This is a genomic window from Hydrogenophaga taeniospiralis (assembly GCF_020510445.1).
Classification (GTDB): domain Bacteria; phylum Pseudomonadota; class Gammaproteobacteria; order Burkholderiales; family Burkholderiaceae_C; genus Hydrogenophaga.
Genome location: NZ_JAHBAG010000001.1, coordinates 776,339 through 831,393 on the forward strand (window position 1 = coordinate 776,339; position 55,055 = coordinate 831,393).

The following is a 55,055-nucleotide window of genomic DNA, read 5'->3' on the forward strand; positions in this document are numbered from 1 at the left end:
GGCCACCCGCGGCTGCGGGTGATCGAGGCCAGCCCGGGCGTGGACGAGCTGGCGGTGCTGCAGGCGGCCTCGGCCTTGCAGGTGCACAGCGCGCACCCCCTGGCCCGCGCCGTGCTGGAAGCCGCCGCGTCGCGGGGGCTGGTGGTCTCGCCCGACGCGGCGCAGGACGTGCAGGCGGTGGCCGGGCGCGGCAGCCTGGGCACGGTGCAGGGCGCGCCGCTGGCGCTGGGCAGCCTGCGCTGGATGGACGAGCTCGGCGCCAGCCTGGGCCCGCTGGCCGAGCGCGCGCAAGCGCTGCAGGCCGAAGGCGCGACGGTGTCGGTGCTCGCGGCGCAGGGCGACGGCGCCCCGGACGGCGCCCGGCCGTGGGCGCCGCTGGCCCTGCTGGCGTTCGCCGACGAACCCAAACCCGGCGCGGCCGCCGCGCTGGCCGGGCTGCGCGCGCAGGGGCTGCGCCTGTTCATGGTGTCCGGCGACAACCGGGGCGCGGCACTGGCCATGGCCAAGACCCTGGGGCTGCGGGCCGAGGCCGGCGAGGTGATCGCCGAGGTGCTGCCGGGAGACAAGGCGGCGGTGGTGCAGCGGCTCAAGCGGGGCGAGCGCGAAGCCCCGCCAGGCCTGGCCGCGCTGGCGGCGGCGGAGGGTGGCCAGGACGGTTCCGATCCCGCCGCCGCGCCGCGGCCCGCGCCAGCGACGCAGCGCGGGGGCCACACCGTGGCCATGGTGGGCGACGGCGTGAACGACGCGCCCGCGCTGGCCGCCGCCGACGTGGGCCTGGCCATGAGCCACAGCCAGGGCGGCAGTTCGGACGTGGCGATGCACGCGGCCGGCATCACGCTCATGCGCGGCGACCCGATGCTGGTGGCCGCCGCGCTCGACATTTCGCGCCGCACCGTGAGCAAGATCCGGCAGAACCTGTTCTGGGCCTTCGCCTACAACGCCGCCGGCATCCCGCTGGCCGCGCTGGGCTACCTCAGCCCGGTGCTGGCCGGCGCGGCCATGGCGCTGAGTTCGGTCAGTGTGGTGAGCAACGCCCTGTTGCTCAAGCGCTGGAAGCCGCCGGTGTAGAGCCGAAGGCGGTGCGGCCCGTCGACATCGGGGCCTTCGTGGTCCGGGGGGTTGGGACGATTTGGCCGGATTGGGCCGGCGATGCACCTCCGGGCCGTTTCACGGTGCGCACACCGGCTCGAACTCAGCGGCAACCTGCGTGTCCTGGGTCGCTGTGATCCGCGTGGAGGCGTTGGTCGAGTCGATACCGCGCCAGCGTTTGAAGGCGTAACAAGGCTTGGCGATGGCTTCCAGTTCCAGTGGGACGCCCGAGAAGTAGATGCCGGTCCACACGCCTTCGGCCCCGGGATGGTCCGGAAGATCGGGTGTCTGGAGGGTGTTGATCCGGATGTGGCCCTGCCGCGCATCGGGGATGTCGACCGTCAGGGAATAGGTTCCTTTCAGCTGGAACTGATCGATCAGCTGTGCGCGCTGGATGGCGGGCCGCTGCCGCAGGAAGGTCAGCATCGACTGGACATGCTGGGCCCACACGTCCACGTTGGCAGGCACCTTCCAGCGCTCAAGATGGCGCGGCATTTCCGGCCGGATGTCGTTCTGCAGCTGGAGGACGGTGCGGGAGGTGTGTTCGGCGTCGAACGTGGTGCTGAGCAGATCGGCAAACCGGTTGATGAACCGGGTCCTGAAGTCGTCGTTCTCCATGAGCTTTCGCAGCAACAGGGTGGACCACGCCACGCCGTCGAGATTCTTGGTGCCCCGTGGATGCAGGGCACCGGCCAGGATGTTGACGGACGGGATCGTCAGGGCCAGATCGGCGTCGTACTGCAGCCACCGCCACCGGCCGTCCAGCACACCTTGGCTGGCGTACCGCGGTGCCTTGCCCCGGTAGCGCCAGGCCTTGACGTTGTTGTGCGGCCAGTCGACGTTCCCGATGAAGATGTTGGCGATCTGGTGGTCGATCAGGCTGTCGATGTCGATCAGCTTGCTGGCCTGGCGGTAGGCTTCTTCGCGGCGCAGATCGGACTTCTCGAAGAAGGCCATGACCAGGTTCCAGTGCGTCGGGTCGCCTTCGATCACCGCGTTGTTCTCCACCAGCTCGATGTCCTTTTCGGGGATGGCGTATTTCTCCGAGAAGTGGTCGGTGTCGAAATACTCGCGCAGGTTCAAAAGGCCCCAGTACTCGCCGTTGATGAACGTGACGACCGGCTGATAGCCCTGTGTCTCGATGTTCAGGTGCCGCACCACCGCCTGTGCGGCGGCATCCTTGAACATGGTTTTCTGGAAGTCGTTGCCCGAGTTGCGCAGGATCAGCTTCTTGTGGTTGTGGTCCTCCCCGAAGACCGGGTGCTGGAACTTGTTTTTGCCGTAACGTTTGCGGGCGTAGAGACGCAGCGATTTGCTGGCGTTGGACCGGCTGAACCCTCCGTGGACCCGGACGCCGATGCGCTGGTCCATGCTCGCTTTTTCCGGTTTCTCGACGGCCGGGAAATACTGGAAGTGGGCGGGAATGTCGTCGCCCCGGGCATGCCAGTTGGCCGGGGCGGTGCCACCGCGGATGCGATGGCTGGGGTATTTGCGGCGAAAGTCGTCAAAGGTCTTGCCGGCCACCATGACGCCCTGTTCGTAGCCAAAAAGCCGGTCTTCCTGGGTCACCAGCGACACCACCGGCAGCTTGAAGGTTTGGCGGGGGATCACGAAGTAGCTGGCCGTGGCGATGTCACTGCGAGCGCCGCCCTTCTTGATGGCAATGGCCCTGAGCACGGTGCCCTTCAGAAGCCGTGCCTGGGGGCGCTGGTCGATGGTGGGAATGGCGGGCAGCTGAAAGTCCGTGGTGCCCAGCCGGTCCTGGATCGACTGGTTGAAGGAGGCCAGTCCGCCGTTGATCGGCTCCACGGCGTCGTTGACACGCCTTTGCGTGGCACTCAACGCCATCAGCGGGGTGACGTAGTAGGGCTCGACGTCGTGAAGCGTGGTCGAAATCCGGGCGATCCGGTCGGGCTCTTTCGAGCGGTCCGTGATGCGTATCGGGTGCTTGTAGCGGACGCTCCGGTAGGTCTGCGCATGGAACTCTCCGAATGGATCGCCGGGGTCCTTGGGGTACTGCAGCTTGTAGCGGTAGGTCGTGCCATTGACGTTGTCCGGGTCGGGATCGGAGCCGTCCAGCGTGTAATACACCGCCACCGTCGGATCGGGGTGGGACAGGGCCACGCTGATGTCCGAGTCGTAGAAGCCGCTCTCGTGCGAAAAGGCGGGTTCATCGAGAGCCACCGGTTTGCGCCCGGGCTGTTGTGCGTCCCACTCGACGCAGGCCGCAAGCAGCAGCGCGGCAGACAGGGCAAAGGCGATGCGGTGCAGGGACATACAAGCGGGCGTTGCGCGGCGCAGGGCCGCAAGCGTGAGGGTGGAGGGCGTGGTACGGGCGGTCAGCCCAGGGCCGAGATCTTTTTGACCGTGGGGGTGAAGCGGCTGGATCTGGCCGTGGTGGACGTGAGCGACAGCCCGACGCAGTATTTGGAACACAGTGAGGCGGGTTTGGCACCCAGGTTCTTCAGAACGCGGTCGGTGGAGGACACCCCTTTGGGGGACTTGACTTCGACCACCCAGAGCGACTCGCTCAGCGCGATCTCCCGATGGTCCTGGGCAAAGCGGAGTCGGTTGTCCAGCGTGACCCGTTCCGGCCCCGCCTTGGCGATCAGGGTGGTGCGCCGGTAGCGCACCTGCAGCGTCTTGCGGTAGCTGTGCGGGAGTTCCTTTTGGTGGTGGGCCTTGACCACCGACTTCAGGTAGTCGTCCAGCTCCGGAGGAAGTTGATGCGCATGGAAATGCTCGGGCGCCATCGGGCGGCGCAGTTTGGCGGTTTCACCCCCGGCGCCCTTGAGCTTGATTTCCATGAAGAACTGCTGGGTGTCTTCGTAGTGGCGGTACCGCACCTTGATGCGCTTGCGCCGGTTCTGGTTGTGATCGCGAAAGCAGTGCAGCGAGTCCGAATCGAAGTAGGCGCTGTTGTAGTCGAACGCGGTTTTTCCTTCGATGTCCAGGACGTCGAAATGGCCCCCGGCCCGTTCCAGGAACGCCAGGACCTGCGACGAGGTCAGCAGGTATTTGGTGTCCTTGCGGGTCATCAGCGCGGCCCGCCGATTGAGTTCGGTGAGGTCGATCCGGCTGAACGACGCGAGGCGGTCTTCAATCGGGATCATTTGGGGCGGTAGTCCACTTCGGCCTGGATGACCTCGGTCACGTAGCACACACTGCGGATGCGAAACGACAGCACCTCCACACCCAGGCGCTCCGACAGCAGCGCCTTGAATTCCTCGGGCCTGGACATGAAGTTCTCGGGGATGGAGTCCAGCTTCACGTCGATCTGGCTGACCGATTTCAGGATTTCCGGGTGGTCGATGATGAAGACGCCCAGCAGCACGGCCGCGGTGAGCAGGGCCGTCAGCATCAGGCTGGTGCCATCGATCGCCGAGATGACGGCGATCGAGATGCTGCCGAAGAAGTAAGCCATGTCCGACTTGCTGATCGGCTCCGAGCGCAGCGTGAAGAGCGCCAGGATGGCAAACAGACCAAAACCCGCGGCCATGCCGAATTCAAGGTTCGACAGAATCGCCAGCACGGCGAAGATGAATATGTTGAAGAGTGCCGCGGAGATGGCGGTTTCTTTGTGCTTGTACCGGGGGTAGTAGATCAGGAAGATCAGGACGAGCATCGCGGCCAGATCAAACACGAACCGGCTCAACAGTTCGACATAGTTCATCAGACTCATGGATCGGGCGTGGGCGGGTTGCCAGGCAATGGGGGCGCAACCGAGGCGAACTCGGCGGTTCAAGGCGCAAAAAACCCGTCGTGCTGACGGGCCAGGGTGGTCGGTACGGAGGGCCGCTCGGTTCAGAACGACTTTGTAACGGATCGTGAATTTTAAGGTAGATATAAGACGGAAGTGATAAGGCCGTATTGGTCGAGCCGTGACCCATGAAATGGGGCACCACGGGGTTTTTGCCCGCAGTGAGGCCGGGCGTTGCCGCATTCGGCCTCAGGCCACGGTCGGGTTTGGATGTGGCGACACACGCCGCGCCAACGTCCGCCGGCCGCGCTGGGCTGCCCGAGCCTGGTGTTTACCGGGTTGACCTTGGCCCGGCGGGGCAAAAAATGCACGGGGAAATCGGGCATTTTTAACGCCCTGAAAACGTTTCTTTTTGTAATGACGTGCTTCAATGCGGGGGTTGGTTGGCAGGTTGGCATTCGCTCTTGACGTGCATCAAGGACCACCCGGCGCGCGTCGGCGATAGTCAGCCTCTCGCAATGACCGACCCATCGGTCGGCGAATCAGGAGACATGTCTTGAACCACGAAGCCCTGCGCGTCATCCGCGACGAACACGCCACGCTGGCGGCCATGCTGCAATCGCTCACGCAGATGGTCAAGCGCGGTCCGGACCCCGAAGGCAAAGGGGGCCAGCACGAGCGCTTTTTCGACGTGCTGCGCGCCATGTTGTTCTACATCGACGAGTTTCCGGAAAAGCACCACCACCCCAAGGAGTCGGACCTGCTGTTTCCCCGCGTGGCCCGTGTGGCGCCGCACGTGATGGCCGCCATCGACCAGCTCGAACGCGACCACATGCAGGGCGAGCAGAACGTGCGCGCGCTCATGCACCTGCTGATGGCCTGGGAGTACCTGGGCGACACGCGGCGCCAGGCCTTCGAGGACGAGGTGGCGCGCTACGTGGCGTTTTACCTGGAGCACATGCGGCTGGAGGAAACCGTGGTGCTGCCCGAAGCCGAACGCAGCCTGAGCGACGCCGACTGGCACGCGCTCAACGCCGCCTTCGCGACCAACCAGGACCCGCTGAACGGCCGCATCCCGCGCGATCCGCAGTTCGACCGCCTGTTCACCCGCATCGTGATGCTGGCCCCCGCGCCGGTGGGGCTGGGCGAGAGCTGAGAGGCGGGAGGCGGGCCCGCCGGCCATCGGCGGGTGTGATTTTTTGAACGGCATGGCCAGGAAAGTGAGCACCAAAGTGCCCAACTGATGCGCATCAATGCCGGATGGGCGGTTTTTATGTGATCCTTTGGTTGTCTTTTCAAGAGATGACCCACAGGAAACACCATGCAGCTCCAAACCATGCGCGACATCTGGGACCAGCACGCCCGGTTGCTCCGTGTATTGCAGTCCCTCATGCAGGCGCTCAAAGGCTCGCCCGCGGCGGACGGTGGCGGCGCGCACGCCCGGCTCTTTGACGTGGTGCGTGCCGCGCTGCTGAACATCGACGACGTTGACGCCTCGGGCCATCCGCAGGGCCTGCGCGACATCCTGGATGGCATGCGCTGGCTGGAACGCCAGAGCTGGACCGACCAGACCGTGTTGTTCGAGCTGGTGCAACTGATGCTGATCGACGGTTACCTGACCCTGGAGCGCCAACGGCTCCTGGAGGCCGACATCGGGCATGTGCTGGCCCACCAGCGGCACCGGCTCTGGCAGGACGCGTGCGCGGCCTGAGCGGCTGAGTTTCTTTCAGGGACACCCGCCCTGGCTGGGAGACCCAGGCCCCGGGTTCAGCGGTCGGTCGGTCCGGCGTGCTTGTGCACCAGGCGCTGCACGGTGTTCCAGTTGCGCGTGGTGGCCGGCAGGCCGAGCAGCTTTTCCAGAAACGCGTTAGGGCTTCCCGGCGATTGGCCCGGTTTGAAGCTGAGGCTCAGCGCCTCCGGACCCGTCCAGTGCAGCACCTGCACATCGCCGCGCGGCGACGTCAGCGGCAGGGCGGGCGCGGCCGCGCTGTCGGGGTGCAGAAAGGTCACGCAGCAGGCGTAGACCTTGGCCCGGTCCACCGCAGCGAAAGGATCGAGCGCGACGAGCCGGGCCAGGTGCTCGACGCTGCGGACGTAGCCCGGCTCGCGCAGGCCGCAGGTCTCGCGCAGCAGCTCGCAGGCACCGGCGAAAACCCGGTGCGCCCGGCCGGCCGAGGGGACAGTGAAGACCAGGGTGCCGTTGGTGAGGAACGACGCGGCCGACGCCGCCCCAGCCCGCATGAACGCGTCCTCCAGCTGGGCCTTGGTGGGGCAGTTCGGCCGCCCCAGGTTCAGGTTGCGAAAGAACGCCGCGTATTGCATTCGGTTCAGCCGTTCAGTTGTCGATGCAGCCCGTTCGCATACAGACGCGCCAACCCAGGGCACCGCCGGGCCGGCTCCGCCGGACGGCCAGTGCCGCCCCCTGGGGGGTAGCGCGCAGCGCTGCAGGGGGGGTCAAATCAAGCCTTCGGCGCTCATCGCCGCCTGCACGGCCGGGCGCGCGGCCACGCGGCTGCGGTAGGCCACGAGGTGGGTCAGGCCGTCGATGTCCAGGCCCACGGGCTTGGCCCAGTTGGTGACGGTGAAGAGGTAGCCGTCGGCCACGGTGAACGGCTCGCCCATCAGGTACGGCTGGCCGGCCAGTTCGCCGTCCACCCAGGTCAGGCGCTGCAGCAGGCGGTCCTTGAAGACCTGCTTGGCTTCGGCCGGCACAGCGGGGTTGAACAGCGGGCTGAAGCCCTTGTGCAGTTCGGAGCTGACGAAGTTCAGCCAGGACTGCAGCTGGTAACGGGCCATGGTGCCCGCCGGCGGCGCGAGGTGTTTTTCGGGCACCTGGTCGGCGATGTATTGCACGATGGCCGGGCCCTCGCGCAGGGTTTCGCCGCTGTCGAGCGCGAGGAAAGGCACGTAGCCCAGTGGGTTGACGAGGTAATAGTCGCTGCCGTCGGGCAGTCGGTGCGTCTTGGTGGGCGCGGGGATGGCTTCAAACGCCAGGCCGGCTTCGTGCAGGGCGATGTGGGGCGAGAGGGAGCAGGCGCCGGGGGAGTAATAGAGCTTGAGCATGGGGTCTCCGGAAAGTGACGCCGCCACCCGGTGGTGACGGCGGACGCCCAAGCTAGTGGGTTTTAGATAAACGTGCAGGCGTGCAGGTTTTGCCGGTGTGTGCTCAGCAGTTGGCGAAGTAGGCCTTGCAGGCCGAGCCGTCGCCGCCCTCGCAGCGCTTGCCGAGGTAGGTGCACATGGGCGACGCCGGCAACATGGCCAGGGTCGATCCGCCGGCCTTGTTGTCGGGTTGCACCAGCAGCCGCAGGCTGGAAGACTGGGTCGGGACGGTGTTGCCTTGGGCGTCAAACGCCGCGTACGCGGCCACCTGTGCGAGCACCAGGCCCACAACCAGACCGAGTTTGGAAAAGCGATTGAAACGTGCCATGTTGATACTCCTGTGACGGGTCAGTGCCAGAGAAGCTGCAACAGTCACTGACCCTCATCCCGTTGCAGCGTGCCGGGGTCGACGGTATGGGGCCTGGCGCCCGCTGCGAAGTGTCGAAAGTCATGGTGGGCTACCCGGCGTCCCTCAATGAGGGTATGCCGCAACAGCTGCGGGTCCACCGGTTTGAAGAGGACCGTCAGTCCCGTGTGTTCCAGGGTGCGCAGGTGTTCGGGCGAGGTCTCGCCCGTGATCATGACCAGCGCCGGCGGCGGCGCCGTTGCCACCTGCAGTCGGCGAGCCACGTCCAGGCCGCTGACGCCGTGGCGCAGACGCATGTCCGACAGGATGACGTCGACCGGCCGGTGTTCTTCGGCGGCCTGGCGCATGGCCTCCTGGGCGGCGCCTTCGTCGGCAGCGGCCAGCAGCTCAACCCCCCAAGTGTGCATGAGCGCCATCAGCCCCTGGGTGACGATGGCTTCATCGTCGATGAGCAGCACCCTGCGCGGCAGTTCACCCTCCGTCGGAGAGGCGGCGGCAGGCGGTGTGGCGGCGGGCAGTCCGGTGGGGGCCAGGGGCAGCGACAGGCGGAACCGGGTGCCACGGCCGGGCCGGGAACTCAGGCTGACCGGATGCTCCAGCAGCGTGGACAGGCGGCGCACGATCGACAGGCCGATGCCCATCCCCAGGCTGCGGTCGCGCGAGGGGTTGTCGACCTGGTAGAACTCCCGGAACACCAGCTCATGCTGCCCCGGCTCGATGCCCAGGCCGGTGTCGACCACTTCGATCCACACCCGCTGCCCGCGCTGGCGGGCCGTCACCAGGACACCACCCTGGTGGGTGTACTTGATCGCGTTTTCCACCAGATTGCCCAGCAGGCGCTCCAGCATCTGGGGGTCCGAGGTCACGTGCAGCGAGCTGGTGCGGATGCGCAGTGCGATGTTTTTGTCCTGCGCCCGACCGGTAAAGAGGCGGTGCATGGACAACAAGGTCTCGCGCAAGGCCACCGCCTGGCGCTCGGGAGCCATCACGCCGGCGTCCAGGCGCGAGATGTCCAGCATCGCGCCCAGCGAGTGGTGCAGCGAGCGCACCGCGTCCTCCAGTCGCAGCGCGTGCTGGTGGGCCGGCTGACCCCGCAGCGCCTGCTCCAGCGCGGCTCCGAACAGGCCGATCGCGTGCAGCGGCTGGCGCAGGTCGTGGCTGGCGGCGGCGAGAAAGCGGGTCTTCTCCTCGCTCGCCTGCCGGGTCAGCGTCATCTGCTGCTCCAGTTGCTGGGCCAGCGCTTCCTTCTCGAACCGGGATTGCAGGGTCTGGGCCAGCAGGTGGTGCTGGCTGTGTGCGATGTACAGCGACACGCCGAGGTAGACCAGGCAGCACAGGGCCAGCACCAGGTCGACCGCGCCACCCTGCCACAGCAGGGCGCCGATCAGCCCCAGCACCATCGGGGGGGCAAAACCCAGCACCGAGGCCCAGCGCGGTGCCACGGCGGGAATGCCGGTGCTGGTCACGCCCAGCACCACCAGCACCAGCACCGCGGTCATCGAGGTGTCGGCCCGGGGCAGCATCAACCATGGCGCCAGCGCCCAGGTGCCGCTGTACCACAGCATTTCGTTGCGGTGGCGCCGGGCCCAGAACGCCGTGCGCTCGGCTACCGCCGAGTCCTTGAAGTAGGCGGCCTGGAACGGATAGCGCAGCAGCTGCGAGGAGTGCAGCGTGATCCAGACCAGGGCCATGCTGTCGCCGTTTTTCCACCAGAACAGCAGCGCCACGGCCCAGGACACGATCACGTCGGCGATGGTGGCGCTGGCGGTGGTCGCATACAGCGCAGCCACCTGCTCGTGCATCACCCGTTGCTGGATCGACGGCGGGGTCGTGGCCATCGTGCCCGGCCGCTCAGCGTTGGGTGCTGATGAGTTCGGACCGGGAGCGCACGCCGAAGATCAGCAGCAGTGCCGAGACATGGTTCTTGACAGTGCCTTCGCTGATCTGCAGGCGCGCGGCAATGTCGCGGTTGGCCTGTCCGGCCAGCAGCCAGTCGAGCACCTGGGTCTGCCGCGGGCTCAGCTGCGAGCGGGGATCGTCGGCGCGCGGCGGCAGCGTGTCAGCGACATCGCGCGGAAGGCCGCGCGATCCGCCCGGCGCCAGGTGGTCCATCACACACCGCAAGTCGCCCGACTTCGGCAGGTAGGCCACGGCCCCCTGCGCCAGCGCACGTTGCGCCATCTGAGGGTCGCTGTCCCCGGAGAGGACCACCACCCGTGCGTGGGGATACTGCTGCAGCCAGGTGGTCAGGCCGGTCAGGCCGTGCGCGTCGGGCAGGTGCAGGTCCAGCAGCACGAGGTCGATGTCGCCACGGCGGTAGAGCACCAACGCTTCCTGCAGCGTGCGGGCCTCGTGCAGGCGCACGTCGGCGCGTTGCCCCAGCAGCGCCCGCAGCCCGAGGCGGATCAGGTCGTGGTCGTCGACCGCCAGTACGCCGATCCCACACGAATCCGCGTCGGGCGAGAGCAGCGGCGAGGACGGCGTGTCGAGCATGTCGTCACGATTCTAGGGTGGTCGGCGGCGTCGTGCCACGCGGAGGTCCCCTGTTTGTGGGCCTCGCCGGGGGGATGGTGGACGCGCCGGTCCAGAGCGAGGTGGCCTCATCGGCCGACCCGATTGCGCGTATGGTTCTCTGGTTCCGTCCCTCCCTTCGAGCTCCACGCCATGGCCACCGGTCACTTCGCTTTCGCCAGTAACACCAACCGTTTCCTCGCCTGCGAGCCGCTGGCCGGTCAGCCGTTTGCCGTGGCCGGTGTGCCGTTTGACGGCGTGGTGACGAACCGGCCGGGTGCGCGCTTCGGCCCGCAGGCGATCCGCGCGGCCAGCCTGATGCTGTGCGACGGCATCCACCCGGTGTTCGACGTGTCGCCGCTGGGCCGGCTGGGCGATGCGCTGGACATGCGCCTGCCCAACGCCTCGCCGCTGCCGGAGGTGCGTGCCGCCATCGAGGCACAGGCCGCGGCGCTGATGGCGAAACACCACTGTGTGTTCCTCGGCGGCGACCATTCGGTGACGCTCTCGCTGCTGCGCGCGGCGAAGGCGCAATACGGCGGCGGCGAGCCGCTGGCCTGCCTGCATTTCGACGCGCACTGCGACACCTGGAGCGACCACTTCGGTGAGCCCTCGGGCCACGGCACCTGGACCTACGAGGCGCTGCAGGAGGGGCTGATCAGCCCGGCGCACACGGTGCAGATCGGCATCCGCTCCAGCGGCGAACGCGCCGCGCGCGAGTACGTGGCCGACCAGGGCGGGCAGATCTTCACGGCGCGCGCGTTGCGTGGGCTCGACGGTGCGGCGCTGCGGCCCGCCATCGACGCGATCCGCGCGCGTTTCGGCCAGCGGCCGTGTTACCTGACGCTGGACATCGACGTGCTGGACCCGGCGTTTGCGCCCGGCACCGGCACGCCCGAGCCCGGCGGGCTGACGAGTTCGCAGGTGCTGAGCTTCCTCGAGGAGTTGGCCGATCTGAACTGGATCGGCATGGACTGCGTGGAGGTGGCGCCCGCCTACGACCACGCCGAACTCACCAGCAACGCCGCGGCCAGCTTCGTGTGGACCTACCTGTGCGGCCAGATCGCGAAGCGATGAAGCACCCCCCTGCGCCGCTGCGCGTCTTCCCCCCTCTCCTGCGGGAGGGGGAACGCACCCTGTGGCCCGGCGAAGCCGGTTCCACGGGTGCACGGGTGGCTGGCCGGCTTTCGGCATGTGGGTCCGTCATTCACACGAGGGTCTTTTGACATGTTTGCGCGTTCCCTGCTCGGCTCCGACACCCAGCTCAACCAGACCAGCTACTACGAGGCCAGCGTGCAGCGCCCCGAGCCCTGCCCGCCGCTGCAAGGGGCGGTGGTGGCCGACGTGGTGGTGGTCGGCGGCGGTTTCGCGGGCCTCTCCGCCGCGCTGGAGCTCAGCGCACGCGGCCTGTCGGTGGTGCTGCTGGAGGCCGACCGGATCGGCTCGGGCGCGAGCGGGCGCAATGGCGGCCAGGCGATCGTGGGGTATGCGAGTGGGCAGGCACCGTTTGAGCAGCAGCTCGGCGCGGCCGACGCGCAGCGCGCCTGGGACATGTCGGTCGAGGCGGTGGACCTGATCGGGCAGCGCGTCGCCATCCACGGCATCGATTGCGACTGGCGGCGTGGCTACACCTACGTGGCCGAGTCGGCGAAGAAGGCGCGCGCGTTGCGCGAGGAATGCGACGACCACAACCGGCGCGGTGTGCCCTGTGTCTGGGCCGAGGGTGCCGACGTGGCGCGCTTCGTCGACAGCCCGCGCTACCTGGCCGCGTTCCACGAGCAGCGCTCGGGCCACCTGCACCCACTGAAGTACGCGCTGGGCCTGGCGCGCGCCGCCCAGGCCGCGGGTGTGCGCATCTTCGAAGGCTCGCCGGTGACCGGCCTGCAGCGGGGCACCGCGCTGGTGGCGAGCACCGCCAACGGCCTGGTGCGGGCGCGTTTCGGCGTGTTGGCGGGCAACTGCATGCTGCCCGAACACGGCCCGCGGCTGGCGCCCGAGATCGCGCCGCGCATCATGCCGGTGGGCACCTACATCATCGGCACCGCGCCGCTGGACCCGGCCCTGTGCGCGCGGCTGATCGCGCACCACGCGGCGGTCTGCGACAACAACTTCGTGCTCGACTACTTCCGCTTCAGCGCCGACCACCGGCTGCTGTTCGGCGGGCGCGTGAGCTACACCACCATGACGCCACCCGATCTGAAAGGGGTGATGGCGCGGCGCATGGGCGCGGTGTTCCCGGCGCTCAAAGACGTGCCGGTCGAATTCGTCTGGGGCGGCTTCGTGGACATCAGCATGAACCGCGCGCCCGACTTCGGCCGGCTGGGCGACAACCTGTACTACCTGCAGGGCTTCAGCGGCCACGGCGTGGCGCTCACCGGCCTGGCCGGCCAGCTGGTGGCCGAGGCCGTGGCCGGGCAGGCCGGGCGCTTCGACGTGTTCGCGCGCCTGAAGCACCACGCCTTTCCCGGCGGGCCGCTGCTGCGCACGCCCAGCCTGGCGCTGGGCATGCTCTGGTACCGGCTGCGCGATGCGCTTTGATTCACGGCTGACGCGGCTCGCCCCGTTCGTTCACCGTGATGGTGTCGCCCGGGTCCATGGCCATCTGGACGCGGTGTTCCTGGCTGCGGAAGTTGTAGGACACTTCCCCGAACGCGGGCTGCGCGCCGCGGGCCGCTTGGTTGTTGGCCTGCATGGACCGGCTCTGGTCGTTGCCGTTCTCATAAAAGGCGCCGGGTGTCGGCTGGCGCGTTCTTCTCACCCGTGATCATGGCCTTGAACATGTTGTCGCGGTGGCGCAGGCTCTCGTAGAGGTTGGCAGCGACGTGGATGGCGATGGCGATGAGGGTCACGTCCACCGTGCCCACATGCAGCGTTTCCACCAGTTCGTTGCCCCAGAAGGCGTCGGTGGTCATGAGGAAGCCGGTGAGGCCGATCACCGTGGTGGCGCACAGCAGGTACATGATCATCACGGCGCCGGCCGGGTTGTGGCCCAGGTGGCGCGGCTCGCGGCCTCGCACCAGCTGGCTGAGGTAGGCCCATAGCCGCCTGGGCGTGGGCACGAAGCTCGCAAAGCGCGCGTGCGGGCTCGGGGCGGTGAAGCCCCAGACGCAGCGCGCCGCGATCAGCGCGAGCGCGAGGTAACCCGCGCCCTTGTGCACGAGCCCGATGTGCTCGGTGTTGAGGTACGCGGTGGCGAACGAGGCCACCAGGGACCAGTGGAACACCCGCACGAAGCGGTCCCACACGGGAACTTTGCCGGGTGACGGGGTCATGGCGGCCTCCTGGTGTCGGTGGTCTGGTGGGCCGTCAGTTCTTGACGTTTTCTTCGGCAATGGCGCCGGTGATCGGGTGGAAATACACCTCGACCTTGCGGCCCTGTTGGTCGGTGCCGTAGATCTCCCAGCACTTGCCCTTGGACACGTGCAGCTTCTTCACGTCGTCCTTGTAGCCCAGGGCCTGGAAGCGCTTGGTCATCTCGGCCTCGGAGATCCATTTGGATTCGGGTTCGGTGGTGCAGGTCGGGCCGGCGATGGCAGCGCTGGCGGCGCTGAGCAACAGGATGGCGGGGATGAGGCGGAGGGTGGTGTGCATGAAAGCTTCCGGGTGAGGTTGAACAGGTGCGGTCGGGGTGGTCGGCACGACCGGCCCCGCCACTGTTGACTTTGCAATCGGTGTGCCGGCTGGGGCGGACCGCCGGGTGGAGACGGTCAAGTGCTTGAAATGAAAGAGTTTTTTTCGAAACTGCTTGGCTCGGAGGAGCAGAGAGAGGGGTTGTAGGGTGGGGGAATTCACCCATCGCGTGGGGGCGCTGGGGCAAGGCCCCCACCCGCGGCAAGAGAAGACGCGCAGCCCAGCCCGGGGCACAGCCGGGCTGGCTCCGTCGGGCCGCCAGTGCCGCCCCCTCGGGGGGGAGCGCGAAGCGCTGCAGGGGGGAGCCTCTACCCCGTCCCGCCGATGCCGTATCAGCGGAACGGCACGTCCCGGATGTGGATGCGGGGCACCAGCACGGGTGTGGCTGTGTCTTTGTCGGATCGCGTGCCGGGGCTCGCGGGCAATGGCGGGTCGTGGCGGCGTCCAGGGCTGGAGCCTTGTCGTGTTGATGTGCCGTGCCAATGGCCCGCGAATGGGGTGGTGTGGTCGGAACGGTATTTGCACTCGCTGTGCCATGCGTCCGACCCTCTGCCACCCACCGCCATGTTCTGCCATGAATCTGTTGAAGTTTTTCCCCTTTGGCGCGGGTGCCGTCACCACCGGCAAGGTGCGGTGGTGTGGGGCATTTGCCCCAGCCCGGCGGGGGTTCGGGGGATATGCCCCTTTGTTCGGGTGTGGGGTGGCGGCACGGAAGCGACCGGGAACCCTGCCGTGGCCGGCGCAGCGCTGCCTAGAATGGGCCGGCGCCGTTCCTGGCGCCGTTCCGGTATGACCCCCATGGCGCTTCCCTTCGTCCGCTCCCTGTTCGGCCGGCCGCAGCTGTTCTGGACACAGCGTTTCGCGGTGCTCAGCCTGCTGTGCGTCGTGGTCACGGCACTGGCCAGCGCCACGCTGCTGTCGCAGTACGTGGCCGGTCGCATGATTCGGCACAACGCCGAGCTGGCGCAGGACTTTGTGGGCAGCCTGCTGCGCATGCACCGGGGCGATGAGTTCTTCGTCAACCGCAGCGACACGCGCGGCATCGAGCGATTGTTCGGCGAGCTCGCGCGCATGCCGGGCCTGGGCCACGCCAATGTGTTCGACACTGGCCGCCGCGTGGTGTGGTCCACCAACCCCAAGGCCATCGGCGGCGACGCCGGCGCCAACCACGAGCTGGACCAGGCCCTGACCGGCCAGCTGGAGGTGGAGAGCGAGCTGCTGGAGGCGTCCAGCTTCATCAAGCCGGAACACGCGTTCCTGCGCAACGACGCGCTCGACGCGATCGAGGTCTACATCCCGGTGCGCGACGTGGGCGCCAGGGTGGTGGGCGTGGTCGAGCTCTACATGCAGCCCGAGCACCTGCTGAACTCGGTGCATGAGATGACGCGGTTCGTCTGGATGGCCTGCGTGCTGAGCGGGCTCGTGACCTACCTGGCCATGGTGTGGCTGGTGATGCAGGCCGACCGCCAGATCGCGCGCCAGCAGCGCACCATCGTGGCCAACGAGTCGCTGGTGGCGGTCGGCGACATGGCCTCGGCCGTGGCGCACGGCCTGCGCAACCCGCTGGCCGCCATCCGCTCCAGCGCCGAGCTGATCGCGATGGGGCCGGAGCGCGAGCAGGCCGGCGACATCATGTCCGAGGTCGACCGCCTGCAGGCCTGGATCGGCAAGCTGCTGGCCTACGCGCAGCAGGGTGGCCGTGCGCTCGGGCCGGTGCACCTGGGCGACCTGCTTAACCACCTGGTCGGCCTGCACGCGGCCCGCATGGACCGCCAGGGCGTGACCGTGCAATGTGACTGGCCCGAGACCCTGCCCACCGCGCTGGCCGACGCGCCCGCGCTGGAGCAGGCGCTGGACAACCTGATCAGCAACGCGCTGGACGCCATGCCCCAGGGCGGGCGGCTGCGCCTCTCGGTGCAGCCGCAGGACAAGGGCCTGATCGTGAGCGTCGCCGACACCGGTGTCGGCATCTCGCCCGACGACCTGCGGCGCGTGTTCACGCCCTTCCACACCACCAAGCGCACCGGCATTGGCGTGGGCCTGCCGCTGGCGCGCCGCAGCATCGAGCGCCTGGGCGGCAGCCTGTGGCTGGAGAGCACGCTGGGCGTCGGCACGCAGGCCATCCTGCGGCTGCCCCTGCAGCGCCCCGCCACCACCCAACCCCACGGATGACACCGTTCATGAGCGCAGCGCCGGGCCGTTTCCAAGCCCGCTCGCACCGCAGCCCGCAGAGCGAAGGATTTTGATGAGCTACAGCGTTTTGATCGTCGAAGACGAGCCCGTGCTCGCGCGCAACATGCTTCTGTATCTGGAGCGCCACGGCATCGCCTGCCAGCTCGCGGCCAGCGGCGAGGAGGGGCTGGCGCTGCTGGAGGCGGCGCGGCCCGACGCGGTCGTGCTCGACCACAACCTGCCGGGCCAGGACGGCCTGTCCGTGCTCCGGCGCATGCGCGAGCGCGAGCCGCAGCTGCCGGTGGTGATGGCCACGGGGCACGGCAGCGAACAGGTCGCGGTCGAGGCGATGAAGGCCGGCGCGTTCGACTACCTGATCAAACCCGTGTCGCTGCACCAGCTTAAGCAGGTGCTCGACCGCTCCGTGCAGCAGCAGCGCCAGGCGCAGGAGCTGCGCCACCTGCGCGCCGGGGGCGGCATCGGCCACGTGCCCGCGGCGCAAGGCCTGGCGGCGCTGCTGGGCACGTCGCCCGCCATGCGCCAGCTGCAGGGCCGGCTGCGCCAGCTGGTGGACGCCGAAGAGCGCCTGAGCGAGGGCCACACGCCGGCGGTGCTGATCGGTGGCGAGACCGGCACCGGCAAGGAGCTGGTGGCGCGCGCGCTGCACTTCGAGGGCCCGCGCCGCGCCGGTCCGTTTGTCGAGATCAACTGCGCCAGCCTGCCCTCGCAGCTGGTCGAGAGCGAGCTGTTTGGCCACGAGCGCGGCGCCTTCACCGACGCGCGCGAGCGCCGCATCGGCCTGGTCGAGGCGGCGCACGGCGGCACGCTGTTCCTCGACGAGGTGGGCGAGCTGGAGCTGGCCACCCAGGCCAAGCTGCTCAGGCTGCTGGAAGACCACCAGGTGCGGCGCCTGGGCAGCGTGCGCGAGCAGAAGGTGGACGTGCGCGTGCTCGCGGCGACCAACCGGCCGCTGGAGGCCATGGTGGCGGCGGGCCAGTTCCGCAGCGACCTGTTTTACCGCCTGGGCATGCTGCGCATCGAGCTGCCGCCGCTGCGCGAGCGCGAGGGCGATGTGGCGGTGCTGGCGGCGGCCTTCCTGGCGCGGTCCGCGCGCCGCTACGGCAAACCCGAAATGCGCTTCTCGGACGAGGCGCTGCAGGCGCTGTCGCGCCACCGCTGGCCCGGCAACGTGCGCGAGCTGGGCAACCTGGTGGAGCAGTGCGTGATCCTCGCGAGCGACACCGTGATCGAAGCCGACGACCTGCCGCTGCCGGTGATGCCCGATGGCGCCCTGGGCGACCCGGCCGCGCTCGGCACCGAGCCCTGGCCCACCAGCCTGCCCGACACCGAGCGCCGCCTGCTGGTGAACGCGCTGGAGCGCAACCGCTGGAACGTGACCCAGGCCGCGCGGGCGCTGGGCATCTCGCGCGACACGCTGCGCTACCGCATCGACAAGTTCGGACTCCGATGAAGCACCTCCCGCAGCGCTGCGCGCTACCCCCTCAAGGGGGCGGCACTGGCCGTCCGGCGAAGCCGGCCCGGCGGTGCCCTGGGCTGGACCACTTCATGCGTCGACGTCGTGCTCCGGCGGCATGGAAAAAGGATGCCGATTGGCCTTCGAAGCGATGACTTCGTTGCTGAATCTCTGCCGCGTCACTGTTGCTGGCGCGGCTCGCCCCGTTCGTTCACCGTGATGGTGTCGCCCGGGTCCATGGCCATTTGGACGCGGTGGTCTTGGCCGCGGAAGTTGTAGGACACGTCCCAGAACGCGGGCTGCGCGCCGCCGGGGGTGTTTTCGCAGCGCTGCACGTCCTGCGTGGCGGCCGGCCCATCGCGACCGACCTGCGCGCCGAGCGCGGCACCCGCGATCACCCCGCCCACGGTGGCGATGTCCTTGCCGCTGCCGCCGCCCACCTGGTGGCCCAGGATGCCGCCGATCAGGGCGCCGGCCAGGGCCGCGGGCACGTTGGGGTTGCCGCGCTGGCTCTGGACCTGTTCACGCTCGACCCAGCAGCGCTGCCCGGAGGTGGCGAGCACGGCCCGCACGGACGTGACCGGGGCTTCGAAGAGCCGTTCGCCGTCGCGGCGGCGGCTGTCGTAGACCGCCACCGGTTGTGGTGCGTAGCGGTTGTCGTCGATGCGGCCACGGCCCTCGACGGTTCGCACGGACGAGATGCGGTCGTTCATGCCCATCGCTTCCAGCGACGGGTAGCGTCCGGGGCGCAGCACGACACAGCGGCCGCTGAACCGGGTGTCGTTGCAGACCTCCCAGCGCTCACCGATCACGATGGCCGAGGTGGCGCGGTCGTTGAAGCCGGCCCGCTCCAGGTTGGCGACCGCCTCTTCCGTGGTGAAGGAGCGGCCCTGGAAACCCGCACGCTCGAAGAAGGTGACCTGGCCGTCGGCCGGTGCGGGCCCGGGTGCGGGCGCGTAGCGGTCGTCGCGGATGCGCACGTTGCGCGCCACGGTGCGCACCGAGGTGACCTCGTTGTCCAGGCCCATCGCTTCCAGCGACGGGTAGCGCCCGGGGCGCAACACGACGCAGCGGCCGCGGTACCGGTTGTCCTCGCAGACCTCCCAGCGTTCGCCGACCACGACCGCCGAGGAGGCGCGGTCGTTGAAGCCGTAGCGGCGGAAGTTGGGAATGGCACCGGTGGTGGTGAAGGAGCGGCCGTCGAAGCCTTCACGCTCATAGAACGTGACCTGCGCATCGGACTGAACCGGCGCATAGCGGTCGTCGTCCACGCGGTCGTTGCGGTCGATGACGCGCGCCGAGGAGACGCGGTCGTTCAGTCCCATGTCGGCGAGCGAGGGGTATTCGCCCGGGCGCAGCACCACGCAGCGGCCCCGGAAACCGGCGTCGTCGCAAATCTCCCAGCGGTCGCCGACGATCACCACGGACGAGGTTCGGTCGTTGAAGCTGTAGCGGTCGAACCGGGTGATTTCTTCGTTCGCGCGCACCGAGCGGCCGGCGAAGTCCGGGTGTTCGTAGAAAGTGGCCTGGGCGGCCACCTGGGCGCTGAAGGCGATGCCGGCCACGGCCAGCAGGGTTCTTGATAGGGAAGTCATGGGGTTGTCTCCAGGAAGGTTGTCGCCCTGGAGCCTGCGCCCATCCGGTGCCGGGGTCTGTACGCTGGCGTACGCCCCGGGTTCGAACAGGGCGCCGTCAGCCTGTGACTTGGGTGGCGCCCAGGGCTTGCCGCACCTCGGCCGCCAGCAGCGGCCCGCAGCGTTCGATCGCGCTGAGCGGCGCGTAGCCGTAGCCGATCACCAGGCCCTTGAGGTCGTGGCGCGCCAGGCAGTAGGCCGAGAGCGGGCGCACGGTCAGGCCCTGCTGCGCGATGCGCTGGGCAAGCGCGGCGTCGTCCACCGAGGCGGGCAGGCGCAGGCACAGGTGCAGGCCCTGCTCAGCGCCGCTGATGAAGGGGCCTTCGGTGCCGGGTGGGGCGAGCACGGGTTTGAGCGCTTCGAGCAGGCACTGGCGCCGCTCGGCGTAGTTCTGGCGCGCGCGGCGCAGCGCGCTGCTGAAGTGGCCCATCTCGATGAACTCGGCCAGCGCGGCCTGCAGCGGCATCTGGCCCGGGCGGTTGAGGTCGTAGTGGGCCTGCTTGAAGGCGGCCACCAGGGGCCTGGGCACCACCAGGTAGCCCAGCTTGATGCCGGGGTAGAGCACCTTGGAGAAGGTGCCCATGTAGAACACGCGGCCGTCGGTGTCCAGGCCTTCCAGGCTGGAGATGGGTGGGCCGGAAAAGCGGTATTCGCTGTCGTAGTCGTCTTCCAGCACCCAGGCGCCATGCGCGCGCGCGGTGGAGAGCAGCTGGTGGCGCCGCGGCAGCGACATGACGGCGCCGGTGGGGTACTGGTGCGAGGGCGTGAGGTAGATCAGCTTGGGCGGGTGCGCGTCGTCGGCCGTGCCGGGGTGTATGCCTTCGTCGTCCACCGGCACGGGGTGGATGGCCAGGCCGGTGGCCATGAAGGCCTTGACCGCGCCCCAGTAGGCCGGGTCTTCCACCCACACCGTGTCGCCGTGGTCGGCCAGCAGGCGGGCGCAGAGTTCGAGCGACTGCTGGGTGCCGGTGGTGACGATGACCTGGTCGGCGTCGAGCTGCACACTGCGGAACACGCGCAGGTAGTCGGCGATGGCGCGGCGCAGCGGCGCGTAGCCGCCGGAGTCGTTGTAGTCCAGCATGTCCGGGTAGGTCATGCGCCAGTGCTTGTTCTGCAGGCGCTGCCAGAGCGGGAGCGGGAAGGCGCTGAAGTCGGCGATGCCGGGGGTGAAGGGCTGGACTTCGAGTTCGGTGGCGCAGAAGGTGGTGGACAGCGCCAGCCCGCGCGTGGAGAGCCGGCCGGTGGGCACGCCGCCAGTGCCGGCGGCCGGCGCCCCGGGCGCCCCCGGGCGGCGGGCGGCGCGCCCGGGCAGGGTGCGTGGCACGCTCTCGTTCACATAGGTGCCGCTGCCGACCCGGCTGGCCAGGTAGCCCTCCACGCTGAGCTGGTTGATCGCTGCCACCACCGTGTTGCGCGACAGCCCGAGGTCCTGCGCCAGGTCGCGGCTGGACGGCAGGCGCTCACCCGCGCCCAGCTTGCCGTCGAGCATGGAGCGCCGCAGCGCCTCATAGAGCTGGCGGTGCAGGGGCAGGGCGTCTTGCGCGCCCAGGCGGGTCATCTCGGTCAGCAGGAATTCGGAGAGCATGGGTGTCTGAAATAGGTGTTCAATGCACTGTTCGGAGCGAGATGCCTGACCAAGACGCACCGTGGAGCCGGCTTTGCCGGGCCACCAGTGCGGTCCCCCTTCAGGGGGAAGCCGCGCAGCGGCGCAGGGGGGTGCTCTCAAGTGGCACCATGGACTTGCCACAACTGGCCCTCATTGTGATCCAATTGTTTGCTCACAATCAAGCCACGTGTTTGGAGACACCATGAACCAACCGCCTTGCATGGTCTGGCTGCCCGCCGACCATCGCCTCATGGGCGACCACGGGCACCAGATGCCTTTCCTGCTGCTGGGCGACAAATACGCCCGCGCCGTGAAAGTGGGGGCCCAGGCCCAGCCGGTGATGTTCCCGCTGGCCGACGCCGAACAGATTCCCGAGCTGCTGTCCCTGGTGGACGGCGTGATGCTGACCGGCTCGCCCTCCAACGTGCACCCCTCGCATTTCGACGAGGACGTGGCCGACCCCAGCCTGCCGCTGGACCTGGAGCGCGACACGCTCACGCTGGCGCTGGTGAAAGCCTGTGTGCACGAGGGCGTGCCGCTGCTGGGCGTGTGCCGGGGCTTCCAGGAGATCAACGTGGCCCTGGGCGGCACGCTGCACCAGCGCGTGCACGAGGTGCCCGGCCTGATGGACCACCGCGAACCCAAGACCGCGCCTTACGAAGAGCAGTACGCGCCGAGCCACCCGATCCGCTTCGAGCCCGGCAGCATCTTTGAGACCTGGGCCGGCGGCCCCGAGACCATGGTCAATTCGCTGCACGGCCAGGGCATCAACCGGCTGGCACCGGGGCTGGAGGCCATGGCCCACGCACCCGACGGGGTGGTGGAGGCCTTTGCCGTGAAGGGTGCGCGCACCTTCGCGTACGCGATGCAGTTTCACCCCGAATGGCGCTGCTGGGAGACGCCGTTTTACGCCGCGATCTTCGAGGAGTTCGGCCGTGCCTGCCGATCCCGCCAGAGCCTGCGGCTGCAGGCCGCCGATCTGGCCCGCAGCCGCGCCACCATCGGCGCCTGAAGCCCCGAATCCCCCGACCCGGCACAACCCGCGAAACGACAAGGAACGGCACATGACAGCCTCCCAAAAAGTAAACAGCTTCAACGACCTGGAGAACTGGCTCAACGAGCACCGCGTGACCGAGGTCGAATGCCTGGTGCCCGACCTGACCGGGGTGGCGCGCGGCAAGATCCTGCCGCGCGAGAAGTTCACCGAAGACCGCGGCATGCGCCTGCCGCAGGCCATCGTGGGCATGGGGGTGACGGGCGAGTTCCCCGAGAGCGGGCCGTACTACGACGTGGTGGACCCGACCGACAAGGACATGCAGCTGCGCCCGGACCCGACCACGGTGCGCATCGTGCCCTGGGCCACCGACCCGACCGCGCAGGTGATCCACGACTGCTTTGACCATGCCGGCAAGCTGGTGCCCTTCGCGCCGCGCAGCGTGCTGCGCCGCATCTGCGACCTGTACGCGGCCGAGGGCTGGGAGCCGGTGGTGGCGCCCGAGCTGGAGTTCTACCTGACCGCGCGCAACACCGACCCGAACACGCTCTTGAAGCCGCCGATCGGCCGCAGCGGCCGCGCCGAGACCTCGCGCCAGGCCTACAGCATCGACGCCGTGAACGAGTTCGACCCGCTGTTCGAGGAGATCTACGACTACTGCGACAAGATGGAGCTCAACGTGGACACGCTGATCCACGAGGTGGGCGCGGGGCAGATGGAGATCAACTTCTTCCACGCCCACCCGCTGGGCCTGGCCGACGAGGTGTTCTTCTTCAAGCGCACGGTGCGCGAGGCCGCGCTGCGGCACGACATGTACGCCACCTTCATGGCCAAGCCGATCGCGGGCGAGCCCGGCAGCGCCATGCACGTGCACCAGAGCATCCTGGACAAGGCCAGCGGCCAGAACATCTTCAGCAACGAAGACGGCACGGCTTCCGAGGCCTTCTACCACTACATCGGCGGCCTGCAGCGCTACATCCCGGCGGCCATGGTGCTGGTGGCGCCCTACGTGAACAGCTACCGCCGCCTCTCTCGCCACACGGCCGCGCCGATCAACATCGAGTGGGGCCACGACAACCGCACCGTGGGCATCCGCTCGCCGATCTCCAGCCCGGCCGCGCGCCGGGTGGAAAACCGCGTGATCGGCGCCGACGCCAACCCCTATGTGGCGATGGCCATGACGCTGGCCTGCGGTTACCTGGGCATGAAGAACAAGATCAAGCCCAAGCCCGAGATGAAGGGCGACGCCTACCTGGCGCCGTACTCGCTGCCGCGCTCGCTGGGCGAAGCGCTGGACTGGCTGCGTCGCGAACCCGACCTGCACGAGGTGCTGGGCAAGGAGTTCATCACCATCTACACCGAGATCAAGGAGCTGGAGTTCGACGAGTTCATGAAAGTCATATCTCCGTGGGAACGTGAGCACCTGCTTCTGCATGTTTGACCCCCCCCGCGCCGCCTTCGGCGTCACCCCCCAGGGGGCAACGCTGGCGGCCCGGCGGAGCCGGTTCCGCGGCGTTCTTGAAAGACTTCCCCTCATTCCTCTTGTGAGACTGTGATGAACACTTCAACTCTCATCGCCCCGCCCGCCCTGGTTCGCCGCGCCGAGCAGCAGGACACGAAAGCCATCCAGGCGCTGGACAGCGCGCACTACATCCACCCGTTCACCGACCACGCGGGCCTGGCCTCGCGCGGCGCGCGGGTGATCACGCGGGCGGAAAACATCTACGTGTGGGACTCCGAGGGCGCCAAGATCCTGGACGCGATGAGCGGGCTGTGGTGCGTGAACGCGGGTTACGGCCGCAAGGAGCTGGCCGACGCGGCCTACCAGCAGATGATGACGCTGCCGTTCTACAACAGCTTCTTCAACACCACCAACGTGCCGGCGGTGCAGCTGGCCACCAAGCTGGCTTCGCTGGCGCCGGTGGTGGGCGGGCGCAAATTTGAACACGTGTTCTTCTCCAGCAGCGGATCGGAGAGCAACGACACCAACGTGCGCATGGTGCGCCGCTACTGGGACCTGCTGGGCCAGCCGCAGCGCAAGGTGATCATCAGCCGCAACAACGCCTACCACGGCTCCACCATGGCCGGCGCCTCGCTCGGTGGCATGAGCGGCATGCACGCGCAGGGCGACCTGCCGATCCCCAACATCACGCACATCGAGCAGCCGTACTTCTTCGAGAACGCGCGGCCCGGCGAGAGCGAGGCCGACTTCGGCCGCCGCGCGGCGGGCTGGCTGGAAGCCAAGATCCTGGAAGTGGGCGCCGACAAGGTGGCCGCCTTCATCGCCGAGCCGGTGCAGGGCGCGGGCGGCGTGATCATCCCGCCCGCCACCTACTGGCCCGAGATCCAGCGCATCGTGGACCAGTACGGCATCTTGCTGATTTCCGACGAGGTGATCTGCGCCTTCGGCCGCCTGGGCCACTGGTTTGCCTACGAAAAATTCGGCTACCGGCCCGACCTGGTGACTTTCGCCAAGGGCGTGACCAGCGGCTACATCCCGCTCGGCGGCGTGATGGTGGGCGACCGCGTGGCCAAGGTGCTGATCGAGCAGGGCGGCGAGTTCAACCACGGCTACACCTACAGCGGCCACCCGGTGGCCTGCGCGGTGGCGCTGGCCAACCTGGAGCTGATGGAGCGTGAGGGCCTGGTGGATCGCGTCCGGAACGACACCGGCCCCTACCTGGCGCAGCGTTTCGCCGAGCTCAAGGACCACCCGCTGGTGGGCGGCGCCGAGACCTGCGGCTTCGTCGCCGGCCTGGTGATCGTGAAGAACAAGACCACGAACGCGATGTTCGATGCCGACCTGGGCGTGGGCATGATCTGCCGGGGCCACTGCTTCAAAAATGGCCTGATCATGCGCGCCGTGGGCGACCGCATGATCATCGCGCCGCCGCTGGTGATGACGCACGCGCAGATCGACGAAATGATGGCGCTGATCGTGCACTGCCTGGACGCCACGCTCGACGATTTGCGCTCTGCCGGGCAGCTCGCCTGAGGGATTCTTTGTTACAGTGTTCCGTGCCCCAGATCGGGGCCAAAGCTGGTCTGTAAATTGCATGCCCGCAGGGCATTCCGATACCGGCCGCTGTCGTGTGTCAACCGTCGGATCTCAATTCATCTTTCTGGAGTGTCTCTCACCATGAAAAAGCACGTTCTGGTTCTGGCCATCTCGGCCATGCTGCTGGCCGCCTGTGGCAAAAAAGAAGAGCCGGTGGCCGCGCCCGCCGAACCCGCTCCGGTGGCGGCCGCACCCGCTGCCCCGGCCGCGCCCGCCGGCCCGGTGTACGACGATGAAAAAGTCCTCAACATCTACAACTGGCCCGACTACGTGCCCGAGGGCATGATCGCCGCCTTCGAAAAAGAGTCTGGCATCAAGGTCAACTACGACACCTTCGAGACCAACGAAGCCCTGCACGCCAAGCTGGTGGCGGGCAACACCGGCTACGACATCGTCGTGCCCGGCACCGTGTTCGCCAAGGGCCAGATCGAAGGCGGCCTGCTGCAGCCGCTGAAGAAGGAGCAGATCCCCAACCTGGCCAACATGGACCCGGCCATCATGGCCACCCTGACCAAGGCCGACCCCGAGAACAAGCACCTGGTCCCCTGGGCCTGGGGCTTCACCACCGTGGGCATCAACAAGACCAAGGTCGAGAAGGCGCTGGGCGGCATGCCGATGCCGGAAAACGCCTGGGACCTGGTGTTCAAGCCCGAGTACACGAGCAAGCTGAAGTCCTGCGGCATCGCCTACCTGGACTCGCCCACCGAGATCATCCCGGTGGCACTGCACTACATCGGCAAGGACGCCTACTCCAACGACGCGGCCGACTACAAGGAAGCCGGCGCCATGCTGGCCAAGGTGCGCAAGGACGTGCGCCTGTTCAGCTCGACCATGATCGACGACATCGCCGGCGGCAAGGCCTGCGTGGCCATTGGCTGGTCGGGTGACATCAACATCGCGGCCGGCCGTGCCACCGAAAACGGCTCCAAGGACGTGATCGAAGCCCTGCTGCCGTCCACCGGCGCGCTGATCTTCTTTGACACCATCGCCGTGACCAAGGACGCCAAGCACCCGAACAACGCCGCGGCCTTCATCGACTTCTACCTGCGCCCGGAAAACGCCGCGCTGATGTCGAACGAAATGGGCTACCCCACCGGCAACAAGGCGGGCGTGGCGCAGGTCAAGCCTGAGATCGCCAGCAACAAGACCATCTTTGTCGAGGCCGACTACTTCGCCAAGATGATCCCGCCCAGCAGCTTCACCAACGAAGCGCGCGAAGCCATGGCCAACGTCTACAACGGCTTCAAAAAAGGCAAGTGAACGTTTGGGTCACCACCTGACCCGAGCCCGGGGCTGTTCGTACCACGTGTAGGAACAGCCCTTTTTCTTGGCGCCCACCCACCCCCAGGAGACGGCATGTCCGCACCCCACTGCAACATCACCTACGAAGAGGGTTACCTCGTCACCGAAAAACTGGTCAAGCGCTTCGACGAAGCGGTGGCCGTGGACGAGGTCTCGCTCTCCATCGGCAAGGGCGAAATCTTCGCCTTGCTGGGCAGTTCGGGTTGTGGCAAGTCCACCCTGCTGCGCATGCTGGCCGGCTTCGAAAAACCGACCTCGGGGCGCATCCTGCTCGGCGGCCAGGACGTGGCCAACATGCCGCCCTACGACCGGCCGGTGAACATGATGTTCCAGAGCTATGCGCTGTTTCCGCACCTGAACATCTGGGAGAACGTGGCCTTCGGCCTCAAGCGCGAGGGCCTGCCCAAGGCCGAGATCGCGCAGCGCACCGACGCGATGTTGTCCCTGGTGCAGCTCACGCCCTACGCCCAGCGCAAGCCGCACCAGCTCTCGGGCGGCCAGCAGCAGCGCGTGGCACTGGCGCGCAGCCTGGCCAAGAAGCCCAAGCTGCTGCTGCTCGATGAACCGCTGGGCGCGCTGGACAAGAAGCTGCGCGAGCAGACGCAGTTCGAACTGGTCAACATCATCGAAAGCGTGGGCGTGACCGTGGTGATGGTGACGCACGACCAGGAAGAGGCCATGACCATGGCCAGCCGCATCGCCATCATGAGCAAGGGGCGGGTGCTGCAGGTGGGCACGCCGGAAGAAATCTACGAGCACCCGCGCAACAAATTCGTGGCCGATTTCATCGGCAACGTGAACCTGTTCGCCGGCCGGCTCAGCGTGGACGAGGCGGACCGCTGCGCGGCCCACACCGGCATCGGCGAGATCCACGTGGGCCATGGCGTGAGCGGCACGCTGAACATGCCGGTGTCGATCGCCGTGCGCCCGGAAAAGATCGAGATCAGCAAGCAGCGGCCCGACAACGTGGGCCCCAACCTGTTCGCCGGCCGGGTGAAGGAAATCGCCTACTTCGGCTCGTACAACACCTACATCGTGCTGGCCAGCGACGGCTCGCGCGTGAAGATCACCGAAGCCAACACCACGCGCCAGGACCTGTCGGACATCACCTGGGAGGACGACGTGCATTTCTGGTGGGACGATGGGGCCGCAGTGGTGCTGCGGGACTAACCCCCCGCGCCGCTTCGCGTCACCCCCCAGGGGGCGATGCGAGTGGCCCGGCGAAGCCGGTTCCACCGCATCCTTGGTTTCAGGTTTCCTCGCTCCACCGACTCTTCAGGAGTAATTCGATGGCATCACCCCTTCCCATGCCCGGCAAGCGCTTCGTCATCGGCGTGCCCTATGTCTGGCTGTTCGTGTTTTTCCTCTTGCCGTTCCTGATCCTGCTGTACATCAGCTTCGTGGACATGGGCGAGAGCATCAACCCGTTCAAGCCGATCTGGGACCCGGTGACGGGCATCCTGAGCCTGAAGTACGAGAACTACTGGACCATCTTCCGCGACGTGGAGGGTGGCGAGCTGTTCCAGACGATCTACATCGAGGCCTACCTGCGATCCATCTGGTACGCGCTGTGCACCGCCGTGTTGTGCCTGCTGATCGGCTACCCCTTCGCCTACTTCATCGCGCGCTCGGCGCCGAGCGTGCGGCCGGCGCTGCTGATGATGGTGATGCTGCCGTTCTGGACCTCGTTCCTGCTGCGCGTCTACGCCTGGAAGGGCATCCTGGCCGACCAGGGCGTGCTCAACCAGATCCTGATGGGCATGGGCTTCATCGACGAGCCGATCCAGATGCTCTACACCAACGTGTCCATGCTGGTGGGCATGACCTACGTGTACCTGCCCTTCATGGTGCTGCCGCTCTACGCCAACCTGGTGAAGATGGACTTCCGCCTGCTCGAAGCCGCCTACGACCTGGGCACCTCGCCGTTCAAGGCCTTCTGGCTGGTGACGGTGCCACTGTCCAAGGCCGGCATCGTCGCGGGCTTCATGCTGGTGTTCATCCCCGCCGTGGGCGAGTTCGTGATCCCCTCGCTGCTCGGGGGGCCGGAGAACATCATGATCGGTCGCGTGGTGTGGGACGAAATGTTCACCAGCAACAACTGGCCGCGCGCCTCGGCGCTGGCGGTGGTGATGATCCTGCTGATCATCGTGCCCCTGGCCATTTACTACCACTTCACATCCGAGGAGACGAAATGAAACCCTTCCTCGAAAAACACTTCGGCAAGCTCTGGCTGGCGGCGGTTTACCTGTTCCTGTACCTGCCGCTGTTCTTCATGATCGTGTTCAGCTTCAACAGCACCCGGCAGGACGCGAACTTCACCGGCTTTTCGCTGCGCTGGTACGAGGCGCTCACGCGCGACACCAAGATCGTCGAAGGCTTCTGGCTGTCGGTGAAGGTGGCGGCGGTCACCGGCGTGTTGTCCGCGGTGCTCGGCACCTTCGCCGCCTTCGTGCTGGTGCGTTACCGCCGCTTCCCGGGCCGCACCGTCTTCTCGGGCATGGTCAACGCGCCGCTGGTGATGCCCGAGGTGGTGATCGGCCTGTCGCTGTTGCTGCTGATGGTGGGCGCGCAGAATGCCTTTGGCTGGCCCGAGCGCGGCATGCTGACCATCATCTTCGGCCACACCCTGTTGGGCATGGCCTACGGCATGGTGGTGATCCAGAGCCGGCTGATGGAGATGAACCGCAGCATCGAAGAGGCCGCCATGGACCTAGGCGCACGGCCGTTCCAGGTGTTTTTCCTGATCACCCTGCCCAACATCTTCCAGGGCATCCTGGCGGCCTTCCTGCTGTCGTTCACGCTCTCGTTCGACGACGTGGTGATCTCCGAATTCCTCTCCGGCCCGGGCGTGAACACGCTGCCGCAGGTGATCTTCGGCTACGCGCGGCGTGGCATCAACCCGACCATCTACGCCGCCGCCACGCTGCTGATCGCCACCGTCACCACCGTGATCGTGGGCTACTCGGTGTGGGTGGCGCGGCAGACCCGCAAGCGCGAACGCGAGATCGCGGCGGCCACGCGCGCCGAGCTGGCCGCGCTGACGACCGCTTGAGTGCAGGCGGGCGAGGGCGGGCGCGCCGGGCCGCAAAGGGTGCTTGAGTCGTTTGCCCGCGACGGGTTCGTCGGCGTGCCCGGTGTGCTGCCCGCCGCCGAAGGGGATGCGCTTGCGCTCCATGGCCCGGCGGTGGGCGCATCGGGCGGCACCCGCTGCCTGTTGTCGGCCGACTGGTGTGCGGCGTTGGCGCAGCGCATCCGCGAGCACCCCGATCTGGGGCGTCTGGTTCCGCCCGGGCACGTGGCGGTGCAGTGCACCTACTTCGAGAAGTCGAGCGCGCGCAACTGGCTGGTGCCCGTGCACCAGGACCTCAGCATCCCGGTGGCCGAACGGGTCGATGCCCCCGGCTGGTCGGGCTGGGCACACAAGGAGGGCGCGGTGTTTGTGCAGGCACCCGTCGAGGTGCTGGAGCAACTGGTCGCCGTTCGCCTGCACCTGGACCGCTGCGGTTCCCGCGATGGCCCGTTGCGCGTGGTGCCGGGCTCCCACACCCGGGGGGTGCTGGCGCCGGACGCTGCGGCCGACGTTCGCGATGCCCTGGGGGAATCCGTCTGCGAGGCCGAGGCCGGCGCCGCCCTGGTGATGCGCCCGCTGTTGCTGCACGCATCGTCCAAGTCGCTGGGCACGGGGCGTCGCCGTGTGCTTCACTTCCTGTTTGGCCCGCGTTCGTTGCCGCACGGCCTGCGTTGGCAGACGGTGGTGTAGCAGCGGCCGCAGCGCCGGGCCGCCCCAAGCAAGGCCAGCCCCTTTGGGGGGCAGCGACCCGCGCAGCGGCGGAGCGTGGGGGCTAACAGGTGATCTGGGCCAGCAGCGACTGCAGTTTGGCGACCCGGGAGGGCGCCAGCGCCTGGCAGGCCCAGGCCACGCGGCCTTGCAGATGGGCCCGCTGCTGCGCGTCCACCGGGCCCATGCGGGCCGCGCGGTGGAGTTCGGCGCGCAGCCGGTCGTAGTCGGCGCGCGCGATGTTGGGTTGGGTATTGACCACCAGCCCCGTGATGCGCTGCTGCTGGTGGGACCGCGCGCAGCGCAGTTTGCCGGGGTGCAGGGCAAAGCCCTCGTCGGCGGCGATGGCGCCGACCCAGGCATGGAGCTGGCGAAAGCGCTGGGCCAGCGACGCCGGGCCGGAAAACACCAGATCGTCGGCGTACCGCGAATAGCGCGCGCCAAAGCGGTGGGCCAGGCCGTCGAGCCGAAGGTCCAAGCCGAAGGCGCACAGGTTGGCCAGCGCCGGCGAGGTGGGCGCGCCCTGCGGCAGGTGGGGCGCGGCGAGCCGTTTGGCGGCCTGGAAGTCCAGCGCCCCGGCTTCGCGCAGGCGTTCCCGCACCGCCACGGGGGTCCGGGTGGTGCACAGCTGCGTCAGCAGCCGGGCCACGTCGTCGGGGTAGCCCCAGCTGCGCCAGAAAGCGCGGATGCGTGCCGCGCCGATGCTGGGGAAAAAGTCGCGCAGGTCGAACGAGATCACGCAGGGCTGTGCCGCGTGGACCTGCGCGTGCGTTTGCACGCCCCGCCCGCGCACGAAGCCGTGGGCCGCTTCGTGCGCGGGCAGCTGGGCCAGCAGGCGGTCGAGCAACTGGCGCTGCACCCGCTTGAGCTCGGCCTTGGGCGCCTCGATCAGGCGCAGCCCGCCGCTGCGTTTGGGCAGCAGGCGGTGGCTGTAGTGGGGGGCCACGGTCGCGTGCGGCCGCTCGCTGCCCTCGCGCCAGCGCTGGGACGGGTGCGTCAGCCAGAGCAGCCGGTCGGTCGCCATGCCCAGCCATTCGGCCCAGTCGGCGGCGGTGGGCAGGGCCGGGGTGTCGATGTGCCGCAGGCCCCAGGGCGGCGTGGCCATACGCGCGGGCCGCAGCAGCCAGTGGCGCACGGCCCATTGCCCCAAAGGCACGGGTTCGGGGCGGTGGGTGGTGCCGTCGCTGGGCTCGTCATCGTCGTCACCGTCGAAGGCATGTTCGTCGGGCGCCCACTCGGGGCGCTGCAGCAGCATCTGCGCGAGGCTGTCGACCGTGTCGATCAGCCCCTGCCGCGCCCAGCGCGTGGCGACGGCTCGCGCCATCGACTCCAGCCACCAGGGTGCCGCACCCTCGCAGCCCAGGCAGACCCTGGCGCGCGCCAGCAAGGCCTCGGGCGCGCGGGCGCCGGGTTGCTCGTGGTCGGCCAGAAAGGCGTGTGCCAGCCCGGTGGCCAGCCAGCGGCGGTGGTGTGCGGGGGTCATCGGTGGGGGACAGCGGGCAAAAAGGGTGGCCCCGGTGCCTCAACCAGCGGGTCTGGCGCTATCAGGCCTGCGCCAGCGGCGCAGCACGGATCGCGCGTCGTGTGTCCAGCAAACCATCGTCGCCGTGGGGATGCCCCACAGCCCGAAAACGACCAGCGTCTTCGAGAGAGCTTGAAGCACCGGGGCCGCTGGCATTGTGTCAGATGACCCGGGCCTGTGGCCTGCCGTATGCGCGCCAGTGGATGGTCGAATTGGGCCGGAAGTGGATGCTGCATTCGGGGCAATAACGGCGTAGCATGGGTCCACTTTTCTGCAGTGGACAACCTCCCATGACCGATATCAGCATGCCCAGTTTCGACGGCCGCGCCGTCATCAACGGCGAACGGATGGCCGCGCGCGACGGCCAGACCTTTGATTGCATCTCCCCGGTGGACGGCCGCCTGCTCACGCAGGTGGCGCGCGGTGGCCAGGCCGACATCGACGCCGCCGTGGCCGCGGGCCGTGCCGCTTTTGAAGATCGGCGCTGGAGCGGCATGGCGCCGGCGCAGCGCAAGCGCGTGATGATCAAGTTCGCCGACCAGCTGCTGGCGCACGCCGACGAGCTGGCGCTGACCGAAACCCTGGACATGGGCAAGCCGGTGAAGTACGCGCGCGCCGTGGACGTGAACAGCGCGGCCAACTGCATCCGCTGGTACGGCGAGGCGGTGGACAAGGTGTACGACGAGATCGCGCCCACGCCGAGCAACTCGCTGGCGCTGATCACGCGCGAGCCGGTGGGCGTGGTGGGCATCATCGTGCCCTGGAACTACCCGATGATCATGGCGGCCTGGAAGATCGCGCCGGCCCTGGCGGCGGGCAACTCGGTGGTGTTGAAGCCGTCGGAGAAAAGCCCGCTCACCGCCCTGCGACTGGCCGAGCTGGCGCTGGCCGCCGGCATCCCGCCGGGCGTGTTCAACGTGGTGCCGGGTTTTGGCACTGAAGCCGGCTCGCCGCTGGCGCTGCACATGGACGTGGACTGCATCGCCTTCACCGGCAGCACGCGCGTGGGCAAACAGATCCACGTGATGGCCGGGCAGAGCAACCTGAAACGCGCCTGGACCGAACTGGGCGGCAAGTCGCCCAACATCGTGTTCGCCGACTGCCCGGACCTCGACCGCGCGGTGGAGTCCGCCGTGGGCAGCATCTTCTTCAACCAGGGCGAGAGCTGCAACGCACCCTCGCGTTTGTTCGTCGAGGGCTCGATCAAGGACGCGTTCCTGGAGAAGGCCTTGAAGTTGGTGCCGAACTACCAGCCGGGCAACCCGCTGGACAAGGGCACGGTGATGGGCGCCATCGTCGACCAGGTGCAGCTCGACAACGTGATGCGCTACATAGCCCTGGGCACCAGCGAGGGCGCGCAGCTGATCGCGGGCGGCGCGCTGGCGTCGCCGGTGGCAGGCGGCTGTTATGTGCAGCCCACCATCTTCGACGGCGTGACGCCACAGATGGCGATCGCGCGCGAAGAGATCTTTGGCCCGGTGCTGGCCGTGCAGAGCTTCACCGACGCTGCCGACGTGGTGAAGCAGGCCAACAACAGCGTCTACGGCCTGCAGGCCGGCGTGTGGACGCGTGACATCAACAAGGCGCACGGCGTGGCCCGTGCGCTGCGCGCCGGCACGGTGCACGTGAACCAGTACGACGAAGACGACATCACCGTGCCTTTTGGTGGCTTCAAGCAGAGCGGTGTGGGGCGCGACAAGTCGCTGCACGCGTTCGATAAATACACCGAGACGAAGACCACCTGGATACGGATCGATTCGCCGGTGTAACCGGCGCCCCCCTGCGCCGCTGACGCGGCTTCCCCCCAGAGGGGGGACGGCACTGGCGGCCCGGCAAAGCCGGTTCCGCGGTGCCCTTGGATCAGACACCTCGCACCGCTGTGTGCGCTTTTGAAGGAGACCCCCCCGTGAACGCACCGCAGAAACCTGAAAATCTGAACGCGCCCCACACCAACGCCGCCTGGCACCAGCGCCGACTCGACGCCACGCCGCGTGGCGTGGGCGTGATGGGGGACTTCTTCATTGACCACGCGAAGAACGCCGAACTCTGGGACATCGAGGGCCGGCGTTTCATCGACTTCGCCGGTGGCATCGCGGTGCTCAACACCGGCCACGTGCACCCCAAGGTGCAGGCGGCGATCGCGGCGCAGTTGCAGCGCTTCACGCACAGCTGCTACCAGGTGGTGCCCTACGCCGAATACGTGGCGCTGGCCGAGCGCATCAACGCCATCGTGCCGATCGAGGGCCAGGTCAAGACCGCGTTTTTCTCCACCGGCGCCGAGGCGATCGAAAACGCGATCAAGATCGCGCGGTCTTCGACCGGGCGCAGCGGCGTGATCGCCTTCGGCGGTGCCTTCCATGGCCGCAGCCTGTTCGCGGTGTCGCTGACCGGCAAGGTCCAGCCCTACAAGGCGGGCTTCGGCCCCTTCCCGCCCGAGATCTACCACGTGCCTTTTCCCGCGGAGGGTGCCTCGCTGGACGAGACGAAGCGCGCCATGGACCACGTGTTCAAGTGCGACATCGAGCCCTCGCGCGTGGCGGCCATCGTGTTTGAACCGGTGCAGGGCGAGGGCGGTTTCAACCCGATCCAGAAGGAGGCGGTGCTGTGGCTGCGGCAGCTGTGCGACCAGCACGGCATCCTGCTGATCGCCGACGAGGTGCAGACCGGTTTTGCGCGCACCGGCAGGATGTTCGCGATGGAGCACTACGGCGTGTCGCCCGACCTCATGACCCTGGCCAAGAGCATGGCCGGCGGCACCACGCTGTCGGCCGTGTGCGGCAAGGCTGCCATCATGGACGGCCCGGCGCCGGGTGGCCTGGGCGGCACGTATGCGGGCAACCCGCTGGCGATTGCCGCGGCGCACGCGGTGCTGGACGTGATGGCCGAAGAACAGCTGCCCGAGCGCGCGCAGCGGCTGGGCGCGCGGTTGGTGGCGCACCTGAACGGCGCGAAGGCGAAATACGCCCGCATCGGTGGCGTGCGTGGCCTGGGCGCGATGGTGGCCTGCGAGTTCGTGGACGCGGCCGGCGCGCCCGACGCCGACACCACGAAGCGGGTGCAGGCCGCCGCCCTCAAACGTGGCCTGCTGCTGCTGACCTGCGGCGTGTACGGCAACGTGATCCGTTACCTGTTCCCGCTCACCATCGAAGACAGCGTGTTCGCCGAAGCCCTGGGCGTGCTCGATGCCGCCATGGCCGAAACGCTGGCCTGAGCCACCTCCTCTTCCGCCGGGCAAGCCCCGGCTTTTTTGTGTCTGGAATCCGCATGGGTCAGCCTAGCCTCGATCAACGCATCAGCAGCCTGCGCGAGCAGGGCATCCATTCGGTGATGGCCACCTTCACCGACCTGCACGGCAGCCCGAAGGGCAAGCTGGTGCCGCTGGAGGCGCTGCCCGACGCGGTGGCCTCCGGCGCGGGCTTCGCGGGACCCAGCATCTGGGGCACGGGCCTGCCACGCATGGGCGCGCGCAGCGAGTATTACGGCCGTGTGGTGCCCGACAGCCTGCGCCCGCTGCCCTTCCTGCCCGGCGTGGCGCACGCGGTGTGCGACGGCTTTGCCGGTGGCGAGCCGCTGGACACCTGCTCGCGGCAGTTGCTCAAGCACCAGTTGAACCGCCTGCGCGAACGCGGTTGGACCTTCCACGTCGGCATCGAGCCCGAGTTCTTTCTGCTCAAGCAGGACGCCCAGGGCCGCTGGGGGGTGGCCGATGGCGAAGATCAACTCGACAAGCCGTCCTACGACCTGAAGGCGATCCACCGCAACTTTGGCTTCCTGGACGACATGCGCCGCCACCTCACGGCGCTGGGTTTCGAGCTGCAGCAGATGGACCACGAGGACGCCATCGGCCAGTACGAGATCAACTACCGGCACGACGAGGCCCTGGCCGCCGCCGACCGTTACCAGCTGTTCAAGCTCACCGCGCAGGCGGTGGCGGCGCAGCACGGCTGCAGCTTTTCCACCATGCCCAAGCCGCTCGCGGGCGCACCGGGCAGCGGCTTGCATTTCCACCTCAGCCTCACGGAAGACCAGGCTCCCCCCGCCGGGCCAGGGCCCGTCCCCCCCGGAGGGGGGCGCCCTGCTTGGGGCGGCCCGGCGCAGGGCATCGGCCGCGCGGTGATGGCCGACCCGGCCGGCGCCCTGGGCCTGAGCACGGCCGGTCACCGGTTCGCCGCCGGCCTGATCCACCACGCCGATGCGCTGGCCGCGCTGTGCGCGCCCACGGTGAACAGCTACAAGCGCCTGGCCAGCAGCGAGAGCGCCTCGGGCACCACCTGGTCGCCGGTGTGGAAGACCGTGGGCGACAACAACCGCACCTGCCTCGTGCGCACGGTGGCCGGGCGCATAGAATGGCGCCTGCCCGACCCCTCGTGCAACGTGTACGCGGCGCTCGCGGCCACGCTGGCCGCCGGGCTGGACGGCATCGACGGGGCGCTGCCCGCGGTCGAGCCCTGCGACGAAGACCTGTACCAGCGCCAGGCCAGCGGCGCGGCCATGCCGCCCAGGCTGCCGCGCGATCTGCACGACGCACTCGATGCGCTGCGGGCCGATGCGGTGTTGCGCGAGGCGGTGGGCGCGGCTTTCTGCGATCAGTTCCTGCGCCTCAAGCGCGCCGAGTGGGACGCCTTTGCGCAGCAGGTGAGCGGCTGGGAGCTGCAGCGCTACGCCGACGCCGGCTGACCCGGCCTGGGTCGGCGCCGGCCGGCGGGGCGTTTTCAGGATAATCGCGGGACTTGAACACCTCTCCCCCCCTCAAAACCTGGACCAAGACCGCACGGCGGCCCTTGCGTGGCCTGGGCCATTCGCTCGGGGCCTACCTGTTCGCGCATTTCGTGGGCGTGCCGGTGCCCTGGCGCGCGGTGCGCCAGACCGACGGCGCGGCGCTGCTGGCCTACGAGCACGAGCGCCTGCTGGCGCTGGCGGCGGCCGGTGAGCGGGTGCCCCCGGTGGTGGCCTTCGATGGCGAGTCCCTGGTGACGGGTGATGTGGGCACCACGCTGGAGCACCTGCTGCACCGCCTGCCCGAGGCCGAGCGCCTGCCCCTGATGTGCGCGGCCAGCGCCGATCTGGCGGCGTTTCACGCGCGCGGCCAATGGCACGGGGGCGCGCAGGCCCGCAACCTGACCTGGGACGGGCAGCGTTTTGCCCGCATCGACTTCGAGGAACGCCTGTTTCCCGGCCTGTCGCTGGAGATGGTGCAGCGCTACGACGCGCTGCAGCTGGTGATGTCGCTGGCCCGTTTCCTGGAGCCGCTGGGGCCGCAGGCGGTGCTGGCGGTGCTCAACGCCTACCGCGAGGCGCGCGAAGCGGCGCACCCGGCCGAGCACGGCCAATCCGGCCTGCAGGCCTTCCTGGCCCATCTGCTGCCACGGCTGCAGCGCGTGTCGCGTCTGGCGGCCTGGTCCACCCGGCTGAACCATTCGCGTGAACTGGTGCGCCTGCGCACCGTGCTCGAAGGCATGGTCGCGTTCGTCGGCACGCCCGGGCAACCCGTGTAACCAGGCCCCGTCCGGCGCGAAATGCCCCAAACCGAGATCACGGCGGAACCGGCTTCGCCGGGCCGCTCGTGATGCCCCCTGGGGGGTGACGCCGCAGGCGGCGCGGGGGGTCACTTCTTCATCGGACAGGTGTTGAGGCCCAGCAGCGTGTACACCGGGCACCAGCCCATCAGGCCGGTGAGCAGCGGCACCACGCCGATGTAGCCCCAGACACCGATGTTGCCGGTGGCGGCCGCCGCGATCAGGGCCAGGCCCGCGACGATGCGCAGGATGCGGTCGATGCCGCCTTCGTTTTTGCTCATGGGAATGCTCCAGTGGATGAAGGGAACCGGGTCCACCGCGGGTTGGCGCTGTGCAGCGCTCTGGTCACGGTGGGGCTGGGCGTATTGAACCGGCTCGGCGGGCGGAGGTATGTGACCTGTGTCACAAAGCCCGGCCGGCGCGCCACGCGCGGGCGGTGGCCGGGGGATCAGCGCGACTGGAACGTGGCCACGGCGCGCAGGCCGGCGCTGTCGCGGATGGTGATGCACTCGCGCGAGAGCTCGACCAGGCCGTCGCGCTCGAAGCGGTGCAGCAGGCGGGTCACGATCTCCCGCACCGTGCCCAGCTCGTCGGCCAGCGCCTGGTGGGTGGCGCGCACCTGCTGGCCGTGGCCGAGCAGGGCGCTGGCCAGGCGGCTGTCGAGCTTCTGGAAGGCAATGGCCTCGATCAGGCCGGTGAGGTCGGCCATGCGCGCGGCAAACAGGCCCAGCACGTAGGCGCGAAAACGCTCGTCGGTCAGCGCGGCGCGAAAATCCGCCGGGGAGAGCAGGGTCAGGCGGGTTTCGCAGGTGGCCACACCGCGCGCCGTGAGCGGCTGGTCCGCGAACAGGCCGGCCGAGGACACCAGGCACATCTCACCGGGCGAGACGCGGTAGAGTTCCAGCTCCCGCCCGTTGGCCGCGCTGCGGGAGACCCGCACCTCGCCGCTGAGCACCATCGGGAAGCCCTGGCAGGCCTCGTTCTCGCGAAACAGCTGGGTGCCGGCGGGCACCTGCATCACCGCGAGCCGCGGCAGCAGGGCCGGCAGCGCTCCCAGCGCCGGGTACAACGACAGCAGGTCGGGCGCAATGGGGGCGGGCATGGGCGCATTGTAGGAGGGCGGTGCGGGGGGCGGATGCGAATTGGAATGCTAAGTTCGTTCGAATTTTTTGAATTCAAGCTTCAAGCGGTTTGACGCTTGGCGCCGCACCGGGTGCCTACACTGCCGGCATGTCTGACGCCGCCGTCCTCCGCTACCACCCCGTCGCCCGTGCGCTGCACTGGGCGCTGGGCCTGGCCCTGATCGGGGTGTTCGCCCTGGGCCTGTACATGGCCGACCTGCCGTTCTCGCCCCAGCGCCTGAAGCTCTACAGCTGGCACAAATGGGCCGGTGTGTTGGTGCTCACATTCACCGCCGTGCGCCTGATGTGGCGCTTGGTGCACCGCCCGCCGGCGTTGCCCGCGGCCATTGCCCAGGCCATGCCGGCCTGGCAGCGCGGGGCCCACCACGCCACGCACGGTGGGCTGTATCTGCTGTTTTTCTCCGTGCCGCTGCTGGGCTGGGCCTACAGCTCGGCCGCCGGTTTCCCCATCGTGCTGTTCGGCCTGTGGCCGTTGCCCGACTTCGTGCCGGTGAGCGAGACCCTGGCCGAGGGGCTCAAGCCCCTGCACCGGCTCTCGGCCTATGCGATGGCGGCCCTGGTGCTGCTGCACGTGGCCGGCGCGCTCAAGCACCACTTCGTGGACCGCGACGGCCTGCTGCTGCGCATGGGCTGGGGCGGTCGCTGAGACCCCGCGCACCCGACGATCTTCCTTGCTTTGATTTCCCGCCTTGAAAGCCCCCACATGAGCCTGCGCCCGACATCCCTCCCCCTGATCTGCGGTCTTGCGCTGAGCGGCCTGATGCCCCTGGCCGCCCAGGCCCAGCAGCAGCTGGTGCCCGCGCAAAGCGAGATCGCCTTCGTCAGCCGCCAGATGGGCGTGCCGGTCGAGGGCAAGTTCAAGAGCTTCAGCGCCCAGCTGGCGTTCGACCCGGCCAAGCTCGCGACCAGCAAGATCGCCTTCACGGTGGACACGGGCAGCGCCAGCATCAGCCGCGAGGCCGACGCCGAACTGCCCAAGGCGACCTGGTTCAACGTGGCGCAGTTCCCCAAGGCCACCTTCACCTCCAGCAGCATCAAGCGCATCGATGCCACCAAGTACGAAGTGGCCGGCAAGCTCAGCATCAAGGGCGCGAGCAGCGACGTGGTCGTGCCCGTCACGCTGGCCCAGAACGGCGCCACCACCACCGCCACCGGCGCCTTCCCGATCAAGCGCCTCGCTTTCCGCATCGGCGAGAAGGAGTGGGCCGACACCTCGATGGTGGCCGACGAGGTGCAGGTGAAGTTCAAGCTGGCGCTCACGGGCGTGGGCAAGTTGTGATCCCCCCTGCGCCGCTGCGCGTCACCCCCCAGGGGGCGATGCCTGTGGCCCGGCAAAGCCGGTTCCACGGCATCCTGGGTTTCAGGCACGCGCACCGGCGATTCTTTGATCTTTCTTTTCACCAACCCGAACCCAGGAGTTCAACCATGCGCAAATCCCTGTCCCTGCTGGCCGCTGCGGCCGTTCTGTCCACCGCCGGCATCGCCCAGGCCGCCGAGTACGCGATCGACCCGACGCACACGTTCGCCACCTTCGAGATCGGCCATTTCGGCGCCAGCGTGAACCGCGCCCGCTTCGACAAGAAGGAAGGCAAGGTCAGCTTCGACAAGGCCGCCAAGACCGGCATGGTGGACATCAGCATCGACATGACGTCGGTGAACTCCGGCACCGCCATGTTCGACAAGCACCTGCAGAGCCCGGACATTTTCGACGCCGCCAAGTACCCCAAGTCCCGTTTTGTGGCCGACAAGTTCGTCTTCGCCGGTGACAAGGTCAGCGCGGTGGAAGGTCAGCTGACGCTGCTGGGCAAGACCCAGCCGGTGACGATGAAGGCCAACCAGTTCGCCTGCTACGACAGCCCGATGCTCAAGCGCGAAGTCTGCGGCGGCGACTTCGAAGCCACCATCGACCGCACCGCCTTCGGCGCGAACTACGGCGTGGACTGGGGCTTCCCGAAGAACGTGCGTCTGGTGATTCAGGTGGAAGCCGTGAAACAGTAACCCCCCAGGATCGCTCCCCCCTGCGCCACTGCGTGGCTTCCCCCCGGAGGGGGGACCACGCTGGTGGCCCGGCGGAGCCGGTTCCACGGCGTGTGCTTGGGAAAGACACGCGCACCGGAACGGTTTGTGTTTTTGTCTTTTCCATTCAGCAAAGGCCCGCTTCGGCGGGCCTTTGTCATGGTCTGGTGGCTTGTTCCAGCCGGTCCAGGAAATGCAGCGCGTGCTCGCGTGTGTCGCCGCACATCTCTCGGTTGGGCGGCAGTGAGCCGCACACCGCCGGCCGTTCGGGTTGGCCGAAGAGTTGGCAGCGCAGGGCTTCGTCCAGGTGCGGGCAGGGCATGCCCGCCGGCTTGCCGTGGGGCAGGCCCGGCATGGGGCTGGAGATGGACGGCGCGATGCAGCAGGCCGCGCAGCCGGGGCGGCAGGCGAGGGTGGGCGCGGGGGATGCGGGCATGGCACCGATTGTCCATGGCCGCCCCGGGTGCGCGGCGCTACACTCAGCCGCCAACTTGAGATCGCGGTGGGCGTGTCGATGACCCTCTGTATTTGTTTGATGCCCTGGCCCACTCCGTGAAGATCCCCACCCCCGAAACGCTGCTGGCCCAACTGACCCGTTGGCGCTTCTGGCTGTACGCCGCACTCGCCTTGCTGCTGGGCGCCCTGTTGGTGCAGGCGGCGCACAAGGTGATGACCGAGCTGAGCTACGGCGCCATCGTCGAGGCGGTGCGCGGCACGTCGCCGCTCGCCTTGCTGCTGTCGGTGCTGGCCACGGCGCTGAGCTTTCTGGCGCTGACCTTTTACGACCGCTCCGCCCTGCGCTACGCGGGCGCCGGGCTGCCCTACCGCGTGGTGGCCGAGACCTCGTTCATCGCCTTTGCCCTGTCCAACACCATGGGGCTGGGCGTGCTCACGGGCGGCGCGGTGCGCATGCGCCTGTACGGCGCGGCGGGGCTGGAGGCGGGGCTGATCACCCGCGCCATCGCGTTCAACGCCATCGGTTTTGGTGTGGGTATCGTGGTGGTGGGCGCGGCCTCGCTGGTGTGGGGCGCCGGGGCGGTGGCGTCCATGGTGGGGCTGTCGGCCGGGCTGCTGAAGGCCCTGGGCGTGGTGGTGCTGCTGGCGGCGGCGGCGTTTGTCGGGGTGTGCCGCGGCGGCGGCGACGATCTGCGTCTGGCGGGCTGGTCGCTGCGCCTGCCCAGCGCGTCCATCGCCGCGCAGCAGCTGCTGATCTCGGCCGTGGACGTGGTGGCGGCGGCGGCGGCGCTGTGGTTCCTGCTGCCCGAGGGGGCGATCGGCTTTCCGGCTTTCGTGGGTTTCTATTCGCTGGCCATCGCGCTGGGCGTGATCAGCCATGTGCCGGCCGGCCTGGGGGTGTTCGAGGCGGTGATGCTGCTGGCCCTGGGCCCGCAGGTGCCCGCCCACCAGCTGGTGAGCGCGCTGGTGCTCTACCGCGCCGTCTACCACTTGCTGCCGCTGGTGTTGGCGCTGGCGCTGCTGGTGTTGTCCGAACTGCAGCGCGGCGCCGCCACGCCGGTGGTGCGGGCGGCGGCCAGCCTGTCGCCGCTGCTGCTGTCGGCTTTCACTTTCGTGATCGGCGTGATGCTGCTGGTGTCGGGCGTGACGCCGGCGACCGGGGACGCGACCGCCCTGCTCGCGCAGCTGATGCCGCTGCCCATCGTCGAAGCGGCCCACTTCCTGGGCAGCATCATCGGTCTGGCGCTGCTGTTCGTGGCCCGGGGCATGTTCCTGCGGCTCGACGCGTCCTGGTGGGCCGGCCTGATCCTGGCGCTGGTGAGCCTGGTGCTCTGCCTGCCCAAGGGCATCGCGGTGTCCGAGGCGGTGCTGCTCGGCGTGCTGACGGCGAGCCTGGCGCTCTCGCGCCGGCAGTTCAACCGCCGGGCGGCGCTGTTTTCACAGGCCTTCACCAGCGGCTGGCTGGCCGCGGTGGCGGTGGTGGTGGCGGCCACCGGGGCCCTGCTGTTCTTCGTCTACCGCGACGTTGCCTACGTGAACCGGGTCTGGTGGCAGTTTGCGTTTGACGGCCACGCGCCGCGCTCGCTGCGGGCCATGGTGGCGGTGGCGCTGGTGGCGTTCATCGTGGCCCTGGTCCAGCTGCTGCGCCGGCCCCACCCGGCGTTGATCAAGCCCAGCGCCGAGGCGCTCGAGCAGGCGGCGCGCATCGTGCGCGCGCAGGGGGTGGCGGGCGCGGGGCTGGTGATGATGGGCGACAAGAGCCTGATGCTGTCCGAGTCGCAGCGGGCCTTTGTCATGTTCGGGCGGCGCGGCCGCTCCTGGGTGGCGCTGTACGACCCGGTGGGGCCGGCCAGCGAGTGGCCCGAGCTGGTGTGGCGCTTCGTCGAGCAGGCGCGCGAGTCCGGCGGGCGGGCGGCGTTCTACCAGGTGCGGCCCGAGGCGCTGCCGGTGTACCTGGACGCCGGTCTGCGCGTCTACAAGCTGGGCGAGTGCGCCCTGGTGGACCTGCCGGGCTTCAGCCTGCAGGGCAAGCAGCGGGCCAACCTGCGCCACGGCGTGGCGCGGGCGCAGCGCGAGGGCCTGGGTTTCGAGGTGTTGCCTCCCGGCGCGGCGGCGCCGGTGTTCGACGAGCTGCAGGCGGTGTCGGACGCCTGGCTGAACGACCACAGCACGGCCGAGAAGGCCTTTTCGCTGGGCGCGTTCCAGCGCGACTACGTGCTGGGCCAGCCGGTGGCGCTGGTGCGGCAGGCCGGCCGGGTGGTGGCGTTTGCCACCCTGATGTGCACCGACCAGAAGGTCGAGGCCAGCGTGGACCTGATGCGCCAGTTGCCCGACGCGCCGCGCAGCTCGATGGATTTCCTGTTTGCCCAGGTGATCCTGCACTTCCAGGCCCAGGGCTTCCAGCGCTTCAACCTGGGCATGGTGCCGTTGGCGGGCATGGCCCAGCACCCGCTGGCGCCCAACTGGCAGCGCCTGGCGCGCCTGCTGTTCAACCACGGCGAGAACTTCTACAACTTCCAGGGCCTGCGCGCCTTCAAGGCGAAGTTCGACCCGGTCTGGGAGCCGCGCTACCTGACCGCGCCGGGCGGGCTGGCGCCTTTCATCATCCTCACCGACATCGCCGCCCTGATCGCCGGCGGCTTCCGACGGGTCATGTCCAAATGAACACCTTTGCCACCGCCTTGCTGGCGTTTTGTTGTGCGCTGACCGTGCCGGGCCCGGCGCAAGCGCAGGAAAAAATCTCGCACGGCCGCTTCAAGGACGTGTCGCTCTACCGCCCCAAAGGCGAGGTGAAGTCGTTCGCGATCCTGCTCTCGGGGGAGGCCGGCTGGACGCCCGCCATGGCCGCCATGGCCAAACCGCTGGTGGAGCAGGGCGCGGTGGTGGCGGGCGTGAGCACGCCGCAGCTGCTGGCCCTGCTGGAGAAAGACGGCGGCGACTGCGCCCTGCCCGATGGCGATTTTGAGAACCTCTCGCACTTCCTGCAGGGTTACGCGCGCCTGCCGGCTTACTACCCGCCGCTGCTGGTGGGGCAGGCGTCGGGCGCCAGCCTGGCCTACGCCCTGCTCGCCCAGGCGCCCGAAGGCACCTTCGCTGGCGCCCTGTCGCTGGGCTTCTGCCCCGAGCTGGTGTTTTCCAAACCCTTGTGCAAGGGCGAGGGCGTTCATTTCAGACAGCAGGCTGACAAGCGTGCGCTCACTCTGCAGCCTGCCGGCAAGCTGCGGGCACCCTGGATCGCCCTGCACAGCAGCGACGACAAGGTGTGCGAGGCCGGGGCCGTCCAGGCCTTCGTGGCCCAGGTGCCCGGGGCCGAACTGGTCTCGCTACCGGGGGCGGAGCACGGCGTGCTGTCCGGCAAGGCGGCGCTGCTGGCCTACCAGGCGGCCTACCGCCAGCTCACGGCGGCGGTGGTGCTCAAGCCGCCGGGCGCCGGCAGCGACATCGCCGATCTGCCGCTGGTGGAGGTGCCGTCCAGCGTGCCGTCCGACGTCTTTGCCGTGCTGGTGTCGGGGGACGGCGGCTGGGCCGGCCTGGACAAGAAGGTGGCCGCCGTCATGGCCGCGCGCGGTGTGCCGGTGGTCGGGCTGGACTCGTTGCGCTATTTCTGGAAGCAGCGCACGCCGCAGGGGCTGGCCAGCGACCTGGACCGGCTGCTGCGCCATTACGCCGTGAAATGGAAGAAAAGCCGGGTGGTGCTGATCGGTTACTCCCAGGGGGCCGACGTGTTGCCGTTTGCGCTGAACCGGATGTCCAGCGCCTCCCGGAGCCTGGTGGCGCACACGGTGCTGATCGGGCCGGGGGAGAAGGCATCGTTCGAGTTCAAGCTGTCGAACTGGGTGGTGCGCAACCACCTGGGCCTGCGGCTCAAGCCCGAGCTGGCCAGCCTGTCGGCCGCCACCACCACCTGCCTCTACGGCAGCGACGACCGCGACACCATCTGCCCCACGACCTCGACCGAGCTGGTGACCCCGGTGCAGCTCAAGGGCGACCACCACTTCGGCGGCAACTACGAACTGCTGGGCGAGCAGATCCTGTTGCACGCAAAAGTTCCCTGAGGGTGTAGCGCGAAACGCTGCAGGGGTGTTTCACTCGTGCCGGAGCACGCATCCCGACGCATGAAACGGTCCAGCCCAGGGCACCGCCGGGCCGGCTTTGCCGGACGGCCAGTGCCGCCCCCTTGAGGGGGTCGCGCGAAGCGCGGCGGGGGTGTTTCATCCTAAGCGCTGTGCCGCGTGCAGCACCTGGTCCACCACGCCCTGCACGCTGCGGCGGGCGGTCTCGGCGATCAGCCGACCGTCGGCATCGAACGCTTCGCTGGCTTTGGACAGGGCGAACTGTTTGGGCGCCACCCAGCACTGCAGGTTCATCAGCAGCGGCGCGAGGTGGCTCAGGCTGCGCAGGCCGCCGAGTGCGCCGGGCGAGGCCGAGAGCATGCCCACCACCTTGCCGGCGAAGGGCTTGCCGCCGTTGGCCCAGAGGGGATCGCCCGGTACGGGGCGCGAGACCCAGTCGATGGTGTTCTTCAGCAGGCCGGTGTAGCTGCCGTTGTACTCGGGCGAGACCACCAGCCAGGCCGGGTGGGCGTGGAAGACTTCCTTCAGGCGGATCGCGTCGTGCGGAATGCCGCGCGCTTCCAGGTCGCCGTTGTAGAGCGGCAGGTCGAAGTCGCCCAGCTCCAGGTGGGTGACCTGGGCACCGGCGGCGCGGGCGGCCTCGGCCGCGACACTGGCGAGCTTTCGGTTCCAGGACTGGGCGCGGCTGCTGCCGGCGAAAACGAGGAGGGGGATGGGGTTGGTCATGTGGGGGCCTTGGTGTGTGTGCGGCGCTGCGTTCATGAGAAAGCGCCATCCATGCGGTTGCGGCACGGTCAGCGGCCTCGCACCTGGGGCTCACGTTGACGGCCGATGCCGATCGGTCGATGGACGGCCTGGGCCGCGTTGCGGTTTCGATTGTGGGCCTGGCGGCTCCGGTCTCGGAGACGCAGGGTTGTTGTCGGGCGTGGTGCGCGGGCTTGGGCGAAAGGCGCCCAGCGCTCAGCGGCGGGGTGTCTTCAGCTCTCCGAACTCTTCCTGCGCGTCCAGCGCCAGCAGCAGGCTGGTGCGGTGTTCGCGTGCCACGGTCTGCCAGGGCAGGCCGGTGAGCGCCGCTTCGAGCCCCCAGAGCAGGTTGAGGCTGGCGCGCGGGTCGTTGCGTTTCACCCGGGCGTAGGCGGCCACCGATCCCAGCCGCCGCAGCGTGACCAGATCGGGAATGCCCGCCGCCGCCAGCATGGCCTGCGACTTCGGGCCGAGGCCGGGCAGGGTGGCGAGCGCCGGTTCACCGGTCGGGCGTGGGGCGGTGCTGGGCATGGGTGGGCGGCGAAGGGGCATTGATGGGACAATTGCGGGTTGCCCGAGCCACACACCGGCCGGGCGGCGGGTGTTTCACGTGAAACACGCCGCATCCGCATTGTCGGGCAGCGCGCCAGCCGCCGTGCCCTGGAGCTTTCACCATGTTGTACCCGCAAGAGTTTGATGTCATCGTCGTCGGCGGTGGCCACGCCGGCACCGAGGCCGCGCTGGCCGCCGCGCGCATGGGCTGCGCCACGCTGCTGCTCACGCACAACATCGAGACGCTGGGCCAGATGAGCTGCAACCCCAGCATCGGCGGCATCGGCAAGGGCCATCTGGTGAAAGAGGTGGACGCGCTGGGCGGGGCGATGGCGCTGGCCACGGACGAGGGCGGCATCCAGTTCCGCATCCTCAACAGCAGCAAAGGCCCGGCGGTGCGCGCCACCCGCGCCCAGGCCGACCGCATCCTGTACAAGGCCGCGATCCGCCGCATGCTGGAAAACCAGCCCAACCTGTGGCTGTTCCAGCAGGCGGTGGACGACCTGATGGTGGAGGGCGACCGCGTGGTGGGCGCCGTGACGCAGGTCGGCATCCGCTTCCGAAGCCGCACCGTGGTGCTGACGGCAGGCACCTTCCTCGACGGCAAGATCCACGTCGGCCTGAACAACTACGCCGCCGGCCGCGCGGGCGACCCGCCGGCGATCAGCCTGTCGGCCCGGCTCAAGGAGCTGAAGCTGCCGCAGGCGCGCCTGAAAACCGGCACGCCGCCGCGCATCGACGGCCGGACCATCGACTGGTCTAAATGCGCCGAGCAGCCCGGCGACGGCATGCCCGGCGGCATGAACCCGGACCAGCCGGTGCCGGTGTTCAGCTTCATGGGCAACACGGCCATGCACCCGCGGCAGATCCCGTGCTGGATCACCCACACCAACCTGCGCACGCACGAGATCATCCGCTCCGGTTTCGACCGCAGCCCCATGTTCACCGGCAAGATCGAGGGCGTGGGTCCGCGCTACTGCCCCAGCGTGGAAGACAAGATCAACCGCTTCGCCGACAAGGACAGCCACCAGATCTTCCTGGAGCCCGAGGGCCTGACCACGCACGAGGTCTACCCCAACGGCATCTCGACCAGCCTGCCGTTCGACATCCAGTACGCGCTGGTGCGCAGCATGCCGGGGCTGGAAAACGCCCACATCCTGCGGCCGGGCTACGCCATCGAATACGACTACTTCGACCCGCGTTCGCTCAAGAACAGCTTCGAGACCAAACAGATCCAGGGCCTGTTCTTCGCCGGCCAGATCAACGGCACCACCGGCTACGAAGAGGCCGCGGCCCAGGGTCTGTTCGCCGGCCTGAACGCTGCGCTGCAGTGCCAGGGTCAGGACGCCTGGCTGCCGCGCCGCGACGAGGCCTACCTGGGCGTGCTGGTCGACGACCTCGTGACGCAGGGCGTGACCGAGCCCTACCGCATGTTCACCAGCCGGGCCGAGTTCCGCCTGCAGCTGCGCGAGGACAACGCCGACATGCGCCTGACCGAAGCCGGGCGCCGGCTGGGCCTGGTGGACGATACGCGCTGGAACGCCTTCAGCCGCAAACGCGACGCGGTGGCACGGGAGACCGAGCGCCTCAAGTCCACCTGGGTGAACCCGCGCAATCTGCCCGCGGCCGAAAGCGAGCGCGTGCTGGGCAAGGCCATCGAACACGAGCACAACCTGTTCGACCTGCTGCGCCGCCCGGCCGTGGGCTACGCCGATCTGCTGGGCATGGACGGCGGCAAGTACAACCCCGTGGCCAAGGCCGACGACGCCGATGCCCGCCCGGTGGTTTCACGTGAAACACTGGGTGCGCTGTATGCGCCGGTGGTGGAGCAGGTCGAGATCGCGGCCAAGTATTCGGGCTACATCGACCGCCAGAAGGACGAAGTGGAGCGCGCCGCGCACCACGAGGGCATGAAGCTGCCGGCCGATCTGGACTACCTGCAGGTGGCCGCGCTGTCGTTCGAGGCGCGGCAGAAACTGGCCAAGCACCGGCCCGAAACCCTGGGCCAGGCCTCGCGCATCTCGGGCATCACGCCGGCCAGCATCTCGCTGCTGCTGATCCACCTGAAGAAGGGAGGGTGGAAATGAGGCACCCCCTGCGCCGCTTCGCGGCTTCTCCCGCTCTCGCCTGCGGCGGGAGGGGGACGCAACCTGTGGCCGGTCCTGAGCTTGTCGAAGGGCGGTTCCACGGCTGCTCTGGTTGTGTGCTCACGCTTCGGGGTGGGGTTTTGGCATGAGTGGTGCGGAGTTGAAATCGACGCTCGAAACCGGTCTGCGCGAGCTGGGCCTGGCGTTGTCATCGGCGCAAGTCGACCAGTTGCTCGCCTACCTGGACCTGATCGCCAAGTGGAACAAGGTCTACAACCTGACCGCCGTGCGCGACCCGGCCGAGATGATGACGCACCACCTGCTGGACAGCCTGGCCGCCATCGGCCCGCTGCTGCGCCAGACCGGCGGCCAGCCGTGTTCCGTCGCCGGGCCGCCCCCAGGCGAAACAGTCCCCGGACCCGGCGGAGACCGGGTCCCTTCCCGGTCTTGGGGCAGCGACCCGCGCATCCGTCTGCTGGATGTGGGCTCGGGCGGTGGGTTGCCAGGGGTGGTGATCGCCATCACCTGTCCGCAGATCAACGTGACCTGCGTGGACACGGTGGGCAAGAAGGCCGCGTTCATCCAGCAGGCGGCCGCCGCCCTGAAACTGCCGAACCTGCGGGGCGTGCACGCGCGGGTGGAGTCGTTGAAGGCGGAAGAGGGCGCTGGGTTTGATGTGGTCTGCTCGCGGGCCTTTGCCTCACTGGTGGATTTCACGGCCTGGTCTGCGTCGGCCCTGAAGCCGGGGGCGGTGTGGATGGCGATGAAGGGCAAACTTCCTTCTGAAGAGATCGCCGCACTGCCCGAGTCGGTGTCGGTGTTTCACGTGGAACAGTTGGTGGTGCCGGGGCTGGATGCGGAGCGCTGCATCGTGTGGCTTCGTCCGGCTTCTTTGGCCTGAGTCTTTTCTTTCCTGTGTCTCGCTCAGAGACCTCGCGCAGGACGGTGGCGTCATGCGCGTTCTCCAGCCCACGCTCGCGGGCCGACGGATTTGTTCGCTGGCATGGCTTCGTCAACACCGGGCTGGCGGGCCTCCTTTTGTGGCCACCGCGAATGGGGCCCGCGCCCGCGCACGCCACCACCATCCTGTGAGCAGCGACCGAGCGGGCTTCTGTTCGATGACCCTTTGGCCACTGGAGGGGGTTGGTTTGGGTGGGAGGGCGCAGGCCCCATTCGCGGTTGCCACGGAGCGGGCGCGCCAGTGCGGTGTTGACGCCAACCCGGTCGAGCGCCAAAAGCCTCCGCCCGCGAGCGTGGGCCGGAGAAATCCCACCCGGACCAACCCCCTCTGCGAACACGCCACGAACGCAAAACGCAACGCAAGCCAAGACACACGAAAGAAGAGCAAAAGGAAGAGCAGGGCTGTCACGTAAACTCAGCCCCTCAACTCCCGGGGTTTTCATATGTTCGGCATCGCAGATTACGGCGCGTTTGTCGCCGCCATTGTCTTGTTCCTGGCCATTCCCGGCCCGGGCAACCTCGCTCTCATCACCTCCACCGGCAAGGGCGGCACCCGTGGCGGGCTGGCCGCCACCTTCGGCCTCATCGCTGGCGACCAGGTGCTGATGTGGATGGCGGTGGCCGGCGTGGCGGCCCTGCTCGCGGCCTACCCCACGGCCTTCAGCGCCGTGCAATGGCTGGGCGCCGCCTACCTCGCCTGGCTGGGCTTGCGGATGCTCACCGCCAAGCCCGGTGCCAAACCCGTGCTCAACATCCGTCCGCGCCAGTACTTCCAGCAGGCGCTCACCATCACCCTGCTCAACCCCAAGGCCATCGTGTTCTACATGGCCTTCTTCCCGCTGTTCGTGGACCCGGCCAGCCACCAGGGGCTGCTCACCTTCGGCGCCATGGCCGCCACCATCGCCGTGCTCACCTTCCTGTATGGCCTGATCGTCGTGCTGCTGACGCACCATCTGGCCGAGCGCATGCGCGCCAACCCCCGCATCGCGCGCACGCTGGAAAAACTCGCCGGCGTCTTCCTGATCGGCTTCGGCATCAAGCTGGCCATCTCCAAATGAGGCCTGCCGTCATGAAAGCACGCCACGGCATGCGTGGTGCCGGGCCGTCCCAAGCCGCGCGCGCCTCCTGGAGCGGCGGCGCGGCACCCGAAGTGACCTGCCTGGGGGCCTTGCATGGCTAAGATTTTCTGTGTCGCCAACCAGAAGGGCGGCGTCGGCAAGACCACCACCACCGTCAACCTCGCCGCCGGCCTGGCCAAGGTGGGGCAGCGCGTGCTGATGGTGGACCTGGACCCGCAGGGCAACGCCACCATGGGCTCGGGCGTGGACAAACGCAGCCTGGCGTTGACGGTGTACGACGTGCTGCTGGAGTCGGCCAGCGTGGCGGAGGCGGCGGTGCTGTCGGAAAAATGCGGCTACCACGTGCTCGGGGCCAACCGCGAGCTGGCCGGGGCCGAGGTCGAGCTGGTCGAGCTGGAGCGGCGCGACAAACGCCTGAAGGCCGCGCTCGCGGCGGTCGACACCGACTACGACTTCGTGCTGGTCGACTGCCCGCCCTCCCTGAGCATGCTCACGCTCAACGGCCTGTGCGCCGCACACGGCGTGATCGTGCCCATGCAGTGCGAATACTTCGCGCTCGAAGGCCTGACCGATCTGGTCAACACCATCAAGCAGGTGCACGCCAACCTCAACCCCGACCTGCAGATCATCGGCCTGCTGCGCGTCATGTTCGACCCGCGCATCACCCTGCAGCAGCAGGTGAGCGACCAGCTCAAGGCCCACTTCGGCGACAAGGTGTTCGACTCCGTGATCCCCCGCAACGTGCGCCTGGCCGAAGCGCCCAGCTACGGTCTGCCCGGCGTGGTGTTCGACCCGGCGGCGCGCGGCAGCCAGGCCTTCGTGTCCTTTGCCTCCGAAATGGTCGAGCGCATCCGCAAGCTCTAGCCCGCAACTGTTTCACGTGAAACCCGACAACGTCCTCATCCTGCCCGGCTGGCAAAACAGCGGGCCCGACCATTGGCAGAGCCGCTGGGAGGCCCTGCACGGCTACCGCCGCGTGGAGCAGCACGACTGGATGACCCCAAGACGCGGCGACTGGATCGCGCGGCTGGAAGACGTGATCCTGGGCATCGATGGCCCGGTGCTGCTCGTGGCCCACAGCCTGGGCTGCATCCTGACCGCCGCTTGGGGCCAGGTGTCGCGCAGCACGGGGCGGGTGCAGGGCGCGCTGCTGGTGGCGCCGGGCGATCCGGAACGCGAAGAGTTGCGCGGCCTGTTGCCCAGCTGGTCGCCCATCGTCCGCCAGCGCCTGCCGTTTCCCAGCATCCTGGTGGGCAGCCGCAACGACCCGTACTGCACGTTCGACAAGGCCCAGTCGCTGGCCGACAGCTGGGGATCACGTTTCATCGACCTGGGCGAGCGGGGGCACATCAATGCCGAATCGGGCTTGGGGGACTGGCCGGAGGGCCATGCCATGCTTCTTGGGCTGAGCCTCCGTGCAGACGCCTGACTTCTTTCGATAACGACATGCCAAAAATTCACTTGCCGACGTTTGCCGAATCGCTGCCACACCCCTGGCGCTCCCAGGTGCTGGGCCGGGCAGCAGGGGCGAATGTCAAAGTGCTTCGAATGGACGACGCAGCCTACCCCGACGAGTCACACGACTTCGACGAAGCCCTGCTGGTGGTTGATGGGCAGATGAACCTCGACCTGTCCGGGCAGCGTGTGGAGGTGCAGGCCGGGGAGGTTTTCATCGTCCCGGCGGGCATCCCGCATGCGGTGGCCCCTGGCAGCCATGGCACGCTGGTGATCATCGACCGGTAGGCGATCCCGAGCGAAGCGTCTCCCAACGTCCACCACAAACACCCGCCACACCACACACATGGTCACCAAAAAACCCAAAGGCCTAGGCCGCGGACTCGAAGCCCTGCTGGGCCCCAAAGTGGCGGAAGCCGCTTCGCCCGACGCACAGGAAAACGAGCGCAACCAGACGCCGACCAGCCTGTCGCTGACCGAACTGGTCCCGGGTGTCTACCAGCCGCGCACGCGCATGGACGAGGGCGCGCTGTACGAGCTGGCCGAGTCGATCAAGGCCCAGGGCATCATGCAGCCCATCCTGGTGCGCAAGCTGGTCGATGGCCCGAACGCTGGCAAGTACGAAATCATCGCGGGCGAGCGGCGCTTCCGCGCCTCCCGGCTGGCCGGGCTGGACAGCGTGCCGGTGCTGGTGCGCGACGTGCCGAACGAGGCCGCCGCGGCCATGGCGCTGATCGAAAACATCCAGCGCGAAGACCTCAACCCACTGGAAGAAGCTCAGGGTTTACAACGTCTGGTAAAGGAGTTTGGGCTCACTCACGAACAGGCGGCCCAGGCCGTGGGCCGCTCGCGCAGCGCGGCCAGCAACCTGCTGCGCCTGCTGCAGCTGGCCGAGCCGGTGCAGACCATGCTGATGGCGGGCGACCTGGACATGGGGCATGCGCGCGCGCTGCTGACGCTGGACAAAGCGACCCAGATCACGGCCGGCAACCAGATCGCGGCGAAAAAGATGTCGGTGCGCGAGGCCGAGAGCCTGGTGAAAAAACTCAGCGCCGAGTTTGAACTGGCGCCGCAGAAGCTCAAGAAAGAGAAGTCGCGCGACATCAAGCGCGTCGAAGAAGAGCTGTCGGACCTGCTGACCGCCGAGGTGGAGGTGCGGGTGAAAAAGCGCGTCAAGCGCCACGGCCGCGTGGAAGAGCAGGGCGAACTGGCGATCCAGTTCGGCTCGCTGGACGAGCTCAACGGCTTGATCGATAAGCTCAGGAGGGGCTGACTCCCCCTGCGCCGCTGCGCGGCTTCCCCCCAGGGGGACGGCGCCCTTTGACCGGCGGAGCCGGATCTTCGGCGCCTCTGGGTTTGGGGTATTGGCGCGCCGGTTGCGCTGCCTGTCATCGGGCCCCAAAAAACAAAGGCCTCCTGAAGGAAGCCTTGTTCGAAGGAGGGGAAGTCCCTCAGCAGATGCCGAAGGTCCGGCTTCGCCGGCCTAAGGGCATCGTCCCCCTGGGGGGGAAGCCGCAAAGCGGCGCAGGGGGGGACCTCAGTTACCGACTTTGAGCTGACCACCGCGGCCCAGGCCGCCCTTGACTTCCTGCGCCTTGTAGTTGCGCAGCGAAATCACCATGTTGTTGTAGGCGTCGGTGAACGCGGCCACGGTGGCTTTGCCGGCCGGGGTGCGCGAGAAGCCGCTGAGGGCGCCGCCAGCGCTGGGGCCGAAGGCGCCGAGCGCGGCACCGTAGTTGGTGGCCGTGGCGTTGCCTTCGGAGATGGCGATCTGCACGCCCGAGCGGATGTCCAGCAGGGTCATGGTGACCACCGAGGCCTTGCTCTCCAGCGAGCCGGCCAGCACGCCCAGGTTGCGGTTGCGCCCGCCCAGCAGGCCGCCGAGCGCGCCGGCGATCTGGCCGGTGGACTCGTCGTCGATGATCACGGCGGGTTCCAGGTAGTAGTCGGCGGCGACACGCTGGCCCTTTTGCTGCTTGGAGCCGGCGCGGAACTCGCCCGAGTTGCGCTGCTTGTCGGTGATCGCCGAAATCTTGCTTTCGGTGCGGTTGTTGCCGATCGAGGTGATCACGAAGCAGTTCGACTGCTGCACCGCCAGACGGATCAGCGGCTCGATGGTGGTGACCTTGGTGGCCTCGCCGAAGCTGGCGTACCACTCCTTGCCACGGCCGTCGTCCACCGCCAGCGTGCCCAGCGGCGAATCGCAGCGCTCCAGGCCGCTGTTGGCGCCCACGCTGGTGCCGCCTGCGGCGGCGCCGGTGGTGGCGGTACCACCACCACCGGTGGAGACGGTGCCGCCACCCGGGGTGACGCAGCCGGCCAGGGCCAGCGAGGTGGCCAGAGCGGCCCAGCGGAGGGTTGTCGAGGTCGAGGTCATATGAAGCTACTTTCTCTCTTGATGAACGGGTTCGTGAATCTGCAGGACTTCAGCGGTCGTACCAGCCGCTGGGGCCCCAATGCCAGTAGTAGGTGTAGCCGGTGGTCCAGTAGCCGGCCCAGGATTTGCGGTGTGCCTCGCGCCACTGGTAGTACCGCTGCTCGTCCTTTTTGGCGGCCGTGGCCTCGGCGAGCAGTTTTTTGGCCTCCTTGCTGCCCTTGGCCGCGGCCATGGTGAGCCAGGTTTCGGCCTCCGCGGGGTCGGAGCCCATCTCCTCCAGCCCCATCAGATAGAAACGCCCGAGCGCCAGTTGAGCGCCCACCACGCCGCGCTCGCCCGCGCTGCGCATCCACTGCAGGGCCTGGTAGCTGTTCTTCTCCACGCCATCGCCGCGGAAATAGCGCAGGCCGAGGTCGAAGGCCGCACGAGGGTCTTTGTCGGCCAGCAGGGTGAGGGCGGCCAGACGCTGTTCGGCGACGGGGTCGTTGGGCTCCACCCGGAAGGTGGACGAGTTGCGCGGACGGTCGGAGCAGCCCGATGCGTCGCAGATGCGGATGGTGGCGCCCGGTTCGGGCGTCTGTGCGCTGGCCGTGACAGCAATCAGCAGCAGGGAAAACAGCAAACGGTTCATGGCAGGTAACCTCCCTGTGTTTTGGGTA

General features: G+C 68.4%; 52 protein-coding genes (1 of these 52 cut by a window edge). 31 read left to right on the top strand and 21 right to left on the bottom strand.

The genetic code is table 11. From position 1 onward, the window contains the following. Positions 1-1,068 carry the 3' portion of a heavy metal translocating P-type ATPase gene (locus tag KIH07_RS03760; RefSeq protein WP_226490688.1) on the top strand. The gene continues 1,332 nt to the left of window position 1, outside the view, so the window shows 1,068 of its 2,400 coding nt (coding positions 1,333-2,400); its start codon lies off the left edge, out of view; it ends in the stop codon at positions 1,066-1,068. 99 nt (positions 1,069-1,167) lie between these two features. Here the strand turns inward: KIH07_RS03760 and KIH07_RS03765 are convergent, their stop codons facing one another. From KIH07_RS03765 to KIH07_RS03775, 3 genes are all read right to left on the bottom strand, one after another. After that, positions 1,168-3,366 carry a CotH kinase family protein gene (locus KIH07_RS03765; protein ID WP_226490689.1) on the bottom strand — a complete coding sequence of 733 codons (2,199 nt, stop codon included), beginning with the start codon at positions 3,364-3,366 and terminating at the stop codon, positions 1,168-1,170. Positions 3,367-3,428: 62 nt separating this feature from the next. After that, a complete protein-coding gene (locus KIH07_RS03770; protein WP_226490690.1) occupies positions 3,429-4,202 on the bottom strand; it encodes a polyphosphate polymerase domain-containing protein in 774 nt (257 codons plus the stop codon). After that, on the bottom strand, positions 4,199-4,762 hold the full coding sequence (locus KIH07_RS03775; RefSeq protein WP_226490691.1) for a DUF4956 domain-containing protein: 564 nt from the start codon (positions 4,760-4,762) through the stop codon (positions 4,199-4,201). The genes KIH07_RS03770 and KIH07_RS03775 overlap by 4 nt, the downstream gene beginning before the upstream one ends. Positions 4,763-5,345: 583 nt before the next feature. Between KIH07_RS03775 and KIH07_RS03780 the strand changes: the two genes are divergently transcribed. Together KIH07_RS03780 and KIH07_RS03785 are read left to right on the top strand one after the other, a co-directional pair. Continuing rightward, positions 5,346-5,945, top strand: a complete 600-nt coding sequence (locus KIH07_RS03780) for a hemerythrin domain-containing protein (RefSeq protein WP_226490692.1) — start codon at positions 5,346-5,348, stop codon at positions 5,943-5,945. A 165-nt stretch (positions 5,946-6,110) separates the two neighbouring features. After that, positions 6,111-6,500, top strand: a complete 390-nt coding sequence (locus KIH07_RS03785) for a hypothetical protein (protein ID WP_226490693.1) — start codon at positions 6,111-6,113, stop codon at positions 6,498-6,500. A 56-nt stretch (positions 6,501-6,556) separates the two neighbouring features. Here KIH07_RS03785 and KIH07_RS03790 read toward each other — a convergent pair whose 3' ends face one another. From KIH07_RS03790 to KIH07_RS03810, 5 genes are all read right to left on the bottom strand, one after another. After that, positions 6,557-7,111 carry a DUF1697 domain-containing protein gene (locus KIH07_RS03790; RefSeq protein ID WP_226490694.1) on the bottom strand — a complete coding sequence of 185 codons (555 nt, stop codon included), beginning with the start codon at positions 7,109-7,111 and terminating at the stop codon, positions 6,557-6,559. 132 nt (positions 7,112-7,243) lie between these two features. Continuing rightward, a complete protein-coding gene (gstA, locus tag KIH07_RS03795) occupies positions 7,244-7,852 on the bottom strand; it encodes a glutathione transferase GstA (protein ID WP_226490695.1) in 609 nt (202 codons plus the stop codon). A 103-nt stretch (positions 7,853-7,955) separates the two neighbouring features. Next, the gene (locus KIH07_RS03800) at positions 7,956-8,219 is read right to left on the bottom strand and encodes a hypothetical protein (protein WP_226490696.1); all 264 of its coding nucleotides are present in this window, start codon (positions 8,217-8,219) and stop codon (positions 7,956-7,958) included. A gap of 44 nt (positions 8,220-8,263) precedes the next feature. Continuing rightward, positions 8,264-10,096: a hybrid sensor histidine kinase/response regulator gene (locus tag KIH07_RS03805; protein WP_226490697.1), complete on the bottom strand. Its 1,833-nt coding sequence runs from the start codon at positions 10,094-10,096 to the stop codon at positions 8,264-8,266. Between the two features lie 13 nt (positions 10,097-10,109). Then, a complete protein-coding gene (locus KIH07_RS03810) occupies positions 10,110-10,751 on the bottom strand; it encodes a response regulator transcription factor (protein WP_226490698.1) in 642 nt (213 codons plus the stop codon). 171 nt (positions 10,752-10,922) lie between these two features. On the opposite strand from KIH07_RS03810, the gene speB reads away from it, so the two are divergent. Together speB and KIH07_RS03820 are read left to right on the top strand one after the other, a co-directional pair. Continuing rightward, positions 10,923-11,846: an agmatinase gene (gene speB / locus KIH07_RS03815; protein ID WP_226490699.1), complete on the top strand. Its 924-nt coding sequence runs from the start codon at positions 10,923-10,925 to the stop codon at positions 11,844-11,846. 150 nt (positions 11,847-11,996) lie between these two features. Further along, positions 11,997-13,307, top strand: a complete 1,311-nt coding sequence (locus KIH07_RS03820) for an NAD(P)/FAD-dependent oxidoreductase (protein ID WP_226490700.1) — start codon at positions 11,997-11,999, stop codon at positions 13,305-13,307. Position 13,308: 1 nt separating this feature from the next. Here the strand turns inward: KIH07_RS03820 and KIH07_RS03825 are convergent, their stop codons facing one another. From KIH07_RS03825 to KIH07_RS03835, 3 genes are read right to left on the bottom strand one after another with little or no spacing between them, the layout of a single operon-like run. Beyond that, positions 13,309-13,461 carry a hypothetical protein gene (locus KIH07_RS03825; RefSeq protein WP_226490701.1) on the bottom strand — a complete coding sequence of 51 codons (153 nt, stop codon included), beginning with the start codon at positions 13,459-13,461 and terminating at the stop codon, positions 13,309-13,311. A gap of 25 nt (positions 13,462-13,486) precedes the next feature. After that, a complete protein-coding gene (locus tag KIH07_RS03830; protein WP_226490702.1) occupies positions 13,487-14,041 on the bottom strand; it encodes a cytochrome b/b6 domain-containing protein in 555 nt (184 codons plus the stop codon). A gap of 34 nt (positions 14,042-14,075) precedes the next feature. Then, on the bottom strand, positions 14,076-14,360 hold the full coding sequence (locus KIH07_RS03835; RefSeq protein ID WP_226490703.1) for a PepSY domain-containing protein: 285 nt from the start codon (positions 14,358-14,360) through the stop codon (positions 14,076-14,078). A gap of 837 nt (positions 14,361-15,197) precedes the next feature. On the opposite strand from KIH07_RS03835, the gene KIH07_RS03840 reads away from it, so the two are divergent. After that, the gene (locus KIH07_RS03840; protein ID WP_226490704.1) at positions 15,198-16,571 is read left to right on the top strand and encodes a sensor histidine kinase; all 1,374 of its coding nucleotides are present in this window, start codon (positions 15,198-15,200) and stop codon (positions 16,569-16,571) included. Between the two features lie 73 nt (positions 16,572-16,644). Continuing rightward, complete coding sequence (locus KIH07_RS03845; protein ID WP_226490705.1) at positions 16,645-18,042, top strand: sigma-54-dependent transcriptional regulator; 1,398 nt, start codon at positions 16,645-16,647, stop codon at positions 18,040-18,042. A gap of 182 nt (positions 18,043-18,224) precedes the next feature. On the opposite strand, the gene KIH07_RS03850 is transcribed toward KIH07_RS03845, so the two are convergent. After that, complete coding sequence (locus tag KIH07_RS03850) at positions 18,225-19,640, bottom strand: beta/gamma crystallin-related protein (protein ID WP_226490706.1); 1,416 nt, start codon at positions 19,638-19,640, stop codon at positions 18,225-18,227. Between the two features lie 97 nt (positions 19,641-19,737). After that, positions 19,738-21,264 (bottom strand): PLP-dependent aminotransferase family protein, encoded by a 1,527-nt coding sequence (locus tag KIH07_RS03855; RefSeq protein ID WP_226490707.1) that lies wholly within the window; start codon positions 21,262-21,264, stop codon positions 19,738-19,740. A 223-nt stretch (positions 21,265-21,487) separates the two neighbouring features. Here KIH07_RS03855 and KIH07_RS03860 point away from each other — a divergent pair, with 223 nt between their 5' ends. The 8 genes from KIH07_RS03860 (at position 21,488) to KIH07_RS03895 (ending at position 30,399) form a co-directional block, all read left to right on the top strand. After that, positions 21,488-22,297, top strand: a complete 810-nt coding sequence (locus KIH07_RS03860; protein WP_226490708.1) for a gamma-glutamyl-gamma-aminobutyrate hydrolase family protein — start codon at positions 21,488-21,490, stop codon at positions 22,295-22,297. A 52-nt stretch (positions 22,298-22,349) separates the two neighbouring features. Beyond that, entirely contained in the window at positions 22,350-23,720 is a 1,371-nt protein-coding gene (locus KIH07_RS03865; protein ID WP_226490709.1) for a glutamine synthetase family protein, read from the top strand. Positions 23,721-23,834: 114 nt separating this feature from the next. Further along, positions 23,835-25,274, top strand: a complete 1,440-nt coding sequence (locus tag KIH07_RS03870; protein WP_226490710.1) for an aspartate aminotransferase family protein — start codon at positions 23,835-23,837, stop codon at positions 25,272-25,274. Between the two features lie 144 nt (positions 25,275-25,418). Further along, positions 25,419-26,597 (top strand): extracellular solute-binding protein, encoded by a 1,179-nt coding sequence (locus KIH07_RS03875; RefSeq protein WP_226490711.1) that lies wholly within the window; start codon positions 25,419-25,421, stop codon positions 26,595-26,597. A 96-nt stretch (positions 26,598-26,693) separates the two neighbouring features. After that, positions 26,694-27,809 carry an ABC transporter ATP-binding protein gene (locus KIH07_RS03880; RefSeq protein ID WP_226490712.1) on the top strand — a complete coding sequence of 372 codons (1,116 nt, stop codon included), beginning with the start codon at positions 26,694-26,696 and terminating at the stop codon, positions 27,807-27,809. A gap of 119 nt (positions 27,810-27,928) precedes the next feature. After that, entirely contained in the window at positions 27,929-28,834 is a 906-nt protein-coding gene (locus KIH07_RS03885; RefSeq protein WP_226490713.1) for an ABC transporter permease, read from the top strand. After that, positions 28,831-29,691, top strand: a complete 861-nt coding sequence (locus KIH07_RS03890) for an ABC transporter permease (protein ID WP_226490714.1) — start codon at positions 28,831-28,833, stop codon at positions 29,689-29,691. Before KIH07_RS03885 ends, KIH07_RS03890 begins: the two co-directional genes overlap by 4 nt. Positions 29,692-29,730: 39 nt before the next feature. Next, a complete protein-coding gene (locus KIH07_RS03895) occupies positions 29,731-30,399 on the top strand; it encodes a phytanoyl-CoA dioxygenase family protein (RefSeq protein ID WP_226490715.1) in 669 nt (222 codons plus the stop codon). Between the two features lie 82 nt (positions 30,400-30,481). On the opposite strand, the gene KIH07_RS03900 is transcribed toward KIH07_RS03895, so the two are convergent. Next, positions 30,482-31,900 (bottom strand): reverse transcriptase family protein, encoded by a 1,419-nt coding sequence (locus KIH07_RS03900; RefSeq protein ID WP_226490716.1) that lies wholly within the window; start codon positions 31,898-31,900, stop codon positions 30,482-30,484. Positions 31,901-32,229: 329 nt separating this feature from the next. Here KIH07_RS03900 and KIH07_RS03905 point away from each other — a divergent pair, with 329 nt between their 5' ends. The 4 genes from KIH07_RS03905 to KIH07_RS03920 all read left to right on the top strand — a co-directional run bounded on the left by KIH07_RS03905 (position 32,230) and on the right by KIH07_RS03920 (position 37,434). Continuing rightward, on the top strand, positions 32,230-33,708 hold the full coding sequence (locus tag KIH07_RS03905; protein WP_226490717.1) for an aldehyde dehydrogenase: 1,479 nt from the start codon (positions 32,230-32,232) through the stop codon (positions 33,706-33,708). Between the two features lie 137 nt (positions 33,709-33,845). Next, entirely contained in the window at positions 33,846-35,150 is a 1,305-nt protein-coding gene (gene gabT / locus KIH07_RS03910) for a 4-aminobutyrate--2-oxoglutarate transaminase (protein WP_226490718.1), read from the top strand. A gap of 53 nt (positions 35,151-35,203) precedes the next feature. Further along, entirely contained in the window at positions 35,204-36,616 is a 1,413-nt protein-coding gene (locus KIH07_RS03915) for a type III glutamate--ammonia ligase (protein WP_226490719.1), read from the top strand. A gap of 53 nt (positions 36,617-36,669) precedes the next feature. Beyond that, positions 36,670-37,434 carry a hypothetical protein gene (locus tag KIH07_RS03920; protein ID WP_226490720.1) on the top strand — a complete coding sequence of 255 codons (765 nt, stop codon included), beginning with the start codon at positions 36,670-36,672 and terminating at the stop codon, positions 37,432-37,434. Positions 37,435-37,544: 110 nt separating this feature from the next. On the opposite strand, the gene KIH07_RS03925 is transcribed toward KIH07_RS03920, so the two are convergent. Then, entirely contained in the window at positions 37,545-37,736 is a 192-nt protein-coding gene (locus KIH07_RS03925) for a DUF2892 domain-containing protein (protein ID WP_226490721.1), read from the bottom strand. 167 nt (positions 37,737-37,903) lie between these two features. Then, a complete protein-coding gene (locus KIH07_RS03930; RefSeq protein WP_226490722.1) occupies positions 37,904-38,557 on the bottom strand; it encodes a Crp/Fnr family transcriptional regulator in 654 nt (217 codons plus the stop codon). Positions 38,558-38,685: 128 nt separating this feature from the next. On the opposite strand from KIH07_RS03930, the gene KIH07_RS03935 reads away from it, so the two are divergent. The 3 genes from KIH07_RS03935 to KIH07_RS03945 all read left to right on the top strand — a co-directional run bounded on the left by KIH07_RS03935 (position 38,686) and on the right by KIH07_RS03945 (position 40,595). Next, positions 38,686-39,243, top strand: coding sequence for a cytochrome b (locus KIH07_RS03935; RefSeq protein ID WP_226490723.1), 558 nt, complete (start codon positions 38,686-38,688; stop codon positions 39,241-39,243). A 57-nt stretch (positions 39,244-39,300) separates the two neighbouring features. After that, entirely contained in the window at positions 39,301-39,876 is a 576-nt protein-coding gene (locus KIH07_RS03940) for a YceI family protein (protein WP_226490724.1), read from the top strand. Between the two features lie 146 nt (positions 39,877-40,022). Then, on the top strand, positions 40,023-40,595 hold the full coding sequence (locus tag KIH07_RS03945; RefSeq protein WP_226490725.1) for a YceI family protein: 573 nt from the start codon (positions 40,023-40,025) through the stop codon (positions 40,593-40,595). A gap of 175 nt (positions 40,596-40,770) precedes the next feature. Here the strand turns inward: KIH07_RS03945 and KIH07_RS03950 are convergent, their stop codons facing one another. Next, complete coding sequence (locus KIH07_RS03950; RefSeq protein WP_226490726.1) at positions 40,771-41,049, bottom strand: YkgJ family cysteine cluster protein; 279 nt, start codon at positions 41,047-41,049, stop codon at positions 40,771-40,773. A 116-nt stretch (positions 41,050-41,165) separates the two neighbouring features. On the opposite strand from KIH07_RS03950, the gene mprF reads away from it, so the two are divergent. Together mprF and KIH07_RS03960 are read left to right on the top strand one after the other, a co-directional pair. Then, the gene (gene mprF / locus KIH07_RS03955; RefSeq protein WP_226490727.1) at positions 41,166-43,733 is read left to right on the top strand and encodes a bifunctional lysylphosphatidylglycerol flippase/synthetase MprF; all 2,568 of its coding nucleotides are present in this window, start codon (positions 41,166-41,168) and stop codon (positions 43,731-43,733) included. Further along, positions 43,730-45,124 carry an AcvB/VirJ family lysyl-phosphatidylglycerol hydrolase gene (locus tag KIH07_RS03960; protein WP_226490728.1) on the top strand — a complete coding sequence of 465 codons (1,395 nt, stop codon included), beginning with the start codon at positions 43,730-43,732 and terminating at the stop codon, positions 45,122-45,124. Before mprF ends, KIH07_RS03960 begins: the two co-directional genes overlap by 4 nt. Before the next feature lie 156 nt (positions 45,125-45,280). Here the strand turns inward: KIH07_RS03960 and KIH07_RS03965 are convergent, their stop codons facing one another. Continuing rightward, entirely contained in the window at positions 45,281-45,868 is a 588-nt protein-coding gene (locus KIH07_RS03965) for an NADPH-dependent FMN reductase (RefSeq protein WP_226490729.1), read from the bottom strand. 234 nt (positions 45,869-46,102) lie between these two features. Beyond that, positions 46,103-46,417, bottom strand: coding sequence for a TfoX/Sxy family protein (locus KIH07_RS03970; RefSeq protein WP_226490730.1), 315 nt, complete (start codon positions 46,415-46,417; stop codon positions 46,103-46,105). Positions 46,418-46,560: 143 nt separating this feature from the next. Between KIH07_RS03970 and mnmG the strand changes: the two genes are divergently transcribed. The 7 genes from mnmG (at position 46,561) to KIH07_RS04005 (ending at position 53,292) form a co-directional block, all read left to right on the top strand. Continuing rightward, the gene (mnmG, locus tag KIH07_RS03975) at positions 46,561-48,525 is read left to right on the top strand and encodes a tRNA uridine-5-carboxymethylaminomethyl(34) synthesis enzyme MnmG (protein ID WP_226490731.1); all 1,965 of its coding nucleotides are present in this window, start codon (positions 46,561-46,563) and stop codon (positions 48,523-48,525) included. Between the two features lie 145 nt (positions 48,526-48,670). Then, the gene (gene rsmG, locus KIH07_RS03980) at positions 48,671-49,426 is read left to right on the top strand and encodes a 16S rRNA (guanine(527)-N(7))-methyltransferase RsmG (RefSeq protein ID WP_226490732.1); all 756 of its coding nucleotides are present in this window, start codon (positions 48,671-48,673) and stop codon (positions 49,424-49,426) included. A 502-nt stretch (positions 49,427-49,928) separates the two neighbouring features. Beyond that, positions 49,929-50,543 (top strand): LysE family translocator, encoded by a 615-nt coding sequence (locus KIH07_RS03985; protein ID WP_226490733.1) that lies wholly within the window; start codon positions 49,929-49,931, stop codon positions 50,541-50,543. A 114-nt stretch (positions 50,544-50,657) separates the two neighbouring features. Next, the gene (locus KIH07_RS03990) at positions 50,658-51,428 is read left to right on the top strand and encodes a ParA family protein (protein ID WP_226490734.1); all 771 of its coding nucleotides are present in this window, start codon (positions 50,658-50,660) and stop codon (positions 51,426-51,428) included. Positions 51,429-51,444: 16 nt separating this feature from the next. Then, positions 51,445-51,993 carry an RBBP9/YdeN family alpha/beta hydrolase gene (locus KIH07_RS03995; protein ID WP_226490735.1) on the top strand — a complete coding sequence of 183 codons (549 nt, stop codon included), beginning with the start codon at positions 51,445-51,447 and terminating at the stop codon, positions 51,991-51,993. A gap of 119 nt (positions 51,994-52,112) precedes the next feature. Next, positions 52,113-52,307, top strand: a complete 195-nt coding sequence (locus KIH07_RS04000; RefSeq protein ID WP_319004778.1) for a cupin domain-containing protein — start codon at positions 52,113-52,115, stop codon at positions 52,305-52,307. Positions 52,308-52,365: 58 nt separating this feature from the next. Beyond that, entirely contained in the window at positions 52,366-53,292 is a 927-nt protein-coding gene (locus KIH07_RS04005; protein ID WP_226490737.1) for a ParB/RepB/Spo0J family partition protein, read from the top strand. Positions 53,293-53,556: 264 nt separating this feature from the next. Here KIH07_RS04005 and KIH07_RS04010 read toward each other — a convergent pair whose 3' ends face one another. Both KIH07_RS04010 and KIH07_RS04015 read right to left on the bottom strand, forming a co-directional pair. Beyond that, positions 53,557-54,396: a hypothetical protein gene (locus tag KIH07_RS04010; RefSeq protein ID WP_226490738.1), complete on the bottom strand. Its 840-nt coding sequence runs from the start codon at positions 54,394-54,396 to the stop codon at positions 53,557-53,559. A gap of 49 nt (positions 54,397-54,445) precedes the next feature. Then, positions 54,446-55,027 carry a tetratricopeptide repeat protein gene (locus KIH07_RS04015; RefSeq protein ID WP_226490739.1) on the bottom strand — a complete coding sequence of 194 codons (582 nt, stop codon included), beginning with the start codon at positions 55,025-55,027 and terminating at the stop codon, positions 54,446-54,448. Positions 55,028-55,055: the final 28 nt, after the last annotated feature.

Excerpts from the sequence above, each read along its gene's own strand:
- KIH07_RS03890 (WP_226490714.1), top strand. The coding sequence starts at position 28,831 with ATGAAACCCTTCCTCGAAAAACACTTCGGCAAGCTCTGGCTGGCGGCG.
- KIH07_RS03905 (WP_226490717.1), top strand. The coding sequence starts at position 32,230 with ATGACCGATATCAGCATGCCCAGTTTCGACGGCCGCGCCGTCATCAAC.
- KIH07_RS03870 (WP_226490710.1), top strand. The coding sequence starts at position 23,835 with ATGAACACTTCAACTCTCATCGCCCCGCCCGCCCTGGTTCGCCGCGCC.
- KIH07_RS03860 (WP_226490708.1), top strand. The coding sequence starts at position 21,488 with ATGAACCAACCGCCTTGCATGGTCTGGCTGCCCGCCGACCATCGCCTC.
- KIH07_RS03990 (WP_226490734.1), top strand. The coding sequence starts at position 50,658 with ATGGCTAAGATTTTCTGTGTCGCCAACCAGAAGGGCGGCGTCGGCAAG.
- KIH07_RS03945 (WP_226490725.1), top strand. The coding sequence starts at position 40,023 with ATGCGCAAATCCCTGTCCCTGCTGGCCGCTGCGGCCGTTCTGTCCACC.
- KIH07_RS03790 (WP_226490694.1), bottom strand. The coding sequence starts at position 7,111 with ATGCAATACGCGGCGTTCTTTCGCAACCTGAACCTGGGGCGGCCGAAC.
- KIH07_RS03830 (WP_226490702.1), bottom strand. The coding sequence starts at position 14,041 with ATGACCCCGTCACCCGGCAAAGTTCCCGTGTGGGACCGCTTCGTGCGG.
- KIH07_RS03810 (WP_226490698.1), bottom strand. The coding sequence starts at position 10,751 with ATGCTCGACACGCCGTCCTCGCCGCTGCTCTCGCCCGACGCGGATTCG.
- KIH07_RS03820 (WP_226490700.1), top strand. The coding sequence starts at position 11,997 with ATGTTTGCGCGTTCCCTGCTCGGCTCCGACACCCAGCTCAACCAGACC.
- KIH07_RS03985 (WP_226490733.1), top strand. The coding sequence starts at position 49,929 with ATGTTCGGCATCGCAGATTACGGCGCGTTTGTCGCCGCCATTGTCTTG.
- KIH07_RS03935 (WP_226490723.1), top strand. The coding sequence starts at position 38,686 with ATGTCTGACGCCGCCGTCCTCCGCTACCACCCCGTCGCCCGTGCGCTG.
- KIH07_RS04010 (WP_226490738.1), bottom strand. The coding sequence starts at position 54,396 with ATGACCTCGACCTCGACAACCCTCCGCTGGGCCGCTCTGGCCACCTCG.
- KIH07_RS03925 (WP_226490721.1), bottom strand. The coding sequence starts at position 37,736 with ATGAGCAAAAACGAAGGCGGCATCGACCGCATCCTGCGCATCGTCGCG.
- KIH07_RS03880 (WP_226490712.1), top strand. The coding sequence starts at position 26,694 with ATGTCCGCACCCCACTGCAACATCACCTACGAAGAGGGTTACCTCGTC.
- KIH07_RS03835 (WP_226490703.1), bottom strand. The coding sequence starts at position 14,360 with ATGCACACCACCCTCCGCCTCATCCCCGCCATCCTGTTGCTCAGCGCC.
- KIH07_RS03785 (WP_226490693.1), top strand. The coding sequence starts at position 6,111 with ATGCAGCTCCAAACCATGCGCGACATCTGGGACCAGCACGCCCGGTTG.
- mnmG (WP_226490731.1), top strand. The coding sequence starts at position 46,561 with ATGTTGTACCCGCAAGAGTTTGATGTCATCGTCGTCGGCGGTGGCCAC.
- KIH07_RS03825 (WP_226490701.1), bottom strand. The coding sequence starts at position 13,461 with ATGCAGGCCAACAACCAAGCGGCCCGCGGCGCGCAGCCCGCGTTCGGG.
- KIH07_RS03805 (WP_226490697.1), bottom strand. The coding sequence starts at position 10,096 with ATGGCCACGACCCCGCCGTCGATCCAGCAACGGGTGATGCACGAGCAG.
- KIH07_RS03845 (WP_226490705.1), top strand. The coding sequence starts at position 16,645 with ATGAGCTACAGCGTTTTGATCGTCGAAGACGAGCCCGTGCTCGCGCGC.
- KIH07_RS03865 (WP_226490709.1), top strand. The coding sequence starts at position 22,350 with ATGACAGCCTCCCAAAAAGTAAACAGCTTCAACGACCTGGAGAACTGG.
- KIH07_RS03900 (WP_226490716.1), bottom strand. The coding sequence starts at position 31,900 with ATGACCCCCGCACACCACCGCCGCTGGCTGGCCACCGGGCTGGCACAC.
- KIH07_RS04015 (WP_226490739.1), bottom strand. The coding sequence starts at position 55,027 with ATGAACCGTTTGCTGTTTTCCCTGCTGCTGATTGCTGTCACGGCCAGC.
- KIH07_RS03770 (WP_226490690.1), bottom strand. The coding sequence starts at position 4,202 with ATGATCCCGATTGAAGACCGCCTCGCGTCGTTCAGCCGGATCGACCTC.
- KIH07_RS03970 (WP_226490730.1), bottom strand. The coding sequence starts at position 46,417 with ATGCCCAGCACCGCCCCACGCCCGACCGGTGAACCGGCGCTCGCCACC.
- KIH07_RS03885 (WP_226490713.1), top strand. The coding sequence starts at position 27,929 with ATGGCATCACCCCTTCCCATGCCCGGCAAGCGCTTCGTCATCGGCGTG.
- KIH07_RS03840 (WP_226490704.1), top strand. The coding sequence starts at position 15,198 with ATGGCGCTTCCCTTCGTCCGCTCCCTGTTCGGCCGGCCGCAGCTGTTC.
- KIH07_RS03875 (WP_226490711.1), top strand. The coding sequence starts at position 25,419 with ATGAAAAAGCACGTTCTGGTTCTGGCCATCTCGGCCATGCTGCTGGCC.
- KIH07_RS03775 (WP_226490691.1), bottom strand. The coding sequence starts at position 4,762 with ATGAACTATGTCGAACTGTTGAGCCGGTTCGTGTTTGATCTGGCCGCG.
- rsmG (WP_226490732.1), top strand. The coding sequence starts at position 48,671 with ATGAGTGGTGCGGAGTTGAAATCGACGCTCGAAACCGGTCTGCGCGAG.
- KIH07_RS04000 (WP_319004778.1), top strand. The coding sequence starts at position 52,113 with ATGGACGACGCAGCCTACCCCGACGAGTCACACGACTTCGACGAAGCC.
- KIH07_RS03800 (WP_226490696.1), bottom strand. The coding sequence starts at position 8,219 with ATGGCACGTTTCAATCGCTTTTCCAAACTCGGTCTGGTTGTGGGCCTG.
- KIH07_RS03765 (WP_226490689.1), bottom strand. The coding sequence starts at position 3,366 with ATGTCCCTGCACCGCATCGCCTTTGCCCTGTCTGCCGCGCTGCTGCTT.
- KIH07_RS03850 (WP_226490706.1), bottom strand. The coding sequence starts at position 19,640 with ATGACTTCCCTATCAAGAACCCTGCTGGCCGTGGCCGGCATCGCCTTC.
- gstA (WP_226490695.1), bottom strand. The coding sequence starts at position 7,852 with ATGCTCAAGCTCTATTACTCCCCCGGCGCCTGCTCCCTCTCGCCCCAC.
- speB (WP_226490699.1), top strand. The coding sequence starts at position 10,923 with ATGGCCACCGGTCACTTCGCTTTCGCCAGTAACACCAACCGTTTCCTC.
- KIH07_RS03950 (WP_226490726.1), bottom strand. The coding sequence starts at position 41,049 with ATGCCCGCATCCCCCGCGCCCACCCTCGCCTGCCGCCCCGGCTGCGCG.
- KIH07_RS03965 (WP_226490729.1), bottom strand. The coding sequence starts at position 45,868 with ATGACCAACCCCATCCCCCTCCTCGTTTTCGCCGGCAGCAGCCGCGCC.
- KIH07_RS03855 (WP_226490707.1), bottom strand. The coding sequence starts at position 21,264 with ATGCTCTCCGAATTCCTGCTGACCGAGATGACCCGCCTGGGCGCGCAA.
- KIH07_RS04005 (WP_226490737.1), top strand. The coding sequence starts at position 52,366 with ATGGTCACCAAAAAACCCAAAGGCCTAGGCCGCGGACTCGAAGCCCTG.
- KIH07_RS03960 (WP_226490728.1), top strand. The coding sequence starts at position 43,730 with ATGAACACCTTTGCCACCGCCTTGCTGGCGTTTTGTTGTGCGCTGACC.
- KIH07_RS03930 (WP_226490722.1), bottom strand. The coding sequence starts at position 38,557 with ATGCCCGCCCCCATTGCGCCCGACCTGCTGTCGTTGTACCCGGCGCTG.
- KIH07_RS03915 (WP_226490719.1), top strand. The coding sequence starts at position 35,204 with ATGGGTCAGCCTAGCCTCGATCAACGCATCAGCAGCCTGCGCGAGCAG.
- KIH07_RS03940 (WP_226490724.1), top strand. The coding sequence starts at position 39,301 with ATGAGCCTGCGCCCGACATCCCTCCCCCTGATCTGCGGTCTTGCGCTG.